Genomic DNA, 55879 nt, shown 5'->3' on the forward strand with positions numbered 1-55879 from the left:
CGCACGGTGAGGGTCTCGGTGATGTGTTTGCCGCGGGGCATGGTCGCCAGGAAGGGCGGCTTGTCGGCGATGAGGAGGTCCTCGTCGCGGTGGAGGATCCCGATGTCGTAGGGGACCCGGGGCTCGGGGGCCGGCATGCGGTAGAAGAAGACGTCCTGCCCGGGCGCGACGGGGTCGGTGGGGCGGAAGGGGACGCCGCGGCGGTCGACGACGAGCCCGGCGTCGAAACGCTCCTGTAGGGCGCTGGCATCGTCGGCGGGGTGGCGGTGGCGCTGGGTGGCGATGAGGTGCCCGACCCACTCAGCGGCGCTCAGCGGCCCGGCATCCTCGGGGAGGCGGGCGCGGGTGGCGGTGAGGCCGTCGCGGACGGGGAGCGGGGATCGCTGCCCGCGGGGAATATGTATTCTGTCAGTCATGAACGTTGACGCAATCCTTAACCAGGCCATCGCATTTTCCTCCGAGGGTATCGGAGCGGTCATGCTCAACATCGCACAGGTCATTTACACTGCCCTGTTCCCGGCGAACTCCGAGGCGGCGCGTCCGATCCTCATTCCGGCGTAGCAGCAGGTGAGACAAGGCTGCCCTACTCTATGACCCGTTGCCGACTGGTTGTAACAACTCCGGTGAGTGGGGTCGGCAGCGGCTACACTTGATGGTGACACCCACAAACTCATTCACACCAGGAAAGGGCGGAACGAGATGACTCAGGAAGATATCGTCGTCGTCGCAGTCGACGGCTCCGCAGCCTCGCACAACGCTGTCCGATGGGCCGCGAACACGGCCAACAAGCGCGGTATCCCGCTGCGACTGGCATCGTCGTACACGATGCCGCAGTTCCTCTACGCGGAGGGCATGGTGCCGCCGCAGGAACTGTTCGATGACCTGCAGTCCGAGACCATGGAGAAGATCGACGAGGCCCGGGCCATCGCCCATGAGGTCGCGCCGGAGCTCAAGATCGGTCACACCATCGCCGAGGGTTCACCCATTGACATGCTGCTGGACATGTCCCGTGACGTCACCATGATCGTCATGGGCTCCCGCGGCCTCGGTGGCCTGTCCGGCATGGTCATGGGTTCCGTGTCGGCGGCGGTCGTCTCCCACGCCTCCTGCCCGGTCGTCGTCGTCCGCGAGGACAACACGGTCGATGAGTCGACCAAGTACGGCCCCGTCGTCATCGGCGTCGACGGCTCGGATGTCTCCCAGCGGGCCACCGAGATCGCCTTCGCCGAGGCGGATGCCCGCGGTTCGGAGCTCGTCGCGGTGCACACGTGGATGGACATGCAGGTCCAGGCCTCCCTGGCCGGCCTCTCCGCTGCGCAGCAGCAGTGGGAGGAGGTCGAGCGGGAGCAGATCGACATGCTCACCGAGCGCCTCCAGCCGATGACGGACAAGTACCCGAACGTGCCGGTCCGTAAGGTGATCACCCGGGACCGTCCGGTCCGCGCGCTGGTGGAGAACTCCGAGGGCGCGCAGCTGCTCGTCGTCGGCTCTCACGGCCGTGGTGGCTTCAAGGGCATGCTGCTGGGTTCGACCTCGCGGGCGCTGCTGCAGTCCGCGCCGTGCCCGATGATGGTGGTCCGGCCCGACAACGTCTGATCGCCCCCTGAACATCCCCGCGGCGCCTCCCTGGAGGTGCCGCGGGGATTCTGTGTTTCAGTGTGTTTCCGGGGGTTTCGGGCAGATAAAGATCTGTGAACCGATCTGCAACGATCCGATTACGTTGCGTTCTCAGGTTGTCCAAAGGTCGCATGAGTATGGCACACTAGGCATGTTCAACTACGCATGCGTTAATGAGTATCTAAGGAGAACACAATGCTCGGAATGGGAATCATCGCCTGGATCATCATCGGCGGCCTGGCCGGTTGGATCGCCTCCAAGATCAAGGGCACCGACGCCCAGCAGGGTCTGCTGCTCAACATCGTGGTCGGTGTCGTCGGCGGCCTCATCGGCGGTTGGCTGCTCAGCCTCTTTAATGTCGACGTGGCCGGAGGCGGCCTGATCTTCAGCTTCCTCACCTGCCTCCTGGGTGCGGTCATCCTGCTGACCATCGTCAACATGGTCACCGGCCGCAGCCGCAAGTAGGGCCACAACCTCTCCCGCCCGCCCCTCGGGGCGGGCTTTTTCATGCCCGCCGCACCCGCGGACTGTTAAAAGACGTACCGGTTTGTCTATATTGTGTAGGAGAGCCAGTTCCGCACCACCCCAGAAAGGACCGGGTACGTCCGTGGCCGAAGGCACCGTGAAGAAGAAGACGACGAGCAGCCGTCGTCGCAACCGTCCGAGTCCCCGTCAGCGGCTCCTCGATTCCGCGACGAACCTCTTCACCACCGAGGGCATCCGCGTCATCGGCATCGACCGCATCCTGCGCGAGGCGGACGTGGCCAAGGCCTCCCTGTACTCGCTCTTCGGTTCCAAGGACGCGCTCGTCATCGCGTACCTGGAGACCCTCGACGCCGAGTTCCGCCAGGCCTGGGAGCAGCGGACGAAGGACCTTCCGGACGCGGAGGACAAGATCCTCGCCTTCTTCGACATGGCCATCGCGGAGGAGCCGGCGAAGGAGTTCCGCGGTTCGCACTTCCAGAACGCCGCCAACGAGTATCCCCGCCCGGAGGCGGAGTCGGAGCACGGAATTGTCGCCGCCGCCCGGGAGCACCGGCGCTGGATGCACCAGACGATGACCGAGCTGCTCACCGCCAAGAACGGCTACCCCTCGGCGACCCAGGCCAACCAGCTGCTCATCTTCCTCGACGGCGGGCTGGCGGGTGCCCGTTTCGCCCGGGAGGTCACTCCGCTGCAGACGGCCCGCGATCTGGCTCGTCAGATGCTGTCGGCTCCTCCGGCGGATTACTCGATTTAGCCTTCTTCCCCCGGAATCGGGCCTGCCACGCGGCAACTCTCTCCTCCGTGCGCTCCCGTTGGATCTCGGAGCGCACCTTCTGCCGCTCCTTCTCCAGGGCCCGCCGCTCGGCGGTCGCCTCGAGCCACTCCTCTTTCCGGGCGGCCCGCTCGGCGCGCAGTTCCCGGCGGATCCCGGGGATCCGCCAGGGCATCGCCGCGCCCACCGCTTTACGACGCCGCGCGTCCCACACGATCGTCCGCCGCTTACGCAGCGCCTCGCGCGCCCGTTCCCGCTGCTCGCGGGCGGCGTCGTGGAAGCCCTCGGGCAGGGGGATCCGGCGGTCGACGAGCGGGTACATGATGAGGGTCTGCACGAGGGTCCACAGGTTGTTGGCGAACCAGTAGAGGATGATCGCCACCGGCAGCGGACCAGTGAGGGCGATGGACAGCAGCATGAGCGGCACGATGATCGTCATGACGATGAGCAGCTTGTGCACCCCGCGGGCCATGCCGGACTCCCAGTCCATCGTCTGGGAGGTACGCCAGATCGAGGTGATGAGGTTGACCGTGGTGAACAGGATGGCGGCGGTGAGGTACGGCAGGATGAAGCTGCGCACCTCCCCGCTGGTGGTGCCCATCCCGGCGAGGGTCTCCGGGGGCATCGCGATGTAGGCGGGCAGGGGAATTCCGTTCACCCGCGCGGCGAGGAAGGCGTTGATCTCCGCGTCGTTGAGGAAGCCGATGCGGGTGCCCGCGGCGACCTCGAGGCCGTGCTCGGGGCGCGCCATGCGCAACAGCACCTGGTAGAGACCCAGGAAGACGGGGAGCTGGATGAGCGCCGGCACACAGCCTGCGGAGATGGAGTGCCCGTGCTCCTCCCGGAGTTCCTTCTCCCTCCGCTGGTACTCCAGCACGGACTCCCGGTCGGTCCGCGTCGCGTACTCCTCCCGGAGCGCCGCCTGCGCCGGGCGGATGGACACGCCGATGCGGGCGGACTTCACCTGCACCCAGAAGAAGGGGATGAGGAAGCCGCGGACCGTGAGCACCAGGCAGAACATGGAGACGAGCCACGCCACGGAATCGTCCATCCCGAACACCCCGTGCAGCAGCAGGTGCCACAACTTGAGGATGCCGGAGACGGGGTAGATAAAGGGTTCTAGCACGGTGGAAAGACACCTGACCTTATGAACGGGACGTGCATTCTAACGCTAGACTGCAGTGAGCCTCAGTCGATCGTAGCGTTTCCAGGAGAGTATCCCGCATGAGTCACCGTTCCGGAGCCGTCCGGACTCCGTCGCGCGCGGGTTTCAGCGTGACGCAGTTCCTGGGGGAGCTGCTCCTCACCGCGGGAGTAGTCATCCTGCTCTTCGCGTTCTACGAGTCCTACTGGACCAACATCGCCTCCGGGCGTCTCCAGGATGAGAAGGCCTCCGCGCTGCAGGACAGGTGGGGCGAGTCGGAGGGTCAGCGCGTCAACCCGCGGCAGAAGCTCACCCCGGAACTCGGCGAGGCCTTCGCCCGCATGTACATCCCCGCCTTCGGCTCGGACTTCCAGTTCGCCATCGTGGAGGGCACGGACGACGCGGACCTCATGGCCGGGCCGGGACGCTACGTCGAGACGCAGATGCCCGGCGAGGCCGGCAACTTCGCCGTCGCCGGGCACCGGGTGGGCAAGGGCGCGCCCTTCAACGACCTGGGCAACCTGCGGGTGTGCGACGCCATCGTCGTGGAGACCCAGACCGCGTGGGTCACCTACCGGGTGCTGCCCATCGACGCCGCCGGCGACGCCCGCCGGGCGGAGGCCACCGGGTGCCTCACCCCGGAGCAGGCCGAACGGGTCACCACCGGCGAGTACGCCGGGGTGCAGGGCCGGCACATCACCCTGCCCGGCGCCATCGAGGTGATCAACCCGGTCCCGGGCCTGGCCGCCACGCAGGCCTCGCCGGACCTGGAGGGCCTGATCACCCTGACCACCTGCCACCCGCAGTTCTCCAACGCGGAGCGGATGATCGTCCACGCCATGGAGGTCGAATCGACCCCGAAGATCGCCGGGGAGCGCCCGGCAGTACTGGAGGAGAGCTGAGATGTACGGACCACTGTGGCGGGCCCTGCCGGGTCCCTGGCCGGTGAAGCTGCTCCTCGTGCTCGTCCTCGTCGCGGCGGTGTTCCTGCTGCTCATGGAGGTCGTGTTCCCGTGGGTCTCCACCCTCATGCCCTACAACGACGTCGCTGTGTGAGTTACAGCCCCAGGTTGGCGATGACCTCCTTGGCCACCAGCTCCGCCTTGAGCGACTGATCCTGGTTGCTGAACACCACCACCGCGCGGTTGCCCTTCTGCACCGCGTAGACGGAGCCCTCCCGATCCGGCACGAGGCCGGCGCCGGCGCGGCCGCCCGACCAGCCCTCCGGTTCCTCGGCGGGCTCGGTCGTATCGATGGGGGCCGCCCAGTCGACGACGCGGATCGCGGCATCGGTGTCCGGCATGTCGCGCACGATGACGCTCAGCTGCGGTTCCTCCGGGTAGGACCAGAACACGCAGGCCGGGGTGTCGAATCGCGTATCGACGCCCACCCCCAGCGTGCGTTGCCCGTTCGTGTCGGAGACCCACGTGCTGTCGAGGTACGGGCACTCCTCCCAGCTCTCCCGGCCCCCCGGGATCTCCGGCGTGGCCTCCGGCGGGAGGCCCGCATCGGCGACCGGCGGGGCGGTGGTCTCCGGCGGGGCGTCGATAAGCGGCTCCTCCGTGGGGGAGCAACCGACGAGTGCGACGGTGAGGAGGGCGGCGGGCAGGACGCTCGGTAGGCTCAGACGCATGGAGACCAGCCTAGTGGGCCGCACCCGCGCTCCGGACGAGGATGCGCTGACCGACGGCGTGCACATCCTCACCACGATCCTGCTCATCGCGACGCTGGTGTCGTCCGTCAACCTGCCCTTCGGCGAGGCGGCGCTCAACCTGCTGCTCGGCTCGGGTTTCGCTGTCCTCTACTTCTACGGCACGGCGCTGCAGCCGGGCTGGCGGGAGGGGACCTCGCTGGCGTGGCTGCTCAGCCTGACGATGCTGTGGGTGCTGGCCATGCTGCTCTCCCCCGTCGGCATCTACCTGGTGTTCTCCCTCTTCTTCCTCTACCTGCGCGTCATGGATGACGTCCGCGGAGTGGTGGCGGTGGTGGCGGCGACGGCGGCGTCGATACTCACGCAGGTGCCCACCGGGCTGACCGTGGGCGGGGTGATGGGCCCGGCGGTGTCGGCGGCGGTGGTGCTGGCCATCCACTACGCCTTCCGCACCCTGGTGCGCATCAACCGGGAGCGCGAGGAACTGATCACCGAGCTCATGGACACCCGCCTGCAGCTCGCGGAGACGGAACGCGCCGCCGGCGTCACGGCCGAGCGCCAGCGCCTGGCCCACGAGATCCACGACACCGTCGCGCAGGGGCTGTCCAGCATCCAGATGCTGCTGCACTCGGCGGAGCGCGACCTGCAGAACCTCGGGCTCAGCGAGAAGGAACTGGCGGGCCCGGGCCGCTTCATCACCCTCGCGCGGACCACGGCGAAGGACAACCTCGGGGAGGCTCGCGCCATGATCGCGGCCCTGCAGCCGGCCTCCCTCTCGGAGACCTCGCTGGAATCGGCGCTGGAACGCATGGCCGCCGGCTTCGCGGCCGCCGGGGACCTGCACATCGAGGTCGCCGTCGAGGGCCGGGAACGCCAGCTGCCCATGAAGACGGAGGCCGCGCTGCTGCGGATCGCGCAGGGGGCGGTGGGCAATGTGGCGAAGCACGCCGCGGCGAGCCGCTGCCGGGTGACCGTCACCTATGAACCAGCCGAGGTCCGGCTCGACGTGGTGGACAACGGCCGGGGTTTCGACCCCGCGGAGATCGCGGAACGACCCGCCGGGCTGGGGCATGTGGGGCTCGACGCCATGCGTCGGCGCGCCGCGGAGCAGGGCGGGGTGGTGGCGGTGGAGTCGACGCCCGGGTACGGCACCGCCGTGTCCGTGGCAATCCCTGTTCCGGCTCCGGAGGAGTCGGCGACTACACTCGAAACAGAAATGCCGACCGAGGAAGGGGTCTGATGCTCTCATGATCCGAGTGCTGCTGGCCGATGATCATGAAATCGTCCGGATGGGGCTGCGCGCCGTGCTGGAGGAGGCCGAGGACATCGAGGTCGTCGGTGAGGTGGCCACCGCCGACGCCGCCGTCGCCGCGGCGCAGGCCGGGGGCATCGACGTCATGCTCATGGACCTGCGCTTCGGCCCGGGCGTCGAAGGCACCCGCGTGACCACCGGGGCCGAGGCCACCGCGCGGATCAAGGCATCGATGAAGAACCCGCCGCAGGTGCTCGTGGTGACCAACTACGACACAGACGCGGACATCCTCGGGGCGATCGAGGCCGGGGCGGTGGGCTACATGCTCAAGGACGCCCCGCCGGCGGAACTGCTCGCCGCGGTGCGCTCCGCCGCGGAGGGCGATGCGGCGATGTCGCCGGTCGTGGCGGACCGCCTGATGACGCGCGTGCGCACGCCCCGCACCTCGCTCACCCCCCGGGAGCTGGAGGTGCTCACCCTCGTGGCGGCCGGATCCTCCAACCGCGAGATCGGCCACGAACTCATGCTCTCCGAGGCGACGGTGAAGTCCCACCTCGTCCACATCTACGACAAGCTGGGTGTGCGCTCGCGGACCTCCGCCGTGGCGGCCGCCCGCGAGCAGGGCGTGCTCTGACTCTCTAGGAGTTGGCCTTGTCGAAGGCCTCGATGATGGAGGCCGGGATCTTGCCGCGGTCGGAGATGTCGAGCTTGTTCGCCCGCGCCCATTCGCGGATGGCGCGGGAACGCTCGCGCTTGGCGGCGGAGGGGGCGCCCCGGGTGGCGGACTTCTGGGCGGAGGGGGCGGAACGGGCGGCGTCGATCCACGGCTCGAGTGCGGCGCGGAAAGCGGCGGCATTGTCTGCGGAGAGGTCAATGACGTAATTGTTGCCATCGACGCTGAAATGGATAATGTTCACCTCATTGTCAGTGAGGGGTGAATTGTCCAGGTCATCGAAATACTGGGTGATTTCGCGGCGTGCCATGTGTTCTTCTCCTCTGTGGGGTGACGGACAGCTTTATCGTACGTCCACTTTCCTCCCAATGGTAGGTGGAGAGCAGAAAGCCGCAGAATTGCCTGACATTATCTAAAGGCAATTCTGCGGCTCATTCCGTTCTGCCACGTTAAGGGCGGCGGAGCCTGTCCTGAATCTCCTGCGTCACGCCGTCGATATCGCGGTTGATGGTGGCGTGTGCGCGGCGGCGCTGCTCCGGAGTCATGAACTCCGCATTGTCGGTGGCGGTGTGCAGTTCCGCCAGGCGGTCGCGCACATCCTGCACGAAGCCCACCGGCAGCCGGTCCTTCGAGAGGGTGCGGTTGATGCCGTCGATGCGGGCCTTGAGCTCGGCGCCGTGCCCCGAGAACTGGGCCAGCTGCTCGGCGCTGACGCCGAGACGGCGGGCGCGGGTGTCCACCAGCTGCTCGCGGCCGGCGGTGACGGCGCGGTAGATGAGGGGCAGCATCACCGGCAGCGCGACGCGCGCCAGGCCGGCATAACGCTTGAAGGTGCCGGCATTGAGGCGACCCTGCTTGAGCTGCTCGAGGGTGTTCTCGGCCATCTTGCGCTCATGACGGCGCTTGGCTTTGAGCCCCTTCTTCTCTTCCTTGAGCAGGTCCTTCTCGAATTTCTGCAGCAGCTTCTCCTGCTTGAGCTGCAGGCGCGCCTCTTCCTTGGCCTCGTGCCTGGCACGGACCTTGGCGGCCTGAATCTCGGCCTTCGTCTTGGCGCGGCTCTTGCGGATGGCCTCGAAAATGCCCATGTGGATCAGCCTCGGTATTCATCGTGAGATCGTGGTCGGGTTCAACATTACCTGTGCAGGTGGGTTATGCTCACGCCATTGTGAATGCCCAGTACGTGAGCGCCGCTGATCTGGTGGGCTGCCGCTACCGGCAGGTCCAGCGCCTCCGCCACCCGGAGGTGCCGCGCACCCGCACCGCCCTCATGCGGCTGGCGCGCGTCGAGGCCGCCCACGCCGCCGTGTGGGAGCTGCTGCCCACCCGCCCCGCCCGCGGGGACCGGCGTCGTTTCCTGCGTATCGACATCCCGCCCGTCCCCCACGACGCCGATTCCTTCTCCGCCGAGCTGGCGACACTGGAGGCCCTCGCGGCGGAGGCGGACCTCATCACCGGGGCCGTATTCACGGGGGGTACGGGGACGGAGTGGCGGGTGGACGTGGACATCCTCGTCCGGCGCCCGCACGGCGACTACCTCCCGGTGATCATCAGCAACCACCGTGTGGCGCGCGCCGACGAATCCTCCACCACCCCGGTCATCGCCACCTCGCGCCTCGGCCTGGGGGAGCCGGTGGAGGGGCGCTTCCGCCTGCGCCACCACGTCGCCGACGGCCACCGCCTGGCGCTGGCCGCCCGCGCGCTGGAGGACATCGGGGTGGACTGCGGCCAGGGCGCGGTCATCGGGCAGGACCGCTCCCGGGCCTTCCTCGCCCCGACGGCACCCCTGCAGCCGGCGTTGAGCGCGGCGCTCGAGCAGGAGCTGCCCTCCTTCCCCCGGCGGGTGAAGGAGTGCGCCTCGTGCCGCTTCTGGCCGTTGTGCGAGCAGGAGCTGCAGGCCGCCGACGACATCTCCCTCTACCTGGCGGGCGACCGGGCGCGGACGTGGCGGGAGCAGGGCATCACCACCGTGGCGGGGCTTATCGACGCCGACCTCGGCGAGCCCAGCCGCCTCGCCCGGGCCTGGCGCGACGGGGTGGTGCTGCTCGCCAAGGTCGATGAGGTCCAGGCTCCGACGGCGGACGTGGAGATCGACGTCGACATGGAGGCCTACCTCGACCAGGGGGCCTACCTGTGGGGTGCCTTCGACGGGCGGGAGTACCACTCCTTCGCCACGTGGGTCCCGCTGGGCGGGGAGGCGGAGGCCGCGAACTTCGCGCGCTTCTGGCACTGGCTCATGGGGCAGCGGGACCGCGCGCACGCCGCGGGGCAGAGCTTCGCCGCCTACTGCTGGTCCAACCACGGCGAGAACCACTGGCTGACCATGAGCGCGCGTCGTTTCGCCGGGATGGAGGGCATTCCCCCGGAGGCCGAGGTCGCCGCCTTCATCTCCTCGCCCGAGTGGATCGACGTCTTCCGCCTCGTGCGCGCCCAGCTGGTGGGACCCGGCGGGCTGGGCCTCAAGGTGGTCGCCCCGGAGGCGGGGTACACCTGGGAGGACGGGGATTTCGACGGAGAGGAGTCCGTCAACGCCCGCCGGGTGGCGCGGGGCACGGATGCCGCGGCGCTGGAGGCCCGCCGCCGCCTGCTGCGCTACAACGAGGACGACTGCCGCGCGACCGCGGCGGTGCGGGCGTGGCTGCGGGCGGGGGCCCCGGGCGTCGAGAAGCTCTAGACGACCCGCACGGTGAGCACCATGCCCTGGGCGTGGTGCCCCGCGATGGTGCAGCGGCCGCCCAGGTCGGCGGTGAGCACGCCGAGGTCCATCTCCACGTCCTCGCCGGGCAGGAGGCGGCCGGAGTCGACGCCGGAGTCCATCCGCAGGTCGTGGGCGAGCGCGGGGTCGTCGTTGCGCAGGCGGAGAATGACGCGGTGCCCGGCGGGGACCTCGATGACCTCCGGTTCGAAACGGTAACCGACGGCCCGGACCTCGACCTCCGTCACCTCCTCGGCCCCGGTGCCCGCCACGCTGCTCACCGGCGCCCCCGGACCCGCCAGGCCGCCGAAGGCGCCGAGCAGCAGCGCCAGCACCGCGAGGGCGGCCGTGACCTGATTCCAGGCCGGGCGGGGCGCGGCGGGGCGCGGGGGCGCCTCCGTCTGCTTCCGTATGACGGCGAGCTGCGCGCGGGAGGCGCGGCGCATGAGCGGCAGGAACACCGCCAACGTGCCGAGGCACAGCGCGGAGGCCGCGACCTTGAGCCAGGAGTAGTCGGCGGCCAGCCACACCAGCAGACCGCCGTTGATGAGCGTGACGCGAAAGAGCCCGACCCGTTCCATCTCCCGCGTGCCGGCCCGTACCGCGCCGGGACCACCGCGCATGGCGGCGGGCAGCTGGTGGCTCATGACGCCGAGGAGGAGCTGCGCGGCGAAACCGACGAGCAGGGGCAGCACTGGCCGGTGCCCGACCCCGAGCGCGAGGAGCGAGCCGACGAGCCACAGCACCGCCGCCAGCACGGAGACGGAGGCGTAGCCGATGCGGTCGCGGGGATCGCCCAGCACGCGGAACACCTGCCGCCCCCAGCCGACGAGTCCCACGGCCCAGCCGGCGGCGTAGAGCAGCACGCCCGACGGGTGGAACAGGGCCGCGATGGTGCCGGTCAACAGCAGGGCCAGCAGCGGGGTGAAGGGCACGGTGCCGGAGACGCGCCAGATGGCGGGGAAGAGGATGGTCAGCGAGGCCGCGGCGGCGATGCCGACAAAACCGAGCAGCGTGGCCACGAGGTGGGCGGAGCGGAGGGTGTCATTGTGGCCCAGAAGCACGCCCAGCACGCCGCCGACGGGGAGGAAGAGGGCGGAGACGACGTAGCCGGCGACGAGGGAGCGGTGCGGGCGGCCCGCGCCGCGCCACCACATCCGCCCGAGCGTGAGGGCGTGCCACACGAGCGCGAGGGAGATGATTCCGACGCCCGCGTGCAGGAGCGGGTCCAGTTCGGCGATCTGCCCCGCGCCGGTGAGCACGACCCCGAGGTTGAACACCCCCAGGCGCAGGACCAGGGCTTTCCACGGGGTCTCCTGGCCGAGGAAGCGCGCGCTGAGGGTCTGCGACCACAGAAGGATGGAGTTGCCCACCACCCCGAGGGTGAACAGGTGGATGAGCACCCAGCGGTACCCGGGGATGAGGGTGTGGGTGGCTCCGGCGATGAGGAAGAGCAGCATCCACACGGACACCGGGCGGCTGGCGAGGCGGTGCCAGGGCAGGGAGGTCATGCCCTTGACTCTAGCGCCCCATTAAGCGCGAACTACACCGTGACAAATGCGGGGCGTTCCGCCCGCGCCAGGGCCACCGAGGTGGCGAGCACCACCAGCAGGATCGCCGCGAGGAGCAGGATGAACCAGCTCCAGGAGGCCAGCGCGAAGGCGGCTCCGGTGACGGCGCCCACCAGCGAGGAGCCCGCGTAGTAGGAGAAGAGGTACATGCTCGACGCCTCCGCGCGGTGGCTGGTGGCCGCCAGGCCGATCCAGCTCGACGCCGTGGAGTGCATGGCGAAGAAGGAGGCGGTGAACAGGAACAGGCCGAGGAGCGCGCCGGGCAGCCAGCCGGACATCGTGGCCAGCAGGCCGAGGAACATGAGTCCCGCCCCCGCGACGAGCACCCGCCCGCGGCCGTACTTCTCGGTGAGGGCGCCGGCCCGCGCCGAGCTCCACGTGCCGGAGAGGTACATGAGGAACACCACGCCGACGAGTGCCGGGGAGAGCCCGAAGTGGTCGATCATGCGGAAGCCGAAGAAGTTGTAGAGCGAGACGAACACGCCCATGCCGGCGAAGGCGATGATGAACAGGCCCAGCAGGCGGGGGTTGGACAGGTGGCCGAGCATGGCCCGGAACTCCGAACGCACGCCGATCCGCTTCGGCGTGAAGCGCCGCTGCGGCGGCAGCAGCACGGTCATGAGGATCGCCATGAGCAGCGCGACGGAGGAGCTGGCGAGCAGGGCCACGCGCCAGTCGACGATCTCCAGCAGGCCGGCGGGGATGAGGCGGCCGGTGAGCCCGCCGACGGTGGTGCCGGCGATGTAGACGCCCATGGCCCGCCCCAGGTGGGCGGGGTCAACCTCCTCGGAGAGCCAGGTCATGGCCACGGCGGGGACACCGGCGATGGCCACCCCCTGGAGGGCGCGCAGGAGGATGAGGGTGGCGGCGTCCGGGGCCAGCGGCAGCAGGAGACCGAGGGCGGTGGCGCTCAGTGCCGAGATGACGAGCAGGCGGCCGCGGCCGAAGCGTTCGGAGAGGATGGACATCGGCACGATGCACAGCGCGAGCATGCCGGTCGCCGCGGAGACGGTGAGGGCGGCGGCGGTGGGGGAGATGTCGAGGCTGTCGACGAGCGTGGGCAGGAGGGCCTGCGTGGCGTAGAGGGCGTTGAAGGTGGCCAGTCCGGCGGCGAGCATGGCGATGACGGCGCGTCGATAGTCGCGGTCGGTGCGGGTCAGGCCTTCGTTCATGCTTCTTATAGTGGCTCACCGGGGGTCATGTGTAAAATGTGGGAAACGGTGGGTAATGATACGATTCACGCATGAACGATGTGTCTTCCGGGGATCTGCGCGGATTCGTCGAGGTCGCGGAGTCGGGGCACCTCACGGAATCCGCCGCCGCCCTCGGCGTCCCCCAGCCGACGCTCACCCGCCGCATCCGCCGGGTGGAGGCCGCCGTGGGTGCCAGCCTCTTCGATCGCCTCGGGCGCCGCCTGGTGCTCAACGCCCGCGGCCGCGCCTACCTCCCCCACGCCCGGGCCGCGCTCCGCGACCTCTCCGAGGGGCGTTCCAAGGTGGCCCGCCTCATGGACCCGGAGCGGGGCACCGTGCGCCTCGACTTCATGCACTCCCTGGGCACGTGGATGGTGCCGGACCTGCTGCGCGACTACCGCGCCCTCCACCCCGGGGTGGACTTCCAGCTCCACCAGGGTGCGTCCCGCCTGCTCGTCGAGCGCGTGCTGGCCGACGCCGCCGACGTCGCCCTCGTCGGCCCCCGCCCGGCGGAAGCGGGCGAGACGCTGGGCTGGCACCAGCTCGAACTGCAGCGCCTCGCCCTCGCCGTCCCCGAGGGGCACCGCCTGGCCGTCGACGCCCCGGTGGACATGCGCGAGGCGGCCGGGGAGCCCTTCATCGGCATGCTCCCCGGCTACGGCACCCGCCTGCTGCTCGACCGCATCGCCGGGGACCTGGGCTTCTCGCCCCACCTCGTCTTCGAGTCCATGGAGCTGACCACCGTCGCCGGCCTCGTCTCCGCGGGCCTGGGCGTGGCGCTGCTGCCGCTCGACGACCCCTACCTCGCGCCCCGCGGCATCGTCCTGCGCCCCCTCGATCCCCCGCAGCACCGCGAACTGGGCCTGGTGTGGCGCGCCGGGGTGCAGGAGGCGCCCCCGGTGGACCAGTTCCGACGGTTCGTCACGGCGCGCTGACAACGGCGAACGCCGCCGCCCCTCGCGGGGTCGGCGGCGTGGCGTCCAGCTGGAGACTACTTCGCGGCGGCGTAGCGCTCGGCGACGTCCTCCCAGTTGAAGACGTTCCAGACGGCCTTGACGTAATCGGCCTTGACGTTCTTGTACTGCAGGTAGAAGGCGTGCTCCCACATGTCGAGCATGAGCAGCGGGGTGAAGTTCACGGAGATGTTGCCCTGCTGGTCGGTGAGCTGCTCGATGATGAGGCGGCCCGCGATGTGGTCGTAGCCCAGGACGGCCCAGCCGGAACCCTGGATGCCCATGGCGACACCGGTGAAGTGGGCCTGGAACTTGTCGAAGGAGCCGAAGTCGCGGTTGATGGCCTCAGCCAGCTCGCCGGTCGGCTCGCCGCCACCGTTGGGGGAGAGGTTCTTCCAGAAGATGGAGTGGTTGGTGTGGCCACCGAGGTTGAAGGCCAGGTTCTTGGACAGGGCGCGCAGCTTGTCCGGGTTGGCCTCGCCGTTGCGCTCCTCCTCGAGGGCGTCCAGCGCGGCGTTGGCGCCGGCGACGTAGGTGGCGTGGTGCTTGGAGTGGTGCAGCTCCATGATCTCGGCGGAGATGTGCGGCTCGAGTGCGTCGTAGGCGTAGTCGAGCTCGGGAAGGGTGTAGACGGCCATGAGGGTCCTCTTTCTGTTTTCTGTTCCTAACGGGTGCGCCCCCGACTGTACCTTCGGAAAGCGCGGTGCCTCCATGATAGGCGAAAGTTGGAATTTCGCAACGATAGTGTTGCGGAATGAATATATGGATCTGTGGTCTGAACACAGCTGGCCTCCAGGTTTCCCCGGTTTACTGGGATCCATGATGCTCACACTTCTCGCCTCGGCGTACGGATCCACCTTCCTGCTCGTCGCGGGTGTCGTTTTTCTGGCGACGGCGGGGGCCCTCCTGCTGTGGCGGCGGAGGAAGAACAAGGCGGTCACCGCGCTGCTCCTCGTCGTGGCCCTGCTGCTCAGCCTGGGGGCCGGGGGCGTGAGCGTCCTCCGGCAGGCCAGCGGCCTGCAACGCGGCAGCGGCCCGGAATTCACCCTCAACGAGCGCGTCAACCGTTTCACCCTGCAGCAGGACGTGGACCACGAGCCCTTCGCCGGGCTCATCGAGGACGTGGGGACCGCGCGGCTGCAGGAGATGCAGGAGCGCTTCGGTGACAGTGACCTGGTCGAACGCCACCGGGTGCGCCTCGCCCACGGCTACTCCGCCAGCGACATGCTGGCCTACTACGTCTGGCGGATGGAGCGGGAGGAGAAGCCGAACTCCTACTATCGCGCCGTCATGGAACTGGATCCCCGCGCCATCGACCAGGCCCGCCGGGCCGGGGCGCCCGACCCGGACAACCCCCTGCACGGGGCGGTAGTCATGGTCAAGGGCAATATCGCCGTCCGTGGGCTGGCGAATGACTCCGGCAGCTGGGCGCTGGCGGACGCCGTGGCGGGCGAGGACGCGGAGGTCGTTTCCCGCCTGCGCGCGCAGGGGGCCGTCATCGCGGGACGCACCAATCTCTCCGAATTCGCCAACTTCCTCACCGTCGGGGCGCCCAACGGCTTCTCCGCCCGCGGCGGGCAGGCGCTCAGCCCGGCCGGGCCCCTCACCGTGGATCCGCTCGGTTCCTCCACCGGTTCGGCCACGTCCATCGCCCTCGACTTCGCCGACCTCACCGTGGGGACCGAGACCGCCGGCTCCGTCCTGGCCCCCGCCGAGGCGGCCGGTGTCGTCGGTCTCAAGGCCTCGCACGGCGGCTGCTCGATCGCGGGCATCGTGCCCATCGACGACCGCGTGGACGCCGTCGGATTCTTCGGCCGCAGTGTGCGCGACACCCGCCTGGCCCACGACGCCGCCTGCGGACCTCCGACACGCCAGGCTGAGACCCCGCGGCGCATCATGGTCCTCGGTGACATTCCGGCAGCGCTTCCCGCGGGCCTCGAGGCGGTCGCCGCCCCCGAGAAGATCCGGGAGCTCAACGAGCGTATCGATACCGCCCGGACCGAGGAGATCCTCCTCGCCGGGGCCGGGCCCTCCCTGCAACGCCACCTGGCGACCTCCACCGGCAGGGCCCGCACGATCGGGGACATCGTAGACTTCTACGCGGCCCAACCGGAGACCGCGCCTTTCGGCGCGATCACCCTCCGGCAGGCGGCCCGCACCCAGGAGGACGGCGCCGAACACCTGGAGGAGCTGCGGAAGCTCGTCGCCGAGATGGACGAGCAGCTCCGCGCGGCGGGCGTCGACGCCCTGGTGAGCGTCGGCGGCAACCTCGCCAACTACTCCCTCGCCGGCGTGCCGCGCCTGTCCGTGCCCTGGGAGAGGCAGGCCGCCCCCTCCGGCACGACCTCCCCCGAGGTGGCGCTGCAGATCACCGCCGCCCGGGAGGACGCCCTGCCGGAGGTCCTCGCCATCGCGGAGAGCCTGGGCCGCTGAGGGGTACCCTGGGCGCCATGTCCTGGATGTTTGTGAGAACCCCCGCCCTCGTGCCCGCCGCCGAGACCCTCCCCGGCCGCGACACCCCGATCCTGCCGAATCCCCGCCCGCACATGGTCCTGGGCACGCCGCTGACCGGGCCGTGGCGGGAGGGGCAGCGCTCGCTCATCGTCGGCATCGGCTGCTTCTGGGGCGTGGAGAAGATGTACTGGGAGACACCCGGCGTGGAAGGCACCTCCGTCGGCTACGCGGGAGGTGTCACCCCGCACCCGACCTACCGCGAGGTGTGCTCGGGCCGGACCAATCACGCGGAGGTGGTCGAGGTCGTCTACGACCCGGAGCAGGTCTCACTGGACACCCTCGTCGCCATGGCCCTGGAGAACCACGACCCGACCCAGGGCATGCGGCAGGGCAATGACGTGGGCACGCAGTACCGTTCCGTCATCTACACCACCTCCCCGGAGGAGGCGCAGCGGGTGCAGGAGATCGTCGACAAGTATGCCGCGGACCTGCAGGAGCAGGGCTTCGGCGAGGTGACCACCGAGGTTGCGCCGCTGCCCGGCGAGTACTACCTCGCAGAGGATGAGCACCAGCAGTACCTGCACAAGGTGCCCCACGGCTACTGCCCGCACCACTCCACGGGCGTGGCCTGCCGCCTGCCGGACTAGGGCCAGCGCAGCTCGTCGAGGCTGCTTACCGACGCCCCGTCCCGCCCCGTCCTGTCGAGGTACACGGCGTGCATGCCGGCCCGCCGGGCGCCCTCGACATCGTTGGCCCAGGAATCACCGATCATCACCGATCGGTCGGCGCGCACGCCGAGTGTGTCCAGCGCCGCGCGGTAGGACTCCGGCTGCGGCTTCGGGGCGCCGAGTTCCACGGTGGCGCACATGACCATGCCCTCAAGCCACAGGCCCGTGCGCTCGAGCTTGGCGCGCTGCATCACCTCGGCGCCGTTGGTGAGGATGCCCACCCGCAGCCCGCGCTCCAGCGCCGCGTGCAGGGAGGGCAGCGCGTCGGGGAAGGCCCGCCAGTTGGCGCGGTAGACGGCGAGGTAGTCCTCGTACATGTCCAGCGCCGCAGCGTCGGCAAGCTCGGGGCGCCCGATGAACTCCCGGCAGCGTTCGACGCGCTGCCCGAGGTGGCTGACCTCGCCGCGCTCGAAGGCGCTGAACCACTTCTTCTCCAGGACCGCCCAGCGATCCCACTGGTCCCCCTCGATTCCGAGGGCGGCGCTCCAGGCGTTGACGCCGAGGCGGGCGGCGTGGTCGTGATCGACGAGGGTGCCGTCCAGGTCGTAGAAGACCGCCTCCAGGCGCGCGGGAAGTTGCATGGATCACACCGTATATGACCGGGGAGTGAATTCTTGGCGCTCGGGGTGCGCAGCGGCAGGCCGGGCCACATACTGGCGCCGTGAGGCAAGCTGGTGAACGCACGATCACGCGACGCGGCCTGTTGCAGGGCACCCTCATCGCCGGTGCCGCCGCGGTCGCCCCGAGCTCGCTCGCGCGGGTGCGGGCCTCGGACGTCCAGGCCTACGCGGACGCCGACCTGGCGGCGCTCCATGCCCCGCCCCCCTACGGTGACCAGGAACACCACGTGTTCATGCACGGCGTGGCCTCGGGGGATCCGGTGCCGCACTCGGTCATCCTGTGGACCCGCGTGACGCCCTCGCCCGAGTGTGCGCCCGGTTCCGGGCGGGGCCCGGATGTGCTGCTGCGCTGGGAGGTGGCGCAGGACCCGGCGTTCACTCGGCTGGCCCGCGCCGGGACCGCCACCGCGCGCGCCGCGCAGGACCACACCGTCCACGTCGATCCCTTCGGCCTCGACCCGGACACGGTCTACCACTACCGTTTCACCGTCCTCGACGGGGAGCACGCGGGACGCATGTCACGCACCGGCCGGACGCGGACGGCGCCGGGGGAGGGGGCGGGCGTCGAGAAGCTCACTGTGGCGGTGTGTTCGTGCGCGAACTTCGAGGCGGGTTACTTTGCGGCGTATTCGGACATCGCGCGGCGGGCGGAGGCGGGGGAGATCGACATCGTCGTGCACATGGGCGACTACATCTACGAGTACGCCTCGGGGCACTACGCGGGGAAGTACGGGGTGGTGCGCCCGCACGTGCCCACGTGGGAGATCCGCACCCTGGCGGACTACCGCTCCCGCTACGGCCACTACCGCCGGGACGTCGAGCTGCAGGACGCCCACGCCGCCGCGCCGTGGGTGGTCACCTGGGATGATCATGAGATCGCCAATGATTCCTGGGCGGGCGGCGCGCAGGGCCACACCGTCTTCCACGGGGACTGGGGCAGTCGGCGGGACGCCGCCATGCAGGCCTACCTGGAATGGCTGCCCGTGCGCGGCGCGGCGCCCTCGCGCGGCGGACGCATCTACCGCACGCTTCGTTTCGGGCGGCTGGCCGAGCTGCACATGCTCGACCTGCGTTCCTACCGCAGCGCGCCGGGCATGATCCAGCCCGCCGCGCGCACCTCCCCGGACCGCACCATCATGGGGTCCGAGCAGTTCGAGTGGCTCGCCGGGCGCCTGGCCGCGGCGGACACGACGTGGAACCTCATCGGGACGTCGGTGATGATGGCCCCGCTCAACCTCGTCCACGTCGATGCCGGGCTGCGGCAGCAGCTCATGCAGATGGTCGGCCTCGACCTGGCCGGCACGCCCGTCAACGTCGACCAGTGGGACGGTTACGTCGCCGACCGGGAGCGGCTGCTCGATCAGTTGGCGGAGCAGCACCCGCACGGGCGCACCGTGTTCCTCACCGGCGACATCCACTCCGAATGGGCCAACCACATCTGGCACCGGGAGCGGATCGTCGCGGCGGAGCTGGTGTGCTCCTCGCTCACCGCCGCCAACGTCGACGAGTTCCTCGGTGAGGCGGCGGACAACCCGGTGTCCACGACCGCGGAGCGGCACGTCCTCGCCCACAACCCGCACATCAGCCACGTCGACCTCGACGCCCACGGCTACGCGCTGCTCACCGTCCGCCCGGAGCAGGTGAGCATGTCCTGGCAGCGCGTCGTGGACGTCACCGTCGCCGGCTCGCCCGTCGTCGCCGGGCCACAGCTGCGTTACGACGGCTCGCTGGTCACCGCCTGACCGCGTCTCGCCGAATGAACTCGGCCGCGCGCCGGGCCAACGGGTGGTCGAGGCGCACGGCGGCGTGCTCCCCGAGGACCGCATCCCAGTACCAGAGCATCTCCTCGTGGTAGTTGTGCCCGTGCCCGCCGGGGACCGCGAGGGAGTTGAGCTGGTCGAGGCCCACCTGCCAGCCAGACACGAAGGGGACCCAGCGCATGCCGTGGAAGACGTCGAGGCGCTGGGGGCGCGGGGCGGGCACCCCTCGGGAGCCGGGCTCGCGCAGCCAGTCCGGCTCCCGCCACACCAGGTCGCGGGAGAACCACACGATGGGGTCGGAGGCGTGCTGGGCGATGACCACCCGGGGATATGCCCAGCCCTCCGGGTAGGCGCGGCCGCGGTGATCCTGCCGCAGGTGCAGCGGGGTGGCGACGAAGCGCACGTGCCGACCCCCGCCGACGCGCGGGAGCCGCTCGGGGGAGCCGGTGTCGCGGGAGGCGCTGAGCTCGCGGATGAGGCGGGTAAAGTGGGGCGCGCCGGAGAGGAGCACGCCGTCGGTGCGGGCCAGCAGGTCGTCGAGATCCGCGAAGGCGGAGGCGGTGCCGTACGCGCCGAGGGACTCCCCCGCGACGTAGAGCCGGGGGCGGTCGGTGGGGTCCATCTGCTCCAGGCGGTCAAGGACGGCGGAGATGAGCGCCCGGGCGGCGCGCACCGGGGTGTCGCGGTCGACGACGTAGGCCACGGGGGAGGGCAGGTAGGAGTACTGCATGGCCAGCGTCGCGCAGTCGCCGCCGCTGAGGAACTCGACGGCGCCGACGGACCAGTCGGTGATCCAGCCGGTGCCGGCGGTGGTCTGGATGACGAGGGTGTCGCGTCGGAAAGCGCCGGTGCGGTCCATCTCCGCGAGGAGGAGACGGGCCGCGGCCTCCACGGAACGCCCCGGGACCAGCCCGACGTAGAGCCGGATGGGTTCGCGGACGACCTCGAGGCCGGTGACCTCGGCGATGTCCCGGGCCCGGGGGCCGAGGGAGAGCACCGCGCGGCCCTGCGAGCCCACCGCCGACCAGGGCTCCAGCGACCAGGGGGAGCCGGAACGCTCCGGCTCCCAGGGCATCATCGTCCCGGGGAACACCGCGGCGTTGAGGGAGGCCGCCTGCCGGGATATCCGGGCGAGGATACGGCGCACCAGCACCTGGTCGCTGAGCACCAGCGCCACCCAGGTCACACCCCCGGCCGCCAGCGGCCACGCCACCCACAGGGGCATCCAGCGGGAGAGGCGGGCGCCGAGCCGGTCGACGGAGACCTGGGCGGCGTCGCCCAGCAGCAGGAGGGCGCCGTAACCGGCGGTGCCCACGAGGCCGCCGACGAGCGCGTGGCTGCGGCCGCGCTTCTCCGCGCGCACCAGCCGGGCCTGTTGTTCCTGGCGGCGCAGGCTGAGCAGCGCGGCGGCGACGGTGATCCCGGCCAGGAGCGTGTGGCCAGTGCCGGCCCAGAACCAGGCGCGGGGCGACCAGCGGCGGCGCAGGGGGTAGGCCAGCGCGGTGCCCGCCAGGTGGCCCGCCCCCTGCACGATGGCGACATTGGCGGCGGTCACCCACCAGGGGCGCGGGAGTAGGGAGGGGGAGATGGCCCACCAGGTGGCCACCTCGGCTCCGAGGAGACCGGCCCCGAGGTTCGCCGGGAGCCGCCCGCGCCGGGCCATGCGCAGGCCGGGGATGAGGTCATTGACCACCTCGAGCCCGAAGGCCAGCCCTTTGAGCGCCCCGACGGCGACTGGGAGGAGGTGACGGCGCAGAACCCGCATGGTCGCTGATTCTGGCAGAGATTCGAAGGTGGCGCAGTACACACTGCATGTCCGATCGGAAAAGGCAATAATGGAGGTAGTCCCGAGCAGACCACCTCATCCAGACATGATCGGAAATACGGAGACCTCATGCGCACTGCAGTCGGAAACAAAGTCGTCCTCATCGGTGCCGGTGATGTCGGCGTCGCCTACGCCTACGCCCTGGTGAATCAAGGCACCGTCGACCACCTGGCCATCATCGACATCGACCAGAAGAAGCTCCGCGGCAACGTCATGGACCTCAACCACGGCGTGGTGTGGTCCAGCTCCCGCACCCGCGTCACCGAGGGCACCTACGCGGACTGCCGGGATGCGGCCCTCGTCGTCATCTGTGCCGGCGCCGCCCAGAAGCCGGGCGAGACGCGTCTGGAGCTGGTGGACAAGAACATGAAGATCATGAAGTCCATCACCGAGGAGGTCATGAGCAACGGCTTCGACGGCATCTTCCTCGTGGCCACCAACCCCGTGGACATCCTCACCTACGGCGTGTGGCGTTACTCGGGCCTCGACCACCACCAGGTCATCGGCTCCGGCACCGTGCTGGACTCCGCCCGCTACCGCTTCATGCTCGGCGAGATCGAGCGCACCTCCCCGACCTCCATCCACGCCTACATCATCGGCGAGCACGGTGACACCGAGCTGCCGGTCGTCTCCTCCGCCACCATCGCGGGCGTCACGCTCAACTCGCGGGTGGAGAATGAGCCCGGTTTCGCCGAGCGCATCGAGAAGATCTTCGAGGAGACCCGCGACGCCGCCTACGAGATCATCGACGCCAAGGGCTCCACCTCCTACGGCATCGGCATGGGTCTGGCGCGTATCACCAAGGCGATCATCCAGAACCAGGACGTCGCGCTGCCGGTCTCCGCCTATCTCGAGGGCGAGTACGGGGAGCACGACATCTACATCGGCACCCCGGCCATCATCAACCGCGCCGGTATCGCGCGCGCCGTGGAACTGCAGCTCAACGAGCACGAGCAGGAGCGCTTCGCCCACTCCGCCGCCACCCTGCGCGCCATCAAGGAGGAGTTCTTCCCCGCGGAGTGACTCGAGATGCCGAACCGCCCGGATGCAGGCACAATGTGAGGGTACTGACCAACCGAGCGGGAGGACAGCCGTGGAAGCCAGGCTGCAGGAACTGATCACCGAGGTCGACGGACTCATCGACGCCGTCCGGGCGGAGGAGTCACGGGTCGCGGCGGAGATCTCCCGGGTCGCCCCCAACCACCGGGACGGCGCGGTCAACCTCGTGCACTACGCCGAGCTGCGCCAGCATGACATCCGCACCGTGCAGGGTGGGCTCGCGTCCATCGGGGCGACCCGCTTATCGACGGCCGAGCCCGCCGTCCTCGCCCGCCTCCAGGCGGCCCGCAACGTGCTCTCCGCCTACAACGGCGAACCGCTCAAGTACACGGACGTCGAGGTCCGCGACGCTTTCGCGCTGGCCGACGACATCCTCGAGGACCACGCCACCGAACTCCTCGGCTACTCCTCCGAGGAGACGCACTCCCGCATCATGGTCACCCTGCCCACCGAGGCGGGCGAGGACCTCGACCTCGTCCGGGGTTTCGTCGCCGCCGGCATGGAGCTGGCCCGCATCAACTGCGCCCACGACGGGCCCGAGGTGTGGAAGCGCATGATCGACCATGTCCACACCGCCGCGGCCGAGTACGGCCGCGACATCAAGGTGGCCATGGACCTGGCCGGCCCGAAGGTGCGCACCGGGCGGATCGCCCCCGGCCCCGCAGTCGGCCGCGCCCGCGTCACCCGCCAGGACACCGGCCGGGTGCTCACCCCCGCGAAGATCTGGCTCACCCCCGACGACGCCCCCGACATCTCGATTCCCGCCGACCTGCCGGGCCGCCCGACGCTGCCGCTGCGCGTGGAACGGGAGTGGCTCGAGGCACTGGCCCCCGGCGATGAGATCAGCTTCCACGACAACCGCGACGCCAAGCGGAAGTTCGTGGTCACCCGCCAGGAGAACGGCGGGGTGCTGGCGGAAGGCCAGCGCAACGCGTACATCACCAACTCCACCCTGCTGGAGTCCGATTACACCAAGACGCGCGTGTCCGGCGTGCCCCCCACCGAGCAGAGGTTGCGCCTGCAACGCGGGGACACGCTCCTGCTCACCGACGACCCGGCCCCGGCCACCCCCGCGCCGGGCCGGACCCCGCGCATCAGCTGCACGCTGCCGGAGGCGGTGCGCGCCATCGAGGTCGGGCAGCGCGTGCTTTTCGACGACGGGTCGATCGCCGGGCGCGCCGTCGAGAAGCGCAGCGACGGTGAGTACACCGTGGTGGAGCTGCGGATCGACTACGCCGGCCCGAACGGCACCAACCTCGCCGCGTACAAGGGCATCAACCTGCCCGAGACGGTGCTGCCGCTGCCCAGCCTCACGGAGGAGGACATCGCGGCGTTCCGTTTCGTGGCGGAACACGGGGACATCGCCAACATCTCCTTCATCCGCGACACGGACGACGTCGCCTTCGTCCTGGACACCCTCGAGGAGATCGCCGCCGAATCCGCCGACCCGGAGCGGGTGCGTCGCCTGGGCATCGTGCTGAAGATCGAGACGATCCCCGCCTACGAGAACCTCTGCCCGGTGCTGCTCGCCGGTATGCGCCACCCCAACCTGGGCATCATGATCGCCCGCGGTGACCTGGCCGTCGAGCTCGGCTTCGACCGCATGGCCGAGGTCCCGCGCCTCATCGCCCAGATGGCGGAGGCCGCGCACGTGCCCGTCATCACGGCCACCCAGGTGCTCGAGAGCCTGGCCAAGTCCGGCCTGCCCACCCGCGCCGAGATCACCGACGCCGCCTACGCCCTGCGCTCCGAGGCCGTCATGCTCAACAAGGGGCCCCACATCACCGACGCCATCCGCATCCTGCACACCCTGTCCACCAAACTGGGGCGCTCGCAGCGAAAGAATCGGCAGATGTTGCGACAAATCGGCAGCTGGATGCCTGAGAATGACTAGATGGAGATCATTGCGCACCGCGGCTACTCCGCGAAATACCCCGAACTGACCGAGCTCGCCTTCGCGCGCGCCCTCGAGCTGCCGATCCACGGCGTGGAGTGCGACGTCCGCCTCAGCCGCGGCGGCGACATGGTCGTCCTCCACGACCCCATCATCGACCGAGTCGCCGACGGCCGCGGGCGCGTCTCCCGGATGACCCTGTCGGACCTGCGGGAACACAACTTCGGCACCGAGGAGCACCCGCAGAACGTGCTCACCCTTCACGAGCTGCTGGACATGATCGCGCCGACCGACAAACACCTCTACATCGAGACCAAGCACCCCTCCCGCTTCGGCCCGATGGTGGAGGAGCAGGTGGTGCGGACACTGCAGCACGCGGGGATGCTCGACGATCCCCGCATCCACGTCATCACCTTCTCCGCGGCAGCCGTGGTGCGCATGAAGCGACTGGCCCCGCAGGTCGACCGCTTTCACCTGCGCCGCAAGTACGAGCGCTGGGCGAACCCCATCGACGCGCACCCCGGGAAGCCGACCGGACTGGGGCTGTCGCTGCAGCGGGCTCGGAGGCGGCCGGACCTCATCGGGAAGCACGGGCTGCCGACGTACATGTGGACCGTCAATGAGCCCGCGGACATGCTGTGGGCGCGTGACAACGGTGTCGACCTCATGGCCACCGACGAGGTGTCGCTGGCGCTCGAGGTCCTCGGTTCCTCCTGAGGCATATCACCCGACGGATATCTCGCCATGAGTAGGCCGAGAGCCAGGCCCGCCGCCGGAAGGTTGCACTCGACCTACCCATGCCGTGCTCTGCCTAGGGTGATATGCCTTTCGGCAACCCGTCGCCGGGTATCTTTGACGCATGGCCAAGAAGAACAAGAAGAACGAGAACCTGCCCGAGGGTATGAGCCGCCGCCAGGCAAAGCTCGCCGCCCGCGCCGCCGAGCGCGCCGCCCTGGAGAAGGACGCCCGCCCCTACGCCGGCATCGGTGGGGAGGCGGACCTCATCGCCCTGCAGGAGTTCGTCCCCGCCGCCACCGCGAAGGTGGCCGTCGCCGGCACCGACCGCGACATCTACATCTCCACCGTCCTGCCCGGGGGCGCTGCCGCCCTGGTCCGTGAGGATGGCCAGGAGGCCTTCGTGGCCCTGCAGACCCGCATCCCCTCCCAGAACCCGGGCCGCGACCTCGCCTACGCTCTGGCCTGGGTGCGTGACGCCGCCGCCGGCGCCACCCTCGAGCAGGGTGTCGCCGATGGTTCCCAGCCGGCCCTGGGCGAACTCATCGCCGCCGACGCCGAACTGGACATCACCGAACACCAGGACTTCAACTGGTGGATGCCGGCCGGCACCCAGCTCGACCCGGTCACCGCGCAGGCCCTCCAGCAGGCCAACGACGCCGTCGTGGAGTCCCACCGCGTTGACACTGACATCCCCGGTGCCGTGTGGTGGGTCAACCCCGGCGGCGGCAAGGCGCACATCCGCTGGGTGCGTCCCGACGACAACGAGGACGGTCTGCTCAACGCCCTGGCGCGCGTCGCCGCCCGCGGCGAGCTCCACCTCGGTGAGGGCACGAAGTTCGCCGGTGTGTTCCGTACCCACGGCATCATCGTGCCCGTCTTCAATCTCGACCCGAGCGTCTCCCACGACTCCTACGGTGCCGAGCTGAACCGCGTGTCCGAGGCCGTCACCGCCGAGGTGTCCAACGATGAGCAGCTGAGCGCCGACGAACGCAAGCAGCTGCAGAACATCAAGTCCCGCCAGGTGACCATCCGTTAGTCATCCCAGCTCAGACGGTGAAAAGAGTGCGCAGCTGCGCACTCTTTTGCCTTGTCCACATCATGAAAGTTCCGGGCTCATCCACCTAACAGGCCAGGAACTGATCCAGGGTCACGATCGCGTCGTCGGAACCCATTATGATCTCGCCTGGCCGGAGAGCCAGAATTTGAGAGATGCGCGCCGAAGCCTGGCTTGCCTGCGCATTACCGTCAGCTACGAACGCGTTGACAATCAGAAGGAACTCCGGATCGGTGGGTAAGGGATTGCTCGCCTCCACCACGAACGGGGGCTGGACATCAAAATTGTCGATGGTGAATGGCTCGGACACTCCTTCGGCAGAACTCGCCATGAAGATCAGGCTGTTCTTTCCCTCGCCATTTTCGTATGTGATGGGACCAAGAACATAAACTTCATCAATGGGTAGCGTGCACGGCTGCACCATGATGCGGATGGTTCCGTCGTCCCCGAGTGTCAACCCGACTTGGCCCTCCACGGTCGTGTCGATGAGATTTCCGCAAGCCGTCATGGACACCGCAGTGAGGAGCGTCGACATTGCTATTCCGAGTGTGTGGCCTCTGTTTTTCATTGACGCGCTCATTCCTGAAAGAGGTGGGGTAAGCCCCTTTGTATTAGTGGGGCAGGAAGTGGTCGCGGCGATGCGTTTCAGGGGTGACACCTGAGACCTTAAATGTGCGACGGGAAGCGTGCGGGAGAATCTATATATGAGAGTGCTCGGCGTGCCCGGCTACCGCATCGACTCCCACAGCGCCTGCGCGCCCGCCTGGTCCCAGAGGACGACGTTGCCCACGGCGTAGTCGGCGAAACCGCCGACGGGCACAGTTTCGGTCTGCACACCGCTGCGCATGGCGAGGCCGACGCGCGCGAGGTTCCACACATGATCACCCTTGCCCACGGTGAAGGACTTGGCGGTGCTGCCGACGAGGGGGAAGAACTCGAGGGGATTGAGGAGGGTGTTGGGTGCGGTGGCTTCGTCGATAAGCGCGGCGAAGAAGGCACGCTGCCGGTCGACGCGGTCGAGATCACCCATCGGGGTGGCGCGGGTGCGCACGTAACCGAGGGAGGTGGCGCCGTCCATGGTCTGGCACCCGGCCTGGATATCGAGGTTGGCCAGCGGGTCGTTGATCGGTTCGGCGGGGCACAGTTCGACTCCGCCGATGGCGTCGACGACGTTGGCAAGGCCGCCCATCCCGATCTCCGCGTAGTGGTCGATACGCAGGCCGGTGGCGCTCTCCACGGTGGTGGTGAGCAGCTGCGGTCCGCCGTAGGTGAAGGCGGCGTTGATCTTGTCGTCGCCGTAGCCGGGGATGGTGACGTAGGAGTCGCGTGGCAGCGACACCAGCCGGGCCTGTCCGACGGTGGGGATGTGGAGCAGCATGATGGTGTCGGTGCGGCCGACGCCGAGATCGCCACCCGTGCCCAGGCGGGCGGCGTCCTCGTCGCTCAGGCCCTGCCGGGAATCCGAACCCACGAGCAGCCAGTTCGTTCCCGCGGTGTTGGCCACCCGTTGTTCGGGGAGCGCCTGCACGCGGTTGAGCTGGGCATCCGCCCACAGCAACATGGACAACCCCAGCACGACGATGATCGCCACCAGTGCGCCCACCGTCTTCAGCGGCCTGAAGGAACGCTTCTTCCTCCGACGCGGGGCGGGGGCGGGGGGCCGGTAGCTCGCCGGCGCGGGGCGGTACTGCGGCTCCTCCCGACGAGGTGGCATGTACTGCTGGGGTGCTGCTTCTCGACGCGGCGGTCGTTGCGGGGTACGCCGACGCACGGGCCGACCGTAGCGGTCGACCAGGGGTTTGCCGTCGCGCCCGAGCACATAGTCACCGGAATCGCGGGGATCGGAGGAACGGCCGGGCTGGCGGCGGGGCGGGTCCTGCCGCCGGCGGGGGTCACGTTCATGCATGGGGATAAGACTAATACCCGATCCCCAACCACGAGAGATCCCCGCCGATGGCTGCGTAGCCGACGAAGGCGACGGCGTCGATAAGAAAATGGGCGATGATGAGCGGCCAGATGCGGCCGGTCTTCCAGTAGAACCAGCCGTAGAGCAGACCCATGAGGATGTTGCCGAACCCGGCGGAGACCCCCTGGTAGAGGTGGTACGAACCGCGCAGCACGCTGGAGAACGCGAGCGCCGCCGGCAGCCCCCAGCCGAGTTGGCGCAGGCGGGTGAGCAGGTACATGACCACGACGATCTCCTCGCCCCACGCGTTGGCGAAGGACCAGGTGAGCAGGACGGGGATGTTGCCGGTCGTGGCGGGGATGACCTCGCGGGTGAGTCCCAGGTGCAGGGCGGTGGCGTAGAAGGCGAGTCCGGGGATGCCGATGATGCCGGCCAGGCCCGCTCCCCAGCCGAGGTCCGACCACCGGGGGCGGGGGAACTGCCCGGCCAGCAGATACAACGCCAGCGCGCCGTAGGCGAAGAGAGTGCCGGCGGAGGCCAGTTGCAGGCCGAAGTCGATCCACGGGGCGTTCGACAGGGGCTGGTGGAGGGTGATCTGCTGCTCGTTGAGGGGGCGGGAATCGTAGAGTGCGTCCGTGAGGCGCAGCAGTCCGCGCACCCCGGAGATGCCGAAGCTGACGGCCAGGACAATGAGGATCTCGGTCCACAGGCGTTGGCGGGTCACGGGTGCAGCTCCTGCGCGAGGGCGAGGAGTTCACCGTCGCTGAGGCGGATCGCGCCGAGGTGCACGCTGACGGGCCTCTCCCACGGCACCGACACGGCGGCCGCACCGGTCATGTTGAACAGCGATCCCCAGGGTGACCAGCAGGTCTGGGCGAGGAAGTTCTCCTCCGGGTCCAGCGCCGCGAAGTGCCCGATGGGGGGCGGATCGGTGGTGGTCATGGGGCTGAGCAGGGCATCAATGTGCCAGTGCGCGGCGAGGCGGTTCCCGAGGCGATCGGCGTGGCGGTTGGCCTGGTCGAGGCGGGTGCGGGTGACCGCGCGGCCGTGCGCACGCAGCCAGGCGACCAGCCCCTCCGCGGGCCCGGGCAGCCCGGCGAGCTGGGCGGTGAAGATGGTGCGGAAGGCCGCGAAAGTGACCGCGGCGTCCGGGTAGGGGTGGACCTCCACGACCTCGTGCCCGGCCGTGCGCAGGTGCTCGGCGGCCGCAGCCACCGCCCGCAGGTGGGCCTCGTCGACGGCGGTGTCGGCGAACAACGGCTCGGTGAGCACCCCGATGCGGCGGCGGCCGGGGCGGGGGGTGAGGTGGAGGAGGAAGGCGGCGTCGATAAGCGAGCGGGTGAGGAAACCCTGCGCGGCCAGGCGCGGGGCGGAGGGTTTGAACCCGACGACTCCACAGGCGGCGGCCGGCACGCGGATGGAACCGCCGCCGTCGGAGGCGTGGGCGGCGGGCACCAGGCCGCGGGCGACGAGCGCGGCGGCGCCCCCGGAAGAACCGGCCGGTGTTCTGCCTGGCCACAGGGGGTTGCTGGGGGAATCGAGGCCGGGAGGTTCGGTGTAGATCATCAGCCCCAGTTCCGCAGTGTGGGACTTGCCGGGGATGATCGCGCCCTGTTCCAGTAGCGCGGCGGGCAGCGTGTCGGTCGTCTCCGCGAGGCGGGTGCGGTGCGCCGAGCCGAAGGTGGTGGGCATGCCCGCGACGTCCGCGAGGTCCTTCACCGGCAGCAGCAGACCGTGGAGGCGGCCGCGCTCGACCTGCCGGTCGAGGCGCTGCGCGCGCTCATGCGCCTGTTCGAGAGCGAGGTGCGAGAAGCCGTCCCCGGGGGCGACGCGCGCGGCGAGACGCTCGACGGAGTCCGTCGCCGAGAGTTCGCCGGACCGCAGCTTATCGACGAGCTCAGGCACCGACATGGTCATGCGGACCAGAATACGACTGGATAGGCTGGCAGACATGACTGAGACCACCACCGTCGCCTACCTCGGCCCCGCGGGCACGTTCACCGAGGCCGCGCTCATCCGTTTCCAGGACGCCGGGGCCTTCGGGCCGGGCGAGGTGACCCCCCTGCCGGTGAACTCCCCCCGGGAGGCGCTCGACGCGGTGCGCGCCGGGCGGGCCGACTTCGCGTGCGTGGCCATCGAGAACTCCGTCGACGGGGCCGTGACCTCCACTTTTGATGCGCTGGTCGAGGCCGGGGGAGTGCAGGTCTATTACGAGCTGGAGATCGAGATCGCGTTCTCCATCATGCTGCGCCCCGGCATGGCACTGGAGGATGTGCAGACCTTTGCCACCCACCCTGTGGCGCATCAGCAGGTGCGCCAGTGGCTGGCCGCGCACATCCCGGGTGCCCGCTTCGTCCCCGCGTCCTCCAACGCGGCGGCTGCGGAGGCCGTCGCCGAGGGGCGCGTGGATGCCGCGGCCGCCCCCGACCGTGCCGCCGTCCTCTTCGGGCTCGACGTGGTGGCGCGCGATGTGGCCGACGTCGCCGGGGCCCGCACCCGCTTCGTCGTCGTCGGACCGCGTGGGGTGCCGACCCCGCGCACCGGCGCCGACCAGACCACCGTCGTGTTCACCCTCCCCAACGAACCCGGCACCCTGGTCGGCGCGCTCACCGAGTTCTCCCTGCGCGGCGTGGACATGAGCCGCATCGAGTCCCGCCCGACCCGCCGGGCCTTCGGCACCTACCACTTCTACGTGGATCTGGTCGGCCACATCGACGACGCCCCCGTCGCCGAGGCCCTCCGCGCCCTGTGGCTGCGCGCCGAGGACATCACCTACCTCGGTTCCTGGCCCGTGCCCCCGACCCCGGGACGCGTGGCCACCGACCTGAGCCGCCTCGACCGCGCCACCGACTGGGTCCGCGCCGCCCGGGAGGGACGGGCATGAGCGGCCGCCTCATCCTCCTGCGCCACGGCCAGACCCACAGCAACGTCGCCCGCAAACTGGACACCCGCCCGCCGGGGGCGGAACTCACCGACACCGGACGCAACCAGGCGTGGAATGTCGGCGTCGAACTCGTCGAGTACTGCCGGGCCGGCGGGGGCTCCCCGGGGCGCCTCGGCGCGGTGGTCTCCTCGGTGGCGCTGCGCGCCCAGCAGACCGCCCTGCTGGCGATGACCGCCTTCGAGCAGACCGCAGGCCTGCGGGAACGGGAGATGCTCATCGACGTCGAAGTCGGCCTCCACGAGATCTTCGCCGGCGACCACGAGATGCTCTCCGACGACGACTCCCACCGCTCCTACGCCACCGCCCTGCGGGGCTGGCTCGACGCCGACGCCGAGGCGCGCATCCCGGGCGGGGAGACCTATCTCGAACTCATGGACCGCTACCGGCCCGTCATGGAGAACCTCGCCCTCGCGCACCTGGCGGACGGGGCCGCGAAGGACGTCCTCGTGGTGAGCCACGGCGCGGCGATCCGCACCATGGCCGCGCACGCCGCCAGCGTCGACCCCGACTTCGCCTTCGCGGGGTACCTGGGCAACTGCCGCTTCATCGTGCTGGAGCCCGGCGACCGGCCTTTCGGGGAGTGGAAGCTGGTGCGCTGGGCGGACCTGATTCCCTGACATCACACCTTTGCTGACCTGGGGGAATGGGGGGCGTCGATAAGCGCGATGTCAGCTTTTCAGGACTATCCCCACCCGAGCCTCTCCAGGTCGTCCTCCTCGAGCCCGAAATAGTGCCCGACCTCGTGGAAGACGGTCACCTTCACCTGCTCCCGCAGGTCCGCCAGGGAGTGGGAATAGCGCTTGAGCGCCTCCTTATAGATGAAGATGGCGTCGGGCAGAAAACCGGTGTGGTGGTGCGTCCGGTCGGGCAGCGCGACCCCGACGTAGAGCCCCAGGTAGGTGGGGTGCTCGTCGTTGTAGTCCGCGACCTGGATGGCCACGTTGCGCAGTTGCCGGGCGAACTCGTCGGGGATCTGGTCGAGGGCGTCGTTGACCAGGTCGTCGAAATCCTCGTCGCTGATGTCGACCATCAGGGGGCCGGCTGCTCGCGGAGGGGGTTGCGCGGCGGCTGTTCGGCGGGCGGGTGGCCGTCGATGAGCAGGCCCTCGCGGGCGGTGCCGTTGAGGTTGGAGAAACCGCCCTCCGGGGTCGGGTGGAACAGAGAGCAGTTCACGGAGCGGGAGCCACCGATCCACGAGGCCTGCCCCAGCGTGCCCCAGTAGGGCTGCAGCGTGGACTGGTAGAGGGCCTCCTCGCCGCCGAGATGCTCGATGGCGGCCTGGGTGCACACGTCCTGCAGGTGGCGGTCCTGGTCCTCGATGCTCGGGGTGCCCTCGGGGAAGACGGGCGAGAGATCGACGATGGAGGTGGTCTCCAGCTGGTGGTTCTCCGCGCAGTCGACGGTGCGCAGGGAGCGGGAGTCATCGACGAAGACGCACTGCCCGGGCTGCGCCACAACGGCCTGGTCCTGCTCCGCGGCGGCCCCCGTGGTGAGCATGGGCACCCCGGCGGCGTCGGTGGACTGGATGCCGCAGAGCATGGTGCGGTCGCCGGCGGCCCAGGCCTCGGCGGGCGGGAGGATCGGGGCGATGGAGTAGCGGCCCACGGGGTCGAAGCGTCCGCCCAGGTAGCGCAGGGTCGGGGACTGGCACAGCTCCTCGCGCAGCTGGGCCTGGCGGGTGAGGTCGGGGATGGAGGCGGTGCGGCCGAACTCGGAGGAGGGGTAGGCGGCGAGGTTCTCCCGGGCGGAGATCTCGAAGCGGTGCTCCCCGGCGCAGGGGGCCTGCTGGAAGTTGCTCACCGTGCCGTCGGCGGCGATGTCCCAGGTGAGGCAGGCGCCGACATCGGCGGTGGTGAAGGGGGCGGACCCGTTGCCGTTCTCCCGCTTCTCGCCGCTCGCGGGGCCGGCGACGCTGCTCACGGGGGAGCCGTCGCCGGTGGTGGTCTCGGAGAAGAAACCGTAGGAGCCGACGGCCACGGCGGCGGCGAGTGCCGCCACCAGGCCGGTGCGCACAGCTGCCGCGGATCGGGCGGTGGATGTCCTCATAGTGTCCCTATTCTGCCCCTCGGGTGTATCGAAAATCTAGTTACCGGCGCGTGTCACGCGCGTGTTCAGCCGGTAGCGGTCGGTGCGGTAGACGGAGGAGCACCACTCCACGGGCAGCGCCCCGGAACGGGAGAAACGCACGATGTGCAGCAGCGCGGTGCCGGGTGCGATGTCGAGGAGCGCGGCCTGCTGCTCGTCGGCGCCGACGGCCGTGACCACCTGATCGGCCTCGGTGACGGGCACGCGGTAATGGTTCTCCAGGATGGAGTAGACGGAGTTGTAGACGTCGTTCTCCAGCAGATCGGGCACGTGCTCGGCGTTGTACCAGCCGTCGTCGATGGAGTAGGGCTGGCCGTCGCCGAGGCGCAGGCGGCGCAGGTGGGTGTGCAGGGTGGCGGGGGCCGAGCCGAAGAAGTCCAGGACCGGGGAGGGCGCGGGTGCGCGCTCGGAGAGCAGGATCTTCGACGTCGCCGTGACGTCCTGCGCCTTCATCTCGGAGCTGAAGGAGGCCAGGTGCAGGCGGGAGACCAGCGGGTTCGGGGCGACGAAGGTGCCTTTGCCGCGGGCTCGCCGGAGGCGGCCGCTGGCCACCAGGTCCCCGATCGCGCGGCGCACCGTGATGCGGGAGACCCCGTAGGTCTCCTCGAGGACACGCTCGCCGGGGAGCAGGTCGCCGGGGTGGAGTTGGGTGGTGCACATCTCCTCGAGGATCGCCCGCAGCTGCGCGTGCTTGGGCTTCGGCCCGTCCGTGATGACGGTGGCGGGCAACTGAGGGTCGGGGGCAGCAGCCATGTAGTCAATACTAGTCCGGTGGTTATGACCAGTGCAGGGTAATGGGGTTGCGATCGGGGCGACCGGCAGGTGGGCGCGGTAGGCTCGGATGCGTGATTGATCTTAAATTCCTCCGCGAGAACCCCGACGTCGTCCGAGCTTCCCAGGTGACGCGGGGTGAGGACCCGGCGCTCGTCGATAAGCTGCTGTCCGCCGACGAAGAACGGCGCGCGGCGATCTCCGCGGCCGATACGCTGCGCGGTGAGCAGAAGGCCTTCGGCAAGAAGATTGGACAAGCGGCCCCGGAGGACCGCCCGGCCCTGCTGGCGGGCTCCAACGAGCTGAAGGCCCAGGTCAAGGAGTCCGAGGAGGCGGAGAAAGCGGCGGAGGCGGCCGTGCAGGAGCTGCAGATGCAGCTGTCCAACGTCGTCGAGGGTGCGCCGGCCGGCGGGGAGGACGACTTCGTCATCCTCGAGCACGTCGGTGAGCCGCGCGAGTTCGACTTCGCCCCCAAGGATCACCTGGAGCTGGGCACGTCCCTCGGTCTCATCGACATGGAACGCGGCACCAAGGTCGGCGGCGCGCGTTTCTACTACCTCACCGGTGACGGCGCCTTCCTGCAGCTGGGCATGATGATGCTCGCGGCGCAGAAGGCCCGCGCGGCCGGTTTCCAGCTCATGATCCCGCCGGTGCTGGTGCGCCCGGAGATCATGGCGGGTACAGGCTTCCTCGGCGACCACGCGGAGGAGATCTACTACCTCGAGCGCGACGACCTCTACCTCGTCGGCACCTCCGAGGTCGCGCTGGCCGGCTACCACAAGGACGAGATCATCGACCTCTCGCAGGGGCCGGTGAAGTACACGGGCTGGTCCTCCTGCTTCCGTCGTGAGGCGGGCTCCTACGGCAAGGACACCCGCGGCATCATCCGCGTCCACCAGTTCGACAAGCTGGAGATGTTCGTCTACTGCAAGCCCGAGGACGCCGTCGCCCAGCACCAGGCGCTGCTCGACATGGAGCGCGACATGCTCTCCGCCGTCGAGGTGCCCTACCGCATCATCGACATCGCCGGCGGCGACCTCGGCCAGTCCGCAGCCCGCAAGTTCGACACGGAGGCGTGGATCCCCACCCAGGGCACCTACCGCGAGCTGACGTCGACCTCGAACTGCACCACCTTCCAGGGCCGCCGCCTGCAGACCCGCTACCGGGACGAGAACGGCAAGGCGCAGATCGCCGCGACCCTCAACGGCACGCTGGCCACCACCCGCTGGCTCGTCGCCATCCTGGAGAACAACCAGCAGGCCGACGGTTCCGTCGTGGTTCCGGAGGCGCTGCGCCCGTTCGTGGGCAAGGATGTACTCGAACCGAAGAAGTAGGGGAGTGATCATGGCCAAGCGACCGTTCACCAAGCGCCGGGGCTTCTACGTCCCGCGCGAGCTGCCCGAGGTCCCCGACCACCCGGTCGAGGCCCGGGAGCGTCCGTACAACACCATCATCATCCCGCTCGTCCGCGGCCTGATGAAGGCCCAGGGCATCCGGTTGACCGTCTTCGGCGCCGAGAACATCCCGCTCGACGGCCCGGGACTGCTGGCGAGCAACCACACCGGCTACTACGACTTCATCTTCGGCGGTATCCCCGCGCACCTGCGCGGTCGACGCCTGGTGCGGTTCATGTCGAAGAAGGAGATTTTCGACGCCCCCGTCATCGGCCCCCTCATGCGGGCCATGAAGCACCTCCCGGTCGACCGCGCCGCCGGCGCCGCCTCGCTGGTGGAGGCCGTCGAGCGCCTCCGCGCCGGGGAGCTGGTGGGCATCTTCCCGGAGGCGACGATCTCGCGTTCCTTCGAGCTCAAGGAGTTCAAGAACGGTGCGGCCCGCATCGCCGCCGAGGCCGGCGCCCCGCTCATCCCCATGGCCATCTGGGGTTCGCAGCGCATCTGGACGAAGGGCCACCCCAAGCGCCTCGGACGCAGCAACACCCCCGTGTTCATCCGCGTCGGGGAGCCCATCGACCCCAGCGGTGACCCGGATGTGGCGATCGAGCGCCTCAAGGTCGCCATGCAGCAGCTCCTCGACCGCGTCCAGGACGACTACAACCGGGCCTACGGCCCGTTCCCGGCCGGCGAATTCTGGATCCCCACCGAGGACGGCGGCTCCGCCCCCACGCTTATCGACGCCCGCCGGATCGACACCGAAGCCAAGGCCGAGAAAGCCGCCAAGGCGGCCGTGAAACTGGACAAGAGGGCCGACGCCAAGCTCGGCAACGCACGCTCCTTCATTGACAAGGTGAAGGAAAAACTCAGGAGATAAACACCATGGAAAGTCCGGCACCGAAGCTGGTGGCCAGCGATGTCGACGGCACCATCATCACCTCGCAGGAGCGCATCCTCCCGCGGGTCCGGGACGTCATCGTCCGTGCTGTGCAGGCCGGCACCGAGGTCGCCCTGGCGACGGGGCGCCCGCACCGGTGGATTTTCCCCGTCCTGGACCAGCTGCCCATCCGCCCGGTGTGCGTCACCGCCAACGGCGCGGTGGTCTACGACTCCGCCAACGACCAGGTCATCGCCTCCCACACCCTGACCCCGGAAACCATGGCCGAGGTCGTCGACCTGGCGAAAGAGGCGTTCCACGACGTGGGCGGCGTGAGCGTCGGCTGCGAACGGGTCGGCCGATCCGCCTTCGACCCGGAGGAGGAGATGTTCGTGGTCACGCCCGATTTCCTCCACACCTGGGAGGAGCAGGCCTTCGGCGTGCTCCCCGAACACGAGGTGATCAGCCAGCCGGCGGTGAAGATGATCCTGCGCCACGAAGGTTTGAGCGCGCCGGAGATGTTCGACCTGCTCACCCCCTACCTTGACCCGGATGTCGCGCACGTGACGTTCTCCATGAACGAGGGGCTGCTCGAGATCGCCGCTCCCGGGGTGACCAAGGCGCTGGGCGTGTCGACGCTCGCCGCCATGCACGGGATCGACCAGCGTGACGTCATCGCCTTCGGGGACATGCCCAACGACATCGAGATGCTCGCCTGGGCCGGCATCGGGGTCGCCATGGGCAACGCCCGCGACTCCGTCAAGGACGTCGCCGACATGGTCACCGGAACCAACGACGAGGCCGGCCTGGCGCAGGTCCTGGAACGGTGGTTCTGAAGCGCTACGTCGCGGCGATCGACCAGGGCACGACGTCGACCCGCTGCGTCATTGTCGATGCCGCAGGTCAGGTGGTGTCCTCTGCGCAGTACGAGCACCGGCAGATCATGCCGCGCCAGGGGTGGGTGGAGCACGATCCCCGGGAGATCCTGGAGAACACCCGCCGGGCCATAGCTGCGGTATCCCGGGAGGACATCGTCGCGTGGGGGATCACCAACCAGCAGGAGACCGCGGTCGTCTGGGAGAAGGCGACCGGGCGGCCGATCCACAACGCCATCGTGTGGCAGGACACCCGCACGTCGTCCATCGCCGGGGACGATGCGCGGCGGTGGATGAGTCGGACGGGCCTATTGGCGAACTCCTATCCGGCGGGCCCGAAGATCGCGTGGATCCTCGAGCACGCCGACGGAGAAGGGGAGCTGCTGGCGGGCACCATGGACACGTGGCTGCTGTGGAACCTCACGGACGGGAACGTGCACGCCACGGACGTGACGAATGCCTCGCGCACGCTGCTCATGGATCTGCGCACCTGCCAGTGGGATGAGGAGCTGTGCGAGGAGATCGGGGTGCCGCTGTCGGTCCTGCCTGAGATCCGTCCCTCCCTCGGGGATTTCGGCACCATTGACGGGGTGCCGGTGACGGGCCTGCTCGGGGACCAGCAGGCGGCCATGCTGGGGCAGGGGTGCTTCGAGGTCGGCGATGCCAAGAACACCTACGGCACGGGGTTGTTCATGCTGCTCAACGTCGGGGAGGAGCCGCAGTTCTCCGAGCATGGCCTGTTGTCGACGGTGCTCTATCAGCGCGCGGGTGAGAAGCCGGTGTACGCGTTGGAGGGTTCGGTGGCGGTCGGTGGGTCCCTGGTGCAGTGGCTGCGGGATCAGCTGGGGATCATCCGTTCCGCGCGGGAGCTGGAGGAGATCGCGGCGGAGGACAACGGGGGAGTGGTCATCGTGCCGGCGTTCTCGGGGTTGTTCGCTCCGCGCTGGCGCCCCGATGCCCGCGGTGTCATCGTCGGGCTCACCCCGACGGCGGATCGCACGCACATCGCCCGGGCGGCCCTGGAGGCCACCGCCCTGCAGGCCCGCGAGGTGGTCGAGGCGATGGTGGCGGACTCCGGCATTGAGTTGTCGAGCCTGCGTGTCGACGGCGGCATGACCGCCAATGACACCCTCATGCAGTTGCAGGCAGATGTCCTGGGCTGCGAGGTGGTGCGTCCGGTGAACATTGAGACCACCGCCCTCGGCGCGGCCTTCGCCGCCGGGCTCCACGCCGGGGTGTGGTCCTCCCCCGCGGAGATCCGCTCCCTCCTCCACGAAGATCGGCGATGGTCACCCCGTTGGCCGGAGGCGCGTCGTCGGGCGCTGGTGGAGCAGTGGAACCGCGCGGTGGAGAGGTCACTGGGGTGGACGTGGCAGGATTGAGCCATGACGGCTTCGCATCCGAAACAATATGTGGCGGCGATTGACCAGGGCACGACGTCGACACGGTGTGTCATCATCGACGCCGCAGGTCAGGTGGTGTCCTCGGGGCAGTACGAACACCGGCAGATCATGCCGCGTCAGGGATGGGTGGAGCATGATCCCCTGGAGATCTGGGCCAACACCCGCCGGGCCGTGTCCTCCGCCATGGTCGACATCGACGTCTCCCCGGACCGCATCGCCGCCCTCGGTCTGACCAACCAACGGGAGACGGCGGTCGTCTGGGAGAAGGCCACGGGGCGGCCGATCCACAACGCCATCGTGTGGCAGGACACCCGCACGTCCTCCATCGCCGGGGACGATCCGCGCCGGTGGTTGGACCGGACGGGTCTGTTGGCGAACTCCTATCCGGCGGGCCCGAAGATCGCGTGGATCCTCGATCACGTCGAGGGTGCCCGCGCCCGGGCGGAGGCGGGGGAATTGCTGGCCGGGACCATCGACACGTGGCTGCTGTGGAATCTCACCGGCGGGGCGCGCGGGGATGACGGTCACCCGGCGGTGCACGCCACCGACGTGAGCAACGCCTCGCGCACGCTGCTCATGGATCTGCGTACCTGCCAGTGGGACGAGGAACTGTGCGCGGAGATCGGGGTGCCGCTGTCGGTCCTGCCCGAGATCCGTCCCTCCCTCGGGGACTTCGGCACCGTGCGCCGGCGCGGCACCCTGGCGGGGGTCCCCATCGCCGGGGTCCTCGGAGACCAGCAGGCGGCGATGTTCGGCCAGGGGTGCTTCGAGGTGGGCGACGCCAAGAACACCTACGGTACGGGGTTGTTCCTGCTGCTCAACACCGGTGAGCAGCCGCAGTTCTCCGAGCATGGCCTGCTGTCGACGGTGCTCTATCAGCGCGCGGGTGAAAAGCCCGTATATGCCTTGGAGGGTTCGGTGGCGGTCGGTGGCTCGTTGGTGCAGTGGCTGCGGGATCAGCTGGGGATCATCCGTTCCGCAGAAGAAGTCGAGCAGATCGCCGCGGAGGACAACGGGGGTGTGTTCATTGTGCCGGCGTTCTCGGGGTTGTTCGCTCCGCGCTGGCGTCCCGATGCCCGCGGCGTGATCGTCGGCCTGACACGATTCGCCGACCGCAGCCACCTGGCCCGGGCCGCTCTGGAGGCCACCGCCCTGCAGACCCGCGAGGTGGTCGAGGCGATGGTGGCTGATTCGGGCATCGAGCTGTCGAGCCTGCGTGTCGACGGCGGCATGACCGCCAACGACACCCTCATGCAGCTGCAGGCGGATGTCCTCGGGTGCGAGGTGGTGCGTCCGGGCAACATCGAGACCACCGCCATCGGAGCCGCCTTCGCGGCCGGTATCGGAGCAGGCTACTGGGCAGGAATGGAGGAGGTCCGCGCCCTGCAGACACCCGACCGGACGTGGGGTCCGGAGTGGTCGGATCAGCAGCGGGATGACCTGGTGGAGGGCTGGAACCGGGCGGTGGAGCGTTCCCTCAACTGGGCTTAAACCTCCACCGTCAGCCCATCGGGGTCGCGTTCCCGGCGCCAGGGGAGGTAGCGGCGCGGTTCGGGCGGTGAGTTGATGCGGTGCTGGTAGTTCTCGAAACGTTCCGCGGCGGCCTGCGCGGCCAGCCTCTCCCGGAGGCGGAGGCGGCGCTGCGAGAACGTCTGCACCCAGCGCTTCTGCTTCGGGGCGAGAGGCCCGGTCGCGGCATCGACCACGTAGGTGCCGTCGGCGAAGAGCCAGTAGACGTCGCCGGTGTGGTGATCGAGCAGGTAGAAGGCCTGTCTGTCCGTCTTACGGTTGTGGTGGTGGCGGCACAGCATGATCATGTTGGCGGCGGTGGTCGGACCCCCGTCGGCGTGATTGATCCGGTGGTCGGCGTCGCAGTGGGTGGCCTTGCGGGAGCAGCCCGGCCAGCGGCAGGTCCAGTCCCGGCCGAAGAGGTAGGCGCGGATGAGGTCGGTGGTTTCGTAGGCGCAGGTCGCGGCGTCGGCCGCCTCGTCCATGTCCAGCGTCTTGGTGACCAGCTCCTGGAGCGTGGCGGCTGCCTCGGCGGAAAGTAGGCCGCGTTCCGGGTGGTAGACGGGGGCGTCCTCGACATCCTTGGCCGCGTAGACGAGCGTGGTCACCTGGGTGCTGATGTTGCCCAGAATGAGTCCACTGAGAGCCTCCGCCTGGGAACAGTTCTGCTCGTTGGCGACCTGCATGACGGCATCGGCGATCTGGGTACCGGCGGCCTGCCCGACGGAGAGATCGAAGCGCACGTTCCCGCCCGGGAGATCCTGCATGATCAGCGACGAGGTCTCTTCCTCCACCGGGGGCAGGGTGGACATCAGCTCGCCCGGGTTCTCGCAGGTCGCCGGGCCCTCCACCGGCTTGTTGCCCAGGGGGTGTGAGTCGGGGATGGCGAGGTGCTCCACGCTGCGGATCGTGCCGATGACGGTGGCCTTGATCGTGGAGTTCGTCGGCGTCAGCTGGCGGGGGCGGGACGGGGTGAAACGCTCCATGAGGTCCTCGTCGAGGGCCTTCCAGAAGAAGTCGTCGTCCTGGATGGCGATCGGTGCCTCGCACACCGCGCGCTCGATGAAGGACAGCTGCTCCATGTCCAGCAGCCAGGAGTCCTCCACGAAGGCCCGCAGGCGGGGCAGGCGGTCGAGGCAGTCGAGGGCGTCGAGAAAGCGCGCCTGGCGGTGCTTGGGCTCCCCCAGCTGGCTGCGGAGCACCGAGGACAGAGTGGTCCAGTCCTCGTGGCTGCGCACGTCCCGGATGGGCTGCGCGGAACGCCACATCTCGTACTCGGCCTTCACCTTGGACACCCGGAACTCGTAATGGAAATTGCTCTTGTCCAGCACCGCCCACGATGGCTGCGCCATGTTTCTCACCCCCTCGATCCCTTCGCTTTCCCGTTCGAACCCCAACCTAAACCACGACCCCGACACAGGGGTGATTTCCGGGGGTAGCAACGGCGAGCAGCCCCTGAACCGTGAGGTCAGGGGCTGTGGGGCGTCGATAAGCTAGTTCAGCTTGACGTCAACGTTGCCGTCGGAGGGGTTGTAGGTGGCGTAGCCGCCCTCGAAGTCGACGCGGACGAGATCGCCCTCCTGGTACTCCTCGGTGAGCGGCATGCCCAGCGGGCCGAGGTCGAAGCCCTGACCGGCCCAGAGGTCGGCGAAGGCGCCCCACAGTGCGCGGGCCTCGGGGGCGGCGGCCTCGTCGATGATGACGCCGTTGTCGAAGAGCGCGTACGTCGCCTCACCGGTGTTGAGGCCACCGCGCGGGTTGCCCAGCACGGCACCGTAGTTGGTGCCGATGCGGTTGACGGCCTGCTCGATCTGCGGGTTGTTGGCCAGGGTGGACACGATGTCCAGGACCGGCTTGAGGTCGGTGAGCTTGACGTCGTTGAGCACCGCGATGTCACCGACCTGGCGGGTGGTGCCCGGGACGGTGCCCTCGGAGGCGAGGAACGCCACGGCGAGACCGGCCAGCGTGCCGGCGACGGTGAGCAGCGCGGTGGTGTCACCACCTGCGGCGTTGCTCATCATGTTGAGCGGATCCGGCTGCGGGCGCGGCGCGGGCGGCGGGGACTGCTGCGTGGTCGTCGGGGTGACCGGCGTGGTCGTCGTCTGGGGCTGGGTCTGAGTCGGCTGGGTCTGGGTCGGCTGCACGGTACCCGACTTGATGGCCTGGTACTTCGCCTGGGCGATGTCGCGGATGGTGCCCATCTGCGCGTAGCCGTACTGGCCCGGGCAGGTGTTGTAGTGCGCATCGCGGTGGGCGAAGATGTTCGGCAGCGTGGCCGTGGTGTTCGCGGCGAACTTCGAGCCCTGGAAACCGTACGTGTAGTACTGGTTCGTGCCCTTGGGCTCGAAACCGGCGATGGCGGCCTTCCAGCCGATCATGTCGCCGACGGACTTGATCATCGCCGGGGTCGTGGCGACCTGGTCGTAGTTGCCCATCATGGAGATGCCGAAGGTGCCCTTGTTGAAGCCACCGACATGCGCGCCCTGGACGTTCTTGTCCAGGCCGCCGGCGCGGCCCTCGTAGATGGTGCCGAACTTATCGACGACCGCGTTGTACCCGATGTCACACCAGCCCAGGTTGTTGGCGTGGTAGTCGCGCATGCCGCGCATGATGGCCGCGGACTGGGCCTGGGTGTAGCCGTTGGAGCCGGCGGTGTGGTGGACGGCGGCGCCGACCATCTCATTGTCGATGGTGGTGCGGCAGTTGTTGCCCGCGGGGGCGCCCCACCCGGCGCGGGTGACCACCGACGGCATGCCGCGGGTGACGGAATCGGTGGCCAGGGCGATGCCGCCGGCCTCGGCGTTGCCGTCGATGAAGACGACGTCGAGGTCCTCGGGGCTGGCGACGTCCGCGACGGGCTGAATGTCGCCGTAGTTCGTGGGCAGCGGGGCCAGGGAGACGGGCTCCATCTCCGGCTCGCCGAGGATGTCGACGCCGACGATGGAGACCTGGACCTTGTTGGTCGGCTCCACGTAGATCAGCTCGGTGCCGTTCTCGCCGTTGGGGCCGGTCTCGCCGATGGCCTCGGCGTCCCACCAGGGGCCCCAGGAGCCGTCGGGCATCTCGGCGCGGACGTAGGCGGCGAGGTCGCGGTCGTCGAGCCAGGTGATGGCGAACATGGAGAACTGCTCGTCGCGGGTGAACTCCTTCACCGTGCGCGGGCCGGGGACGCCGGACTGCTGGGCGATGGCGGCGTCGTCGATGACGATGTTGTCGCCGGTGGCGAAGGACGCGGAGGTGTTCGACACGTCGATCGGTCCGCTGCCGACGTCCTGGGTCTTGAGGATCTGGTTGCCGCCGAACGCGGCGGAGACGATGAGGGCGAGAGACAGGACAACGGCCAACGTCGGGTTGACGCTGGTCTGCCCTGTGGCGATACGGCGTCGCTGCTGCACGATGGGGACTCCCTGAACAAATTGACGGCAGAAATAGCGGATAAAGGTGTGGCCAAACTGGTCACGAGTGAACTGTAGTACACATCCGGGGTCAATGATACTGGTGTGACAATAATCGTCCCGGCGTGTCGCGCGCGGTGTTGCAGCGGGTGGGGGAGGGGGGCGTCGATTAGCCTGTCTTCCATGACATACGACCTCATTGTTGTCGGCTCCGGCCTGTTCGGACTCACGGTCGCGGAGCGCGCGGCCAGCCAGCTGGGTAAGAAGGTGCTCATCGTCGAGCGCCGCGACCACCTCGGCGGCAACGCCTACTCCGAGGCGGAGCCGGAGACGGGGATCGAGATCCACAAGTACGGTGCGCACCTGTTCCACACCTCGAACGAGAAGGTGTGGGACTACGTCAACCAGTTCACCGATTTCACCGGCTACCAGCACCGGGTCTTCGCCATGCACAACGGCACGGCCTACCAGTTCCCCATGGGCCTGGGCATGATCAACCAGTTCTTCGGGCGCTACTACAGCCCGGACGAGGCCCGCGAGCTCATCCGCGAGCAGGCCAGCGAGATCGACTCCCAGGACGCGAGCAACCTGGAGGAGAAGGCGATCTCGCTCATCGGCCGCCCCCTCTACGAGGCCTTCATCCGCGATTACACCGCGAAGCAGTGGCAGACCGACCCGAAGAACCTGCCGGCCAGCAACATCACGCGCCTGCCGGTGCGCTACAACTTCAACAACCGCTACTTCAATGACACCTACGAGGGCCTGCCGGTCGAGGGTTACGCCGCGTGGCTGGAGCGGATGGCCGCGCACGAGCTCATCGAGGTCCGCCTCGACACCGACTGGTTCGACGTCCGCGATGAGCTGCGCGCGGAGTCGCCGGAGGCGCCGGTCGTCTACACCGGGCCGCTGGACCGCTACTTCGATTTCGCCGCGGGCCAGCTCGGCTGGCGCACCCTCGACTTCCACACCGAGGTGCGGCAGACGGGCGATTTCCAGGGCACCCCGGTGATGAACTACAACGACGCGGACGTGCCTTACACCCGTATCCACGAGTTCCGTCACTTCCACCCCGAGCGGGAGGATGTGTACCCGAAGGACAAGACGGTGATCATGAAGGAGTACTCGCGCTTCGCCGAGGAGGGCGACGAGCCGTACTACCCGATCAACACGCCCGAGGACCGCGAGATGCTCAAGGCCTACCGCGAGCTCGCCGCCGCCGAGGCCCGCGACCAGCGCGTGCTCTTCGGGGGCCGCCTGGGTACGTACCAGTACCTGGACATGCACATGGCGATCGCGTCGGCGCTCACCCTGTGGGAGAACAAGCTCGTGCCGTTCTTTGAGCAGGGTGTGGCGCTCGAACAGGAGCGCGGTCACTAGTTGTGTGCGGGCCCCGGGCGGGAGTAAAGTTAACGCTAGGTTAACAAATGGGAAACCGGAAGTTTTCCCGCTCGAGCGAAAGGCCTGAGACATCATGAGCAGCGACCGTTACGCCATCGTCCGCGAGGATCTGCACCGCCGTTACGGGCAGTACTTCTACGCCCGGACCATCGACGAGCTTCTCGACGCCGCCATCACCTCCGCCGAGGCCACCGCCAAGGTGGACACCTTCCTCCCGGTGACGGTCGAGCGCGAGGTCTCCGAGATCCTCGAGGAGCGGGCCGAGGCGAAGGGGCGCAGTGGCACCCCGCGCCCCGAGGTGCTCTTCGTGTGCGAGCGTAACGCCGGCCGTTCCCAGCTGGCCTCCGCCATCATGGCGCAGGCCGTCGGCGACCGCGTCTACGTCCGCTCCGTGGGCCTCAACCCCGTTGGCGGCATCGACCCGCAGGTCATCGAGGTGCTCGAGGAGCGCGGGATCCCCACCGGGCACCTGTACCAGAAGGAGATCGTGCCCCGCACCGTCCACCGCGCCAACGTCGTGGTGCTGCTGGGCGTCGACGAGGTGCCGGGTATTCCGGCCGACCGCGTCGAGCGCTGGGACATCGCGGATCCGGCCGGGCAGCCCCTGGAGAAGGTGCGCGAGATCGCCGACGCCATCGAGGTGCAGGTGAAGGAACTGCTCGTCGAACTGGGCAAGGCGAACGCCCCCGCCGTCTAAAAGGTCAGAAAGTTAACTTTAAGTTAACTCGCCTGACCTGCGGTTTCATGAGGTTGGACCACAAAAGCCCAGCGCGCCCCCTTGCATGTTTACCTTCCGTTCACTTAAGGTTAACGGTAGGTAAACAACACGAAAGGGAACCATCATGAACTCCACCACCTTCCGCTCCGTCCGCAAGGATCTCTACTCCCGCTTCGGCCACCGCGCCGATTCCGCGATCATCGACGAGATCCTCGACACCGTCATCGCCGAGCACACCGCCACCGCGCGCATCGCCGACTTCCTCCCCGTCCTCGTGCACCGGGAGGCGGCGGGCCGCATCGAGGACCACCTGTGGACCCACGGGGATGTCGGTACCCCGCGCCCCCGCATCCTCTTCGCCAGCCGCAGCAACGCCGCCCGCGCCGTCCTGGCCGCCGCGCTGGCCCGCCGCCTGAGCGACAACGCGATCGTCGCCACGGTGGCCGGCGCCCACCCGGAGAACCGCGAGGACGCCCTCATCGAGTGGGTCATGGATGAGCGCGGCCTCACCACGGCCAAGTTCAAGACCGAGCGTCGCCGCACCCTGGCCGCCGCCGACGTCGTCGTCTACCTCGACGCCGCCGAGCCCCACGACCTGCCGGGTCGCTCCTACGTCCAGTGGGACGTGCCCGCCACCGACGGCATGGGCATCGAGCACATCCGCACCTTCGCCGACACCATGGAGACCCGCGTCGCCGAGCTGCTCACGGCCCTCAACATCCCGGTCCGCAGCGGCGCGGTCGCCGAGGAACTGGCCGCCTAGAAACCGCGGGAGGCGCCGCCTCCCGAGAATCCGCCGGACGAGTACCCGGTCGTCGCCGACGTGGAGGACGTGCTCGGCTGCGCGGCCTCCACATCGGCCGTGTGCCACGCGTACACCGTGCCGTAGGGGAGGTAGGCGCCGGGGCGCCAGCCGCTGTCCCACAGCGCGGGCGCGCGGTTGTCGCGGTCGAGGTCCAGGTCGGAGTCCGCGTAGAGCTTCTTCTGCGCCTCCTCCACGACGATGCGATGCTCCGTGACCAGGTCGGCGAAGTCGTCCATGAAGCGGGGGTCGTCGAGACGCGCGCGGAGGGCGAGGATCCGCTCCCGCAGCTCGGGGGCATCGAGAGTGAGCACGTCCTCGTGCATGGCGGTCAGCTCGCGGCGCCGGATCTCGGCGTCGCCGTGCTCCATCCGCGCCAGCGTCTCGATGTTCGCCTCCGCCGTCTTCATCTTCTCCACCTGTTCGTGCGCGGTGGCGATCGCTTCTCGACGCCCCCGGAACTCCCGGTCCGCCGAACCCGCCGTCAGGCCGTCGAGCTGGTCGAAGGTCTCGTTGAGGCCGAGGAACTGCTCCTTGACCTGCTCCCACTGCCCGCGCAGCTGATCATTGGCCAGCGGCGAGGTGAGCGAGTGGGCGCGCACGTCGATGGCCTGCAGATCCTGGGCCACGCGCCCGTAATCCCTTTGCACCACGTCGAACTGCTGCCGCGCGGTCTGCGCCTGCGAACGCCGGGTACCGATCCAGATGCCCACCGCCGCGAGCAGACCGAGCGCGGCCGCGCCGGCGCCGAGGAGCCAGCCCCACAGCCCGATGCCCCCCGAGGAGGTCTCCCGCACCGCCGTCGGATCGGCGACCGCGCGCGTGCCCTCGAGCATGCCGGCCGCCCAGTTGCCGTCGCGCAGCGGCTGTTCCATGCGGTCGAGGATCCCGTCCTGGCGGCCGGGGGAGTAGAAGCCGATCGCGTCGCACACGTCATCGCCGCAGTAGACGCCCATGCGGCGGGGATCGAGGCCCACGGCCACGATGAGCTGGCCGGGCGCGAACTTGTCGCCCTCCACCGAGATGAGGTCGCGGCGCTGCTCCTCGCCGAAATAGCGCACGGTGTCGTTGAGGTTGTCGTCATTGTCCGGGAAGAGCACGTAGGTGACGCTCGCCACCTCAGCGGGCAGGTCAATGGTCGGAGTGCGGTCGAGCAGGAGCTGCTCGTCGGCGTCGGAAAGATCGTCGGCGAGGTCGATGACCTCGACCCGGTCGGCAGCGGCGGTGGCGGGCGGGAGCCCGAGGAGGGCGATTCCGAGTACGAGGGCGGCGATGAGGGATCTCATGCCACCCAGGATAAGGGTGGCCCGCCGGTGAGTGCGGCGCGGAAATCGGGCCGCGGGCACTACCCTTGTTCCGCAGATGAGTCGAAAGGCGGATTCACCCGACGTGAACGACGTGAAGAACACCCCGAATGCCCCTGTGCGTGAGATGCTGCAGCGCATCCTGCTGCCCCGCAAGGGCGAACCCCATGACGTACGCATGCTCTACCTCATCGAGGCGGAGCAGAACAAGGAGCGTCTGACCTGGCAGGACCGGGTCACCGTCACGGTCCCGGCCGGCGCCGAGGCCTCCTTCCAGACCTACTTCAACGCTTTCCCCGCCAGCTACTGGCGCCGTTGGTCGCAGCTCGAGCACGTCCTGCTGCGCATGCACGTCGCCGGCCAGGCGAGCATCGAGGTCTACCGTTCCAAGATCGACGGCACCCGTGTGGCCGTCGCCGGGGAGCTGGTGACCGACGATGTGGCGGAATTCACCATCCCCCTCTCGCACTTCGAGGACGGCGGCTGGCTGTGGTTCGACGTCACCGCCGAGACCGCCACCACGCTCACCGAGGCCGGCTGGTACGCCGACCGCGCGCCCGGCCCGCAGATCATGCCGGACGGCACGGAGGTCGGACCCTTCGACAAGCGCGTCACCGTGGGCATCCCGACCTTCAACCGGCCCCACGATGCGGTCGCGGCCCTGCAGGCCCTCGGCGAGGACCCGCTTGTCGACGCCGCCATCGACGCCGTCATCATGCCCGACCAGGGCAACCAGCACCCCGCCGACGAGCCCGGCTACGACGCCGCCGTCGCCCACTTCGGCGAGCGCTTCCACGAGTTCCGCCAGGGCAACCTAGGCGGCTCCGGCGGCTACTCCCGCATCATGTACGAGGCTCTCGGCGAGGGCGCGGCCGGGGCACCCGAGTCCCCCTTCATCCTCTACATGGACGACGACATCGCCATCGAGCCGGAGTCCATCCTCCGCGCGGTGCAGGTCGGCCGCTACGCCCGGACCCCGATCATCGTCGGCGGGCAGATGCTCAACCTGCAGGAACGCTCCCAGCTGCGCACCATGGGCGAGGTCGTGCAGCGCCACGACTTCATGTGGGGCGAGGCGCCGCACTCCACCTACGACCATGACTTCGCCAAGTACCCCCTCGGCTTCACCGGCCACGACGGGGACGAGAAGGACCCCGACGCGAAGAACTCCCGCGACCTGCACCGCCGCATCGACGTCGACTACAACGGCTGGTGGATGTGCATGTTCCCGCGCGTGGTCAGTGAGCAGATCGGGCAGCCGCTGCCGCTGTTCATCAAGTGGGACGACACCGAGTACTCCCTGCGTGCCGGCAAGGCGGGCTTCCCGACGGTCACCTGGCCCGGCGTGGCCATCTGGCACATGGCGTGGGCCGACAAGGACGACGCCATCGACTGGCAGGCGTACTTCCACCTGCGCAACCGGCTCATCGTCGCGGCCCTCAACCACGACGGCCCCGTCGACGGCATCATCACCTCGCTGCGCAAGTCCACCTTCAAGCACCTCATGTGCATGGAGTACTCCACCCTGGCGATCCAGATCGAGTCGATGAAGGACTTCCTCGCCGGGCCGGACCACCTCTTCGACATCCTCGAGTCCTCCCTGCCGCGCATCGCCGCGATCCGGAAGAACTACTCCGACGCCGTCGTCGTCCCCTCCGCCGCCGACCTGCCGCCGGCCTCCGGCGCGCCGGGCGTGCCCACCAAGGACATCGGCGGCCGCCTGGCGAAGATCAAGAAGGTCTCCTGGCTGCTCAAGGGCCTCAAGCACTCCCTGAGCAAGGAGGACCCCCGCCACCACGAGACGCCGCAGGTCAACCTGTCCCCGTCCGAGGCCCGCTGGTTCTCGCTCTCGCGTCTCGACGGCGCGACCGTCACCACCGCCGGCAACAACGGCGTCGCCTACCGCAAGCGCGACCGCGAGCTCGCCGAGCGCCTGCTCAAGGAGACGTGGGCCCTGCAGAAGGAGATCGGCGAGCGCTTCGCGGACCTGCGCGAGTCCTACCGCGCCGCGCAGCCCCAGCTGGTCAGCCGCGAATCCTGGAGGAAGATCTTCGAATGAGCAACCGTGAAGTGGACCTGCTGATCCGGATCCAGGACGGGCTCGTCGATAAGCCGGGGGTGATCCCCGCGGCGCGCACGCTCTCCCACTTCGGCGAGCACGCGCTCGGCTGGTTCGCGCTCTCCGGGACGGGCGCGGTCGTCGATAAGCAGCGGCGCCGGCAGTGGCTGGCCCTCGGGGCCTCCGCCTTTCTCGCCCACGCCGCCTCCGTGGTGATCAAGCGCATCGTGCGCCGTACCCGCCCCCACGATCCGCGCATCCGGGTGGGTGTGGGCACGCCCTCGCGGCTGTCCTTCCCCTCCTCCCACGCCACCTCCACCACCGCCGCCCTGGTCAGTCTGTCGGACCTCACGGGTTCGAAGGCCCCGCTCGTGGGCATTCCGGTGATGATGATCTCGCGTATGGTGCTGGGGGTGCACTACCCGACCGACACCCTGGCCGGCGCCGTCCTGGGCGCCACCACGGCGAAGGTCATCACCGCAATCGAGAGGAAGAGCGCGTGAGCGAGTCCCATCCGGTCGAGGAGAAGACCGGCATCTTCTATCCGGAGCCGCACACCGAGGGCATCGACAACACCCGACGCCGTCGCCCGCCGAAGAACCTCCCCGACGCGATGATCAAGGCCCTGCGCCCCAAGCAGTGGGTGAAGAACGTCCTCGTCGTCGCCGCCCCCGCGGCCGCCGGCGCCGAGGCGCTCACCGACGGGCGCACGCTTCTCGACGTCCTGCTCGCCTTCGTCGTTTTCTGTCTCGCGGCCTCCTCCATCTACCTGGTCAACGACGCCCGCGATGTCGAGGCCGACCAGCAGCACCCGACCAAGCGCTTCCGCCCCATCGCCTCCGGCATGCTGCCCGTCGGGCTGGCGTACGGCATGGCGATCGCTCTCATCGTCGCGGCCATCGGGTTGTCCTTCCTAGCCTCCTCCGGCTGGGGGCTGGCGGCGGTCGTGGCGGTCTACATCGCGCTGCAGCTGGGTTACTGCTTCGGCTGGAAGCACCTGCCCGTCATCGACATCGCCCTGGTCTCCTCCGGATTCATGCTCCGCGCGATGGCCGGCGGCGTGGCCGCGGGCATCGAGCTCTCCCAGTGGTTCCTGCTGGTCGCGGCGTTCGGCTCGCTGTTCATGGCCTCCGGCAAGCGCTACGCGGAGCTGCAGCTGGCGGAACGGACCGGCAAGAAGATCCGCCGCTCCCTGCAGGGCTACACCGCCACCTACCTGCGCTTCGTGTGGACCCTGGCCGCCACGGCCGTGGTCATGAGCTACGCGCTGTGGGGCTTCCAGCTCTCCAACGCCGTCGAGGGCATGGCCGGGGTCTGGTACCAGGTCTCCATGGTGCCCTTCACCATCGCGATCCTGCGCTACGCCGCCGATGTCGACCGCGGTGCCGGTGGCGCCCCCGACGAGATGGCGCTGTCCGACCGCGTGCTGCAGCTGCTCGCAGTGCTGTGGATCCTGTGCATCATCATGGCCGTGTACCTGGTGCCCATGCTGTAGTCAGCCACCCTGCTACCATTTCCACCCATGTCCACTCCACCTGCGCGCATCCCCTCCCCGGCGTCCCTGACGCTGTGGAGCGGTGCCGGAGCCGCCCTGTTGCTGGGCATCCTGGCCTTCATCGGCGGGTGGCGGCGCCGGTGGATGAGCGATGACGGACTCATCGTGCTGCGCACCGTGCGCAACCTCCTGGCCGGCAACGGCCCCGTGTTCAACGCCGGGGAGCGTGTCGAGGCGAACACCTCCACGCTGTGGCAGTACCTCATCTACCTCGTGGCCCTGGTCAGCGACGCCCGCCTCGAGGTCATCGCGATGTGGCTGGCGCTGTTGTTCACCACGCTGGCCCTCGGGATCGGGGCCTGGGGCACCGCGCTGCTGCATAGCCGCCGCCCCGCCCTGCTGCTCATCCCCGCCGGTGGGCTGGTCTACCTGGCGCTGCCCCCGGCACGGGACTTCGCCACCTCCGGCCTCGAGTGGGGCCTGAGCCTCCTGTGGATCGCCACCCTGTGGTGGCTGCTGGTGCGGTGGGCGCAGCACACCCCCCGCGTCGGGCGCCACGCCGCCGGGCCGGCCACCGACCGCCTCACCTACGCCCTCGCCTTCTGGACCGGCCTCTCCTGGCTGGTGCGCCCCGAACTGGCTCTCTACGGGGGGCTCGCGGGCCTGCTCCTGCTGGTGGCGGCCTCCTCGTGGCGCCAGCGCGCGCTCATCCTGGCGGTGGCGCTGCCCGTGCCGGCGGGCTACCAGATCTTCCGGATGGGCTACTACGGCCTGCTCACCCCGCACACGGCGGTGGCGAAATCGGCGGGCGACAGTGAGTGGGCCTCCGGGTGGGCCTATGTCCAGGACCTGGCGGACCCCTATTTCCTGTGGCTGGCCCTGGCTCTGCTCGTGGCCCTGGGTGCGGTGACGTTGTGGCGTCTCTCGGCGTCTCCGGCCACCGAGAAGCTGCGCCTGCGCAGCCCCCTGGCCGTCACCCTGCTCATCTTCGCGGCGGGCACGATCCACCTGCTCTACGTCCTGCGCGTCGGCGGCGACTTCATGCACGGCCGCATGCTCCTGCTCCCGCTCTTCGCGCTGCTGCTGCCGGTGGCGCTCGTGCCGCTCTCGGACCTGCGCCGCACCTCCGTGCGGATGGACGCCCTGGCGGCCCTCGGCCTGGCCGCGGTGTGCTGGTGGTCGGTGAGCACCACCCTCACCGGGCACCCCGTCGACTGGGAGACCGACTACGAGGAGCTCGGCATCGTCGACGAGCGCGACTTCTGGACCTTCGCCACCTTCCGGGACAAGAACGACCCGCCCCGCTTCGCCACCGACTTCCTCACGGCGAAGGCGATGAACGACTATCCCGAGGCGATGGAGCGGGCGATGGCGGAGGACGCCGGCCTGGTGACGATGTTCCTCCTCAACGAGGAGGAGTTCTCCTGGACCACCGCGCCGCGCATCCCCCGCGAGTTCACGGAGGGTGACCCCACCGGCCTCGTCGGCTCGCCGCCGACCGTGTTCCACATCAACCTCGGCATGACGAGCATGAATGCCCCGCTGGAGATGCGGGTCCTGGACACCGTCGGGCTCACCACCCCGCTGGCCGCCCGCCAGCCCCGCGACCCGGACGCCCGCGTCGGCCACGACAAGTGGCTGCCGCTGTCCTGGCAGGCCGCGGACACGTCGCTCCACCTTGATTTCCTGCCCCCCTGGTACGACCCGGCGGAGACCGGTCAGGCCCGCGAGGCCCTGCAGACGCCCGCCATCGCGGAACTCATGGCCTCCTATCGGGAGCCGATGGGGCCGAAGCGCTTCCTCCGCAACATCGGCTTCGCCCTCACCGAGGGGCGCACGCTGGAGCTGAGCCTCGATCCGGCGGAGGTCATCGAGGATCTGGGCCCCGTCACCCCCGGAATCAGGTTGGTGTGGGAACATGAATTTTTGCCCGAAGTTCCCAGGTAGACGTGGAGAATGTCACAGACCTGTAACAAATCAATGAGCATTTCGTTACTCTTTGCTCTAGAGTAACTCCAGCAGGGATGCTGTCCACGGCTGCGCAGATCGGTAACGGTCGGGCGGGCGCGGTCGATAGTCCCGTCGAAGTACGCCAAGCCGAGGAGAAAAATGTCCGTCATCACCGGAGCCCGCAGCGTGAGCAGGAAAGCCGTTGCGGCGTTCACCGCCATCGCCACCGCCCTGGCCATCATGGTCGCGGGAGGAACCGGCGTCGCGCACGCCGACAACCGAGGGTGGCTGCGTCCTGACGCCACCGGAACCTGCGACTGGGACGCCGTCGCCCACTGGGTCCAGCGTTGCGACGTCTGGTCCCCGTCCACCGGTTCCAACATCACCGTCCAGGTGCAGCCGGCCGGCCGCGGCGGCAACGCAGGCTTCTACCTGCTCGACGGACTGCGCGCCACCAACCACGCCAACGCCTGGACCGTGGACGTCAACGCCCCGGCCCTCTACGCCGACTCCAACATCACCCTCGTGATGCCCGTCGGTGGCGCCGGCTCCTTCTACGCTGACTGGGAGAACCCGGCCACGTACGACCTGCACAACCCGGTCACCTACCAGTGGGAGACCTTCCTCACCTCGGAGCTGCCGGGCTACCTGCAGCAGCACTTCGGCGTCGCGCCGGACAACAACTCCATCGCCGGCCTGTCCATGGGTGGCACCGCCGCCCTCAACCTGGCCGCCAAGCACCCCGGCCAGTTCCGTCAGGCACTGTCCTGGTCCGGCTACCTGACCCAGACCATGCCGGGCATGCAGACCCTCATGCGCGTCGCGCTGCTCGACGCCGGCGGCTTCAACATCAACGCCATGTACGGCTCGATGATCAGCCCCCGTCGTTTCGAGAACGATCCGTTCCTCAACATGGACGGCCTGCGCGGCAAGGACGTCTACGTCTCCGCTGCCACCGGTATCCCGGGCCCGGAGGACGCGAACTACCCGCTGAACCTCAAGTTCTCCGGTGCTCCGCTGGAGATGCTGGCCCGCGTGTCCACCCACCTGTGGGAGGGCAAGGCCCGTGCGAGCGGCGTCAACGTCACCGCCGACTACCCGATCACCGGTATCCACAACTGGACCCAGTTCGGTTCCCAGCTGCACAAGACCAAGCCGCGCGTCCTCGACGTGATGAACGCCTGGTAACCAGCGTCAGCTGAACCCCGGAAGGATTTCCTTCCGGGGTTTTTTCATTCTCCCCGGCGTGCCCTACGCTGAAGTCTCAAGTTCTACTTAAACTTGAGCACGATCGACAACTGAACAGGCTGTGACGTGAGGTACGGGTGCGCATCCGGGGGAGGGGAACCCCCGGGCGCCACCCGCGCCCCTGCATACGCCGACACCACGACCGCGACCCACAAGGATCCACACCATGCGCGACACCGCATTCCGTTCCCCGCAGCGCCGGCGCCCCTGGCTCGCCGCTGTCGTCACCCTGGCCCTCGGCCTCTCCGTGACCCCGGCCGTGCACGCCCAGAGCTCCCTGCCCGGCAGCAGCGACCTCTCCGACTCCTTCCGCCCCTCCGACCCGCCGCAGCGCACCCCGCTGCGCACGGAGTACCCGGACATCGACAACCTGCCCTCCGGCGTCGCGCTGGAGCGCGTCGAGTGGATCACCAACCGACGCATCGCCCTGTTCATCCGTTCCGCCGCCATGCCCGGGGAGCTCCAGCAGGTGCAGATCCTGCTCGCCCGCGACTGGCACTCCGCGCCCACCCGCACCTTCGCCGAGGTGTGGGCCCTCGACGGCCTCCGCGCGCGCAACGACGACTCCGGCTGGACCATCGAGACCAACATCGAGCAGTTCTACGCCGACAAGAACGTCAACGTCATCATGCCCGTCGGCGGCGAGTCCTCCTTCTACTCCGACTGGCAGCAGCCCGACAACGGCAAGCACTACAAGTGGGAGACCTTCCTCATGCAGGAACTGGTCCCCATCCTCGACAGCGGCTTCCGCTCCAACAAGGAGCGCGCCGTCGTCGGCCTGTCCATGGGCGGCACCGCCGCGATGAACCTGGCGCAGCGCAACCCGCACATCTTCGGCTTCGTGGGCTCCTTCTCCGGTTACCTGGACACCACCTCCGCGGGCATGCCGCAGGCCATCCTCGCCGCCCAGCGCGACGCCGGCGGCTACGACGGCACCCGCATGTGGGGCCAGCCGGGCAGCCAGGACTGGATCGACCACGACCCCAAGCTCGGCATCGAGGCGCTCAAGGACACCAAGGTCTACGTCTCCGCCGGCTCCGGTCGCGATGACTTCGGCCAGTCCGACTCCGTGGCCACCGGCCCCGCCAACGCCGCCGGCGTCGGCCTGGAGATCCTCTCCCGCATGTCCACCGAGACCTTCGTCCGCCACGCGCGCGCCGCCGGTGTCGAGCCCGTCGTCCACTTCCGCCCCTCCGGCGTCCACGCCTGGCCGTACTGGCAGTTCGAGATGACCCAGGCCTGGCCGCACATGGCCAACGCCCTCGGTCTCTCCCGCGAGGACCGCGGCCCCGAGTGCACCACCGTCGGCGCCATCGCCGAGGCCACGAAGTCCGGCGTCATCGGCTCCTGCGTCAACAACGAGTACCCCGTCGAGGACGGCATGCGCCAGGACTTCCGCAACGGCGTCGCCTACTGGTCCCCGGACACCGGCGCCCACGCCCTCTTCGGCGCCATCAACGCCCGCTACCACCACATCGGCGGCCCGGCCTCCTGGCTCGGCTTCCCGAAGACCGGCGAGCTCACCACCCCCGACGGGGTCGGCCGCTACGTCCACTTCGAGCACGGCTCCATCTACTTCACCCCGGCCACCGGCGCCGTCGAGGTCCCGGCCT

The 55879-nt window shown here is 69.2% G+C and carries 52 protein-coding genes and 1 pseudogene (1 of these 53 cut by a window edge); 33 read left to right on the forward strand and 20 right to left on the reverse strand.

All coding sequences use genetic code 11. The annotated features are described in order from the left end of the window. Positions 1-416: pseudogene (locus ACFPUZ_RS07535) on the reverse strand (23S rRNA pseudouridylate synthase); the annotation flags it as partial. On the opposite strand from ACFPUZ_RS07535, the gene ACFPUZ_RS07540 reads away from it, so the two are divergent. The 4 genes from ACFPUZ_RS07540 (at position 415) to ACFPUZ_RS07555 (ending at position 2857) form a co-directional block, all read left to right on the forward strand. After that, a complete protein-coding gene (locus tag ACFPUZ_RS07540) occupies positions 415-561 on the forward strand; it encodes a hypothetical protein (protein WP_377001223.1) in 147 nt (48 codons plus the stop codon). The pseudogene ACFPUZ_RS07535 and the gene ACFPUZ_RS07540 sit on opposite strands and share 2 nt — an antisense overlap. Before the next feature lie 138 nt (positions 562-699). Next, complete coding sequence (locus ACFPUZ_RS07545; protein WP_377001224.1) at positions 700-1596, forward strand: universal stress protein; 897 nt, start codon at positions 700-702, stop codon at positions 1594-1596. 216 nt (positions 1597-1812) lie between these two features. Next, positions 1813-2082: a GlsB/YeaQ/YmgE family stress response membrane protein gene (locus ACFPUZ_RS07550; RefSeq protein ID WP_377001226.1), complete on the forward strand. Its 270-nt coding sequence runs from the start codon at positions 1813-1815 to the stop codon at positions 2080-2082. Positions 2083-2224: 142 nt separating this feature from the next. Next, positions 2225-2857, forward strand: a complete 633-nt coding sequence (locus ACFPUZ_RS07555) for a TetR/AcrR family transcriptional regulator (protein WP_377001227.1) — start codon at positions 2225-2227, stop codon at positions 2855-2857. Here ACFPUZ_RS07555 and yidC read toward each other — a convergent pair. After that, positions 2784-4001 carry a membrane protein insertase YidC gene (gene yidC / locus ACFPUZ_RS07560; protein WP_377001229.1) on the reverse strand — a complete coding sequence of 406 codons (1218 nt, stop codon included), beginning with the start codon at positions 3999-4001 and terminating at the stop codon, positions 2784-2786. The two genes, ACFPUZ_RS07555 and yidC, sit on opposite strands and share 74 nt — an antisense overlap. Positions 4002-4099: 98 nt before the next feature. Between yidC and ACFPUZ_RS07565 the strand changes: the two genes are divergently transcribed. Further along, on the forward strand, positions 4100-4921 hold the full coding sequence (locus ACFPUZ_RS07565; protein WP_377001230.1) for a class E sortase: 822 nt from the start codon (positions 4100-4102) through the stop codon (positions 4919-4921). Between the two features lies 1 nt (position 4922). Further along, complete coding sequence (locus ACFPUZ_RS07570; RefSeq protein WP_377001232.1) at positions 4923-5075, forward strand: hypothetical protein; 153 nt, start codon at positions 4923-4925, stop codon at positions 5073-5075. A gap of 1 nt (position 5076) precedes the next feature. Here the strand turns inward: ACFPUZ_RS07570 and ACFPUZ_RS07575 are convergent, their stop codons facing one another. Then, entirely contained in the window at positions 5077-5652 is a 576-nt protein-coding gene (locus tag ACFPUZ_RS07575; RefSeq protein WP_377001234.1) for a DUF2020 domain-containing protein, read from the reverse strand. On the opposite strand from ACFPUZ_RS07575, the gene ACFPUZ_RS07580 reads away from it, so the two are divergent. Continuing rightward, positions 5651-6910 (forward strand): sensor histidine kinase, encoded by a 1260-nt coding sequence (locus ACFPUZ_RS07580; RefSeq protein WP_377001235.1) that lies wholly within the window; start codon positions 5651-5653, stop codon positions 6908-6910. The two genes, ACFPUZ_RS07575 and ACFPUZ_RS07580, sit on opposite strands and share 2 nt — an antisense overlap. 7 nt (positions 6911-6917) lie before the next feature. After that, positions 6918-7556, forward strand: a complete 639-nt coding sequence (locus tag ACFPUZ_RS07585; protein WP_377001237.1) for a LuxR C-terminal-related transcriptional regulator — start codon at positions 6918-6920, stop codon at positions 7554-7556. Positions 7557-7560: 4 nt separating this feature from the next. On the opposite strand, the gene ACFPUZ_RS07590 is transcribed toward ACFPUZ_RS07585, so the two are convergent. Then, entirely contained in the window at positions 7561-7905 is a 345-nt protein-coding gene (locus tag ACFPUZ_RS07590; protein WP_377001239.1) for a histone-like nucleoid-structuring protein Lsr2, read from the reverse strand. A 139-nt stretch (positions 7906-8044) separates the two neighbouring features. Then, positions 8045-8680 carry a DUF6474 family protein gene (locus tag ACFPUZ_RS07595; protein ID WP_377001241.1) on the reverse strand — a complete coding sequence of 212 codons (636 nt, stop codon included), beginning with the start codon at positions 8678-8680 and terminating at the stop codon, positions 8045-8047. Between the two features lie 77 nt (positions 8681-8757). Here ACFPUZ_RS07595 and ACFPUZ_RS07600 point away from each other — a divergent pair, with 77 nt between their 5' ends. Then, positions 8758-10266: a TM0106 family RecB-like putative nuclease gene (locus tag ACFPUZ_RS07600; protein WP_377001435.1), complete on the forward strand. Its 1509-nt coding sequence runs from the start codon at positions 8758-8760 to the stop codon at positions 10264-10266. On the opposite strand, the gene ACFPUZ_RS07605 is transcribed toward ACFPUZ_RS07600, so the two are convergent. Both ACFPUZ_RS07605 and ACFPUZ_RS07610 read right to left on the reverse strand, forming a co-directional pair. Then, positions 10263-11798, reverse strand: coding sequence for a copper oxidase (locus ACFPUZ_RS07605; RefSeq protein WP_377001242.1), 1536 nt, complete (start codon positions 11796-11798; stop codon positions 10263-10265). The two genes, ACFPUZ_RS07600 and ACFPUZ_RS07605, sit on opposite strands and share 4 nt — an antisense overlap. 32 nt (positions 11799-11830) lie before the next feature. Beyond that, positions 11831-13030 (reverse strand): MFS transporter, encoded by a 1200-nt coding sequence (locus ACFPUZ_RS07610; protein ID WP_377001244.1) that lies wholly within the window; start codon positions 13028-13030, stop codon positions 11831-11833. Positions 13031-13101: 71 nt separating this feature from the next. On the opposite strand from ACFPUZ_RS07610, the gene ACFPUZ_RS07615 reads away from it, so the two are divergent. Then, positions 13102-13986 carry a LysR family transcriptional regulator gene (locus tag ACFPUZ_RS07615; RefSeq protein ID WP_377001245.1) on the forward strand — a complete coding sequence of 295 codons (885 nt, stop codon included), beginning with the start codon at positions 13102-13104 and terminating at the stop codon, positions 13984-13986. 56 nt (positions 13987-14042) lie between these two features. Here the strand turns inward: ACFPUZ_RS07615 and ACFPUZ_RS07620 are convergent, their stop codons facing one another. Further along, positions 14043-14642: a superoxide dismutase gene (locus tag ACFPUZ_RS07620; RefSeq protein ID WP_377001247.1), complete on the reverse strand. Its 600-nt coding sequence runs from the start codon at positions 14640-14642 to the stop codon at positions 14043-14045. A 181-nt stretch (positions 14643-14823) separates the two neighbouring features. Here ACFPUZ_RS07620 and ACFPUZ_RS07625 point away from each other — a divergent pair, with 181 nt between their 5' ends. Then, on the forward strand, positions 14824-16437 hold the full coding sequence (locus ACFPUZ_RS07625; RefSeq protein WP_377001249.1) for an amidase family protein: 1614 nt from the start codon (positions 14824-14826) through the stop codon (positions 16435-16437). Between the two features lie 17 nt (positions 16438-16454). Next, a complete protein-coding gene (gene msrA / locus ACFPUZ_RS07630; RefSeq protein ID WP_377001250.1) occupies positions 16455-17105 on the forward strand; it encodes a peptide-methionine (S)-S-oxide reductase MsrA in 651 nt (216 codons plus the stop codon). On the opposite strand, the gene ACFPUZ_RS07635 is transcribed toward msrA, so the two are convergent. Beyond that, a complete protein-coding gene (locus tag ACFPUZ_RS07635; protein ID WP_377001252.1) occupies positions 17102-17767 on the reverse strand; it encodes an HAD family hydrolase in 666 nt (221 codons plus the stop codon). The genes msrA and ACFPUZ_RS07635 overlap by 4 nt on opposite strands. A gap of 80 nt (positions 17768-17847) precedes the next feature. On the opposite strand from ACFPUZ_RS07635, the gene ACFPUZ_RS07640 reads away from it, so the two are divergent. After that, on the forward strand, positions 17848-19548 hold the full coding sequence (locus ACFPUZ_RS07640; RefSeq protein WP_377001253.1) for an alkaline phosphatase D family protein: 1701 nt from the start codon (positions 17848-17850) through the stop codon (positions 19546-19548). On the opposite strand, the gene ACFPUZ_RS07645 is transcribed toward ACFPUZ_RS07640, so the two are convergent. Then, positions 19538-21331: an alpha/beta-hydrolase family protein gene (locus ACFPUZ_RS07645; RefSeq protein WP_377001254.1), complete on the reverse strand. Its 1794-nt coding sequence runs from the start codon at positions 21329-21331 to the stop codon at positions 19538-19540. The two genes, ACFPUZ_RS07640 and ACFPUZ_RS07645, sit on opposite strands and share 11 nt — an antisense overlap. 129 nt (positions 21332-21460) lie before the next feature. Between ACFPUZ_RS07645 and ACFPUZ_RS07650 the strand changes: the two genes are divergently transcribed. The 4 genes from ACFPUZ_RS07650 to ACFPUZ_RS07665 all read left to right on the forward strand — a co-directional run bounded on the left by ACFPUZ_RS07650 (position 21461) and on the right by ACFPUZ_RS07665 (position 26118). Continuing rightward, positions 21461-22414 carry an L-lactate dehydrogenase gene (locus tag ACFPUZ_RS07650; protein ID WP_377001256.1) on the forward strand — a complete coding sequence of 318 codons (954 nt, stop codon included), beginning with the start codon at positions 21461-21463 and terminating at the stop codon, positions 22412-22414. A gap of 22 nt (positions 22415-22436) precedes the next feature. Then, complete coding sequence (locus ACFPUZ_RS07655) at positions 22437-24344, forward strand: pyruvate kinase (RefSeq protein ID WP_377001257.1); 1908 nt, start codon at positions 22437-22439, stop codon at positions 24342-24344. Beyond that, complete coding sequence (locus ACFPUZ_RS07660; protein WP_377001258.1) at positions 24345-25061, forward strand: glycerophosphodiester phosphodiesterase family protein; 717 nt, start codon at positions 24345-24347, stop codon at positions 25059-25061. It begins immediately after the preceding gene. Between the two features lie 142 nt (positions 25062-25203). Continuing rightward, the gene (locus ACFPUZ_RS07665; protein WP_377001260.1) at positions 25204-26118 is read left to right on the forward strand and encodes a DUF5926 family protein; all 915 of its coding nucleotides are present in this window, start codon (positions 25204-25206) and stop codon (positions 26116-26118) included. Positions 26119-26203: 85 nt separating this feature from the next. Here ACFPUZ_RS07665 and ACFPUZ_RS07670 read toward each other — a convergent pair whose 3' ends face one another. From ACFPUZ_RS07670 to ACFPUZ_RS07685, 4 genes are all read right to left on the reverse strand, one after another. After that, positions 26204-26671, reverse strand: coding sequence for a hypothetical protein (locus ACFPUZ_RS07670; RefSeq protein ID WP_377001261.1), 468 nt, complete (start codon positions 26669-26671; stop codon positions 26204-26206). A gap of 192 nt (positions 26672-26863) precedes the next feature. Beyond that, positions 26864-28042, reverse strand: a complete 1179-nt coding sequence (locus ACFPUZ_RS07675; RefSeq protein ID WP_377001262.1) for an LCP family protein — start codon at positions 28040-28042, stop codon at positions 26864-26866. A gap of 10 nt (positions 28043-28052) precedes the next feature. Next, on the reverse strand, positions 28053-28766 hold the full coding sequence (locus ACFPUZ_RS07680; RefSeq protein ID WP_377001264.1) for a CPBP family intramembrane glutamic endopeptidase: 714 nt from the start codon (positions 28764-28766) through the stop codon (positions 28053-28055). Next, positions 28763-29953: an amidase gene (locus ACFPUZ_RS07685; protein WP_377001437.1), complete on the reverse strand. Its 1191-nt coding sequence runs from the start codon at positions 29951-29953 to the stop codon at positions 28763-28765. The genes ACFPUZ_RS07680 and ACFPUZ_RS07685 overlap by 4 nt, the downstream gene beginning before the upstream one ends. A gap of 40 nt (positions 29954-29993) precedes the next feature. Between ACFPUZ_RS07685 and pheA the strand changes: the two genes are divergently transcribed. Beyond that, positions 29994-30926, forward strand: a complete 933-nt coding sequence (gene pheA, locus ACFPUZ_RS07690; RefSeq protein WP_377001265.1) for a prephenate dehydratase — start codon at positions 29994-29996, stop codon at positions 30924-30926. Next, a complete protein-coding gene (locus ACFPUZ_RS07695; RefSeq protein ID WP_377001267.1) occupies positions 30923-31603 on the forward strand; it encodes a histidine phosphatase family protein in 681 nt (226 codons plus the stop codon). Before pheA ends, ACFPUZ_RS07695 begins: the two co-directional genes overlap by 4 nt. Before the next feature lie 65 nt (positions 31604-31668). Here the strand turns inward: ACFPUZ_RS07695 and ACFPUZ_RS07700 are convergent, their stop codons facing one another. From ACFPUZ_RS07700 to ACFPUZ_RS07710, 3 genes are read right to left on the reverse strand one after another with little or no spacing between them, the layout of a single operon-like run. Then, positions 31669-32016 carry a metallopeptidase family protein gene (locus tag ACFPUZ_RS07700; RefSeq protein WP_377001268.1) on the reverse strand — a complete coding sequence of 116 codons (348 nt, stop codon included), beginning with the start codon at positions 32014-32016 and terminating at the stop codon, positions 31669-31671. After that, entirely contained in the window at positions 32016-33032 is a 1017-nt protein-coding gene (locus ACFPUZ_RS07705) for a septum formation family protein (protein ID WP_377001270.1), read from the reverse strand. The genes ACFPUZ_RS07700 and ACFPUZ_RS07705 overlap by 1 nt, the downstream gene beginning before the upstream one ends. 36 nt (positions 33033-33068) lie before the next feature. Then, positions 33069-33824, reverse strand: a complete 756-nt coding sequence (locus ACFPUZ_RS07710; RefSeq protein ID WP_377001271.1) for a GntR family transcriptional regulator — start codon at positions 33822-33824, stop codon at positions 33069-33071. 92 nt (positions 33825-33916) lie between these two features. On the opposite strand from ACFPUZ_RS07710, the gene serS reads away from it, so the two are divergent. From serS to glpK (ACFPUZ_RS07735), 5 genes are read left to right on the forward strand one after another with little or no spacing between them, the layout of a single operon-like run. Next, positions 33917-35176, forward strand: coding sequence for a serine--tRNA ligase (gene serS / locus ACFPUZ_RS07715; protein ID WP_377001273.1), 1260 nt, complete (start codon positions 33917-33919; stop codon positions 35174-35176). 10 nt (positions 35177-35186) lie between these two features. Beyond that, complete coding sequence (locus tag ACFPUZ_RS07720) at positions 35187-36110, forward strand: lysophospholipid acyltransferase family protein (RefSeq protein WP_377001275.1); 924 nt, start codon at positions 35187-35189, stop codon at positions 36108-36110. Between the two features lie 5 nt (positions 36111-36115). After that, complete coding sequence (locus ACFPUZ_RS07725; protein WP_377001276.1) at positions 36116-36946, forward strand: HAD family hydrolase; 831 nt, start codon at positions 36116-36118, stop codon at positions 36944-36946. Further along, positions 36937-38367 (forward strand): glycerol kinase GlpK, encoded by a 1431-nt coding sequence (glpK, locus tag ACFPUZ_RS07730; RefSeq protein WP_377001277.1) that lies wholly within the window; start codon positions 36937-36939, stop codon positions 38365-38367. The genes ACFPUZ_RS07725 and glpK (ACFPUZ_RS07730) overlap by 10 nt, the downstream gene beginning before the upstream one ends. A gap of 3 nt (positions 38368-38370) precedes the next feature. After that, the gene (gene glpK / locus ACFPUZ_RS07735; protein WP_377001278.1) at positions 38371-39879 is read left to right on the forward strand and encodes a glycerol kinase GlpK; all 1509 of its coding nucleotides are present in this window, start codon (positions 38371-38373) and stop codon (positions 39877-39879) included. On the opposite strand, the gene ACFPUZ_RS07740 is transcribed toward glpK (ACFPUZ_RS07735), so the two are convergent. Next, positions 39876-41249 carry an HNH endonuclease signature motif containing protein gene (locus ACFPUZ_RS07740; protein ID WP_377001279.1) on the reverse strand — a complete coding sequence of 458 codons (1374 nt, stop codon included), beginning with the start codon at positions 41247-41249 and terminating at the stop codon, positions 39876-39878. The two genes, glpK (ACFPUZ_RS07735) and ACFPUZ_RS07740, sit on opposite strands and share 4 nt — an antisense overlap. Positions 41250-41390: 141 nt before the next feature. Then, positions 41391-43292, reverse strand: coding sequence for an N-acetylmuramoyl-L-alanine amidase (locus tag ACFPUZ_RS07745; RefSeq protein ID WP_377001281.1), 1902 nt, complete (start codon positions 43290-43292; stop codon positions 41391-41393). Between the two features lie 183 nt (positions 43293-43475). Here ACFPUZ_RS07745 and glf point away from each other — a divergent pair, with 183 nt between their 5' ends. The 3 genes from glf to ACFPUZ_RS07760 all read left to right on the forward strand — a co-directional run bounded on the left by glf (position 43476) and on the right by ACFPUZ_RS07760 (position 46171). Further along, positions 43476-44669, forward strand: coding sequence for a UDP-galactopyranose mutase (gene glf, locus ACFPUZ_RS07750; RefSeq protein WP_377001283.1), 1194 nt, complete (start codon positions 43476-43478; stop codon positions 44667-44669). A 94-nt stretch (positions 44670-44763) separates the two neighbouring features. Further along, on the forward strand, positions 44764-45387 hold the full coding sequence (locus ACFPUZ_RS07755) for an arsenate-mycothiol transferase ArsC (protein WP_377001284.1): 624 nt from the start codon (positions 44764-44766) through the stop codon (positions 45385-45387). Between the two features lie 145 nt (positions 45388-45532). After that, on the forward strand, positions 45533-46171 hold the full coding sequence (locus ACFPUZ_RS07760; RefSeq protein WP_377001286.1) for a three-helix bundle dimerization domain-containing protein: 639 nt from the start codon (positions 45533-45535) through the stop codon (positions 46169-46171). On the opposite strand, the gene ACFPUZ_RS07765 is transcribed toward ACFPUZ_RS07760, so the two are convergent. Next, positions 46168-47496, reverse strand: a complete 1329-nt coding sequence (locus ACFPUZ_RS07765) for a DUF5129 domain-containing protein (RefSeq protein ID WP_377001288.1) — start codon at positions 47494-47496, stop codon at positions 46168-46170. The two genes, ACFPUZ_RS07760 and ACFPUZ_RS07765, sit on opposite strands and share 4 nt — an antisense overlap. Positions 47497-47641: 145 nt before the next feature. On the opposite strand from ACFPUZ_RS07765, the gene ACFPUZ_RS07770 reads away from it, so the two are divergent. The 6 genes from ACFPUZ_RS07770 to ACFPUZ_RS07795 all read left to right on the forward strand — a co-directional run. Continuing rightward, positions 47642-49573 (forward strand): glycosyltransferase, encoded by a 1932-nt coding sequence (locus ACFPUZ_RS07770; RefSeq protein WP_377001438.1) that lies wholly within the window; start codon positions 47642-47644, stop codon positions 49571-49573. Continuing rightward, entirely contained in the window at positions 49570-50076 is a 507-nt protein-coding gene (locus ACFPUZ_RS07775; protein ID WP_377001290.1) for a phosphatase PAP2 family protein, read from the forward strand. Before ACFPUZ_RS07770 ends, ACFPUZ_RS07775 begins: the two co-directional genes overlap by 4 nt. Then, positions 50073-51068: a decaprenyl-phosphate phosphoribosyltransferase gene (locus tag ACFPUZ_RS07780; protein WP_377001292.1), complete on the forward strand. Its 996-nt coding sequence runs from the start codon at positions 50073-50075 to the stop codon at positions 51066-51068. The genes ACFPUZ_RS07775 and ACFPUZ_RS07780 overlap by 4 nt, the downstream gene beginning before the upstream one ends. Before the next feature lie 27 nt (positions 51069-51095). Next, positions 51096-53015, forward strand: coding sequence for an arabinofuranosyltransferase AftB family protein (locus tag ACFPUZ_RS07785; RefSeq protein WP_377001293.1), 1920 nt, complete (start codon positions 51096-51098; stop codon positions 53013-53015). 162 nt (positions 53016-53177) lie between these two features. After that, positions 53178-54206, forward strand: a complete 1029-nt coding sequence (locus tag ACFPUZ_RS07790; protein ID WP_377001295.1) for an alpha/beta hydrolase — start codon at positions 53178-53180, stop codon at positions 54204-54206. 226 nt (positions 54207-54432) lie between these two features. Next, positions 54433-55879 carry the 5' portion of an alpha/beta hydrolase-fold protein gene (locus tag ACFPUZ_RS07795; RefSeq protein ID WP_377001297.1) on the forward strand. It continues 467 nt past the right edge of the window, so the window shows 1447 of its 1914 coding nt (coding positions 1-1447); the start codon lies at positions 54433-54435; its stop codon lies beyond the right edge, outside the window.

The organism is Corynebacterium nasicanis (assembly GCF_042658165.1).
Classification (GTDB): Bacteria; Actinomycetota; Actinomycetes; order Mycobacteriales; family Mycobacteriaceae; genus Corynebacterium; species Corynebacterium nasicanis.

Coding starts and splice junctions, on each gene's coding strand:
- ACFPUZ_RS07545 (WP_377001224.1), top strand. CDS start 700: ATGACTCAGGAAGATATCGTCGTCGTCGCAGTCGACGGCTCCGCAGCC.
- ACFPUZ_RS07655 (WP_377001257.1), top strand. CDS start 22,437: ATGCAGGCACAATGTGAGGGTACTGACCAACCGAGCGGGAGGACAGCC.
- ACFPUZ_RS07700 (WP_377001268.1), bottom strand. CDS start 32,016: ATGGTCGACATCAGCGACGAGGATTTCGACGACCTGGTCAACGACGCC.
- ACFPUZ_RS07695 (WP_377001267.1), top strand. CDS start 30,923: ATGAGCGGCCGCCTCATCCTCCTGCGCCACGGCCAGACCCACAGCAAC.
- ACFPUZ_RS07595 (WP_377001241.1), bottom strand. CDS start 8,680: ATGGGCATTTTCGAGGCCATCCGCAAGAGCCGCGCCAAGACGAAGGCC.
- ACFPUZ_RS07550 (WP_377001226.1), top strand. CDS start 1,813: ATGCTCGGAATGGGAATCATCGCCTGGATCATCATCGGCGGCCTGGCC.
- pheA (WP_377001265.1), top strand. CDS start 29,994: ATGACTGAGACCACCACCGTCGCCTACCTCGGCCCCGCGGGCACGTTC.
- ACFPUZ_RS07605 (WP_377001242.1), bottom strand. CDS start 11,798: ATGACCTCCCTGCCCTGGCACCGCCTCGCCAGCCGCCCGGTGTCCGTG.
- ACFPUZ_RS07660 (WP_377001258.1), top strand. CDS start 24,345: ATGGAGATCATTGCGCACCGCGGCTACTCCGCGAAATACCCCGAACTG.
- msrA (WP_377001250.1), top strand. CDS start 16,455: ATGTCCTGGATGTTTGTGAGAACCCCCGCCCTCGTGCCCGCCGCCGAG.
- ACFPUZ_RS07635 (WP_377001252.1), bottom strand. CDS start 17,767: ATGCAACTTCCCGCGCGCCTGGAGGCGGTCTTCTACGACCTGGACGGC.
- ACFPUZ_RS07710 (WP_377001271.1), bottom strand. CDS start 33,824: ATGGCTGCTGCCCCCGACCCTCAGTTGCCCGCCACCGTCATCACGGAC.
- ACFPUZ_RS07740 (WP_377001279.1), bottom strand. CDS start 41,249: ATGGCGCAGCCATCGTGGGCGGTGCTGGACAAGAGCAATTTCCATTAC.
- ACFPUZ_RS07765 (WP_377001288.1), bottom strand. CDS start 47,496: ATGAGATCCCTCATCGCCGCCCTCGTACTCGGAATCGCCCTCCTCGGG.
- ACFPUZ_RS07705 (WP_377001270.1), bottom strand. CDS start 33,032: ATGAGGACATCCACCGCCCGATCCGCGGCAGCTGTGCGCACCGGCCTG.
- ACFPUZ_RS07665 (WP_377001260.1), top strand. CDS start 25,204: ATGGCCAAGAAGAACAAGAAGAACGAGAACCTGCCCGAGGGTATGAGC.
- ACFPUZ_RS07720 (WP_377001275.1), top strand. CDS start 35,187: ATGGCCAAGCGACCGTTCACCAAGCGCCGGGGCTTCTACGTCCCGCGC.
- ACFPUZ_RS07610 (WP_377001244.1), bottom strand. CDS start 13,030: ATGAACGAAGGCCTGACCCGCACCGACCGCGACTATCGACGCGCCGTC.
- ACFPUZ_RS07760 (WP_377001286.1), top strand. CDS start 45,533: ATGAACTCCACCACCTTCCGCTCCGTCCGCAAGGATCTCTACTCCCGC.
- ACFPUZ_RS07625 (WP_377001249.1), top strand. CDS start 14,824: ATGATGCTCACACTTCTCGCCTCGGCGTACGGATCCACCTTCCTGCTC.
- ACFPUZ_RS07575 (WP_377001234.1), bottom strand. CDS start 5,652: ATGCGTCTGAGCCTACCGAGCGTCCTGCCCGCCGCCCTCCTCACCGTC.
- ACFPUZ_RS07585 (WP_377001237.1), top strand. CDS start 6,918: ATGATCCGAGTGCTGCTGGCCGATGATCATGAAATCGTCCGGATGGGG.
- glf (WP_377001283.1), top strand. CDS start 43,476: ATGACATACGACCTCATTGTTGTCGGCTCCGGCCTGTTCGGACTCACG.
- ACFPUZ_RS07615 (WP_377001245.1), top strand. CDS start 13,102: ATGAACGATGTGTCTTCCGGGGATCTGCGCGGATTCGTCGAGGTCGCG.
- ACFPUZ_RS07620 (WP_377001247.1), bottom strand. CDS start 14,642: ATGGCCGTCTACACCCTTCCCGAGCTCGACTACGCCTACGACGCACTC.
- ACFPUZ_RS07650 (WP_377001256.1), top strand. CDS start 21,461: ATGCGCACTGCAGTCGGAAACAAAGTCGTCCTCATCGGTGCCGGTGAT.
- ACFPUZ_RS07565 (WP_377001230.1), top strand. CDS start 4,100: ATGAGTCACCGTTCCGGAGCCGTCCGGACTCCGTCGCGCGCGGGTTTC.
- glpK (WP_377001278.1), top strand. CDS start 38,371: ATGACGGCTTCGCATCCGAAACAATATGTGGCGGCGATTGACCAGGGC.
- ACFPUZ_RS07580 (WP_377001235.1), top strand. CDS start 5,651: ATGGAGACCAGCCTAGTGGGCCGCACCCGCGCTCCGGACGAGGATGCG.
- ACFPUZ_RS07725 (WP_377001276.1), top strand. CDS start 36,116: ATGGAAAGTCCGGCACCGAAGCTGGTGGCCAGCGATGTCGACGGCACC.
- ACFPUZ_RS07645 (WP_377001254.1), bottom strand. CDS start 21,331: ATGCGGGTTCTGCGCCGTCACCTCCTCCCAGTCGCCGTCGGGGCGCTC.
- ACFPUZ_RS07770 (WP_377001438.1), top strand. CDS start 47,642: ATGCTGCAGCGCATCCTGCTGCCCCGCAAGGGCGAACCCCATGACGTA.
- ACFPUZ_RS07790 (WP_377001295.1), top strand. CDS start 53,178: ATGTCCGTCATCACCGGAGCCCGCAGCGTGAGCAGGAAAGCCGTTGCG.
- ACFPUZ_RS07675 (WP_377001262.1), bottom strand. CDS start 28,042: ATGCATGAACGTGACCCCCGCCGGCGGCAGGACCCGCCCCGCCGCCAG.
- ACFPUZ_RS07685 (WP_377001437.1), bottom strand. CDS start 29,953: ATGTCGGTGCCTGAGCTCGTCGATAAGCTGCGGTCCGGCGAACTCTCG.
- ACFPUZ_RS07540 (WP_377001223.1), top strand. CDS start 415: ATGAACGTTGACGCAATCCTTAACCAGGCCATCGCATTTTCCTCCGAG.
- ACFPUZ_RS07785 (WP_377001293.1), top strand. CDS start 51,096: ATGTCCACTCCACCTGCGCGCATCCCCTCCCCGGCGTCCCTGACGCTG.
- ACFPUZ_RS07755 (WP_377001284.1), top strand. CDS start 44,764: ATGAGCAGCGACCGTTACGCCATCGTCCGCGAGGATCTGCACCGCCGT.
- ACFPUZ_RS07670 (WP_377001261.1), bottom strand. CDS start 26,671: ATGTCGACGCTCCTCACTGCGGTGTCCATGACGGCTTGCGGAAATCTC.
- ACFPUZ_RS07570 (WP_377001232.1), top strand. CDS start 4,923: ATGTACGGACCACTGTGGCGGGCCCTGCCGGGTCCCTGGCCGGTGAAG.
- ACFPUZ_RS07590 (WP_377001239.1), bottom strand. CDS start 7,905: ATGGCACGCCGCGAAATCACCCAGTATTTCGATGACCTGGACAATTCA.
- ACFPUZ_RS07775 (WP_377001290.1), top strand. CDS start 49,570: ATGAGCAACCGTGAAGTGGACCTGCTGATCCGGATCCAGGACGGGCTC.